Annotated in this window: 55 protein-coding genes, 1 tRNA gene and 1 pseudogene (2 of these 57 cut by a window edge); 29 read left to right on the top strand and 28 right to left on the bottom strand. The window is 67.6% G+C overall.

All coding sequences use genetic code 11. From position 1 onward, the window contains the following. The 4 genes from ABS767_RS07520 to ABS767_RS07535 all read right to left on the bottom strand — a co-directional run. Window positions 1-101 carry the beginning of a [protein-PII] uridylyltransferase gene (locus tag ABS767_RS07520; protein ID WP_408078667.1) on the bottom strand. 2,641 nt of this gene lie to the left of the window's left edge, so only the first 101 of its 2,742 coding nucleotides appear in the window; the start codon lies at window positions 99-101; the stop codon falls past the left edge of the window. 144 nt (window positions 102-245) lie between these two features. Further along, window positions 246-794, bottom strand: coding sequence for a nucleotide exchange factor GrpE (gene grpE, locus ABS767_RS07525; RefSeq protein WP_408077732.1), 549 nt, complete (start codon window positions 792-794; stop codon window positions 246-248). Window positions 795-818: 24 nt separating this feature from the next. Continuing rightward, the gene (gene hrcA / locus ABS767_RS07530; protein ID WP_408077733.1) at window positions 819-1,862 is read right to left on the bottom strand and encodes a heat-inducible transcriptional repressor HrcA; all 1,044 of its coding nucleotides are present in this window, start codon (window positions 1,860-1,862) and stop codon (window positions 819-821) included. Window positions 1,863-1,893: 31 nt separating this feature from the next. Beyond that, entirely contained in the window at window positions 1,894-2,400 is a 507-nt protein-coding gene (locus tag ABS767_RS07535; protein WP_408077734.1) for a DUF6438 domain-containing protein, read from the bottom strand. A gap of 90 nt (window positions 2,401-2,490) precedes the next feature. On the opposite strand from ABS767_RS07535, the gene rph reads away from it, so the two are divergent. From rph to ABS767_RS07560, 5 genes are read left to right on the top strand one after another with little or no spacing between them, the layout of a single operon-like run. Then, the gene (gene rph, locus ABS767_RS07540) at window positions 2,491-3,207 is read left to right on the top strand and encodes a ribonuclease PH (protein ID WP_408077735.1); all 717 of its coding nucleotides are present in this window, start codon (window positions 2,491-2,493) and stop codon (window positions 3,205-3,207) included. Further along, the gene (gene rdgB / locus ABS767_RS07545; RefSeq protein ID WP_408077736.1) at window positions 3,204-3,872 is read left to right on the top strand and encodes an RdgB/HAM1 family non-canonical purine NTP pyrophosphatase; all 669 of its coding nucleotides are present in this window, start codon (window positions 3,204-3,206) and stop codon (window positions 3,870-3,872) included. Before rph ends, rdgB begins: the two co-directional genes overlap by 4 nt. A gap of 48 nt (window positions 3,873-3,920) precedes the next feature. Further along, a complete protein-coding gene (gntA, locus tag ABS767_RS07550; RefSeq protein WP_408077737.1) occupies window positions 3,921-4,619 on the top strand; it encodes a guanitoxin biosynthesis heme-dependent pre-guanitoxin N-hydroxylase GntA in 699 nt (232 codons plus the stop codon). Then, window positions 4,609-5,190, top strand: a complete 582-nt coding sequence (locus ABS767_RS07555) for a DUF1989 domain-containing protein (RefSeq protein WP_408077738.1) — start codon at window positions 4,609-4,611, stop codon at window positions 5,188-5,190. The genes gntA and ABS767_RS07555 overlap by 11 nt, the downstream gene beginning before the upstream one ends. 52 nt (window positions 5,191-5,242) lie before the next feature. After that, entirely contained in the window at window positions 5,243-5,917 is a 675-nt protein-coding gene (locus ABS767_RS07560) for a hypothetical protein (RefSeq protein WP_408077739.1), read from the top strand. Here ABS767_RS07560 and ABS767_RS07565 read toward each other — a convergent pair. After that, window positions 5,893-6,447, bottom strand: a complete 555-nt coding sequence (locus tag ABS767_RS07565; protein WP_408077740.1) for a CAP domain-containing protein — start codon at window positions 6,445-6,447, stop codon at window positions 5,893-5,895. The two genes, ABS767_RS07560 and ABS767_RS07565, sit on opposite strands and share 25 nt — an antisense overlap. A 39-nt stretch (window positions 6,448-6,486) precedes the next feature. Between ABS767_RS07565 and hemW the strand changes: the two genes are divergently transcribed. Further along, complete coding sequence (gene hemW, locus ABS767_RS07570; protein WP_408077741.1) at window positions 6,487-7,626, top strand: radical SAM family heme chaperone HemW; 1,140 nt, start codon at window positions 6,487-6,489, stop codon at window positions 7,624-7,626. A gap of 32 nt (window positions 7,627-7,658) precedes the next feature. Here the strand turns inward: hemW and ABS767_RS07575 are convergent, their stop codons facing one another. Continuing rightward, window positions 7,659-8,858: a penicillin-binding protein activator gene (locus ABS767_RS07575; protein WP_408077742.1), complete on the bottom strand. Its 1,200-nt coding sequence runs from the start codon at window positions 8,856-8,858 to the stop codon at window positions 7,659-7,661. A 12-nt stretch (window positions 8,859-8,870) separates the two neighbouring features. Between ABS767_RS07575 and rsmI the strand changes: the two genes are divergently transcribed. The 4 genes from rsmI to ABS767_RS07595 all read left to right on the top strand — a co-directional run bounded on the left by rsmI (window position 8,871) and on the right by ABS767_RS07595 (window position 11,853). Continuing rightward, window positions 8,871-9,707, top strand: a complete 837-nt coding sequence (gene rsmI / locus ABS767_RS07580; RefSeq protein WP_408077743.1) for a 16S rRNA (cytidine(1402)-2'-O)-methyltransferase — start codon at window positions 8,871-8,873, stop codon at window positions 9,705-9,707. 130 nt (window positions 9,708-9,837) lie between these two features. After that, on the top strand, window positions 9,838-10,194 hold the full coding sequence (locus tag ABS767_RS07585; RefSeq protein WP_408077744.1) for a YraN family protein: 357 nt from the start codon (window positions 9,838-9,840) through the stop codon (window positions 10,192-10,194). Window positions 10,195-10,260: 66 nt separating this feature from the next. After that, the gene (gene gshB / locus ABS767_RS07590; RefSeq protein WP_408077745.1) at window positions 10,261-11,217 is read left to right on the top strand and encodes a glutathione synthase; all 957 of its coding nucleotides are present in this window, start codon (window positions 10,261-10,263) and stop codon (window positions 11,215-11,217) included. Between the two features lie 33 nt (window positions 11,218-11,250). Continuing rightward, the gene (locus ABS767_RS07595; protein WP_408077746.1) at window positions 11,251-11,853 is read left to right on the top strand and encodes a DedA family protein; all 603 of its coding nucleotides are present in this window, start codon (window positions 11,251-11,253) and stop codon (window positions 11,851-11,853) included. Here ABS767_RS07595 and gloB read toward each other — a convergent pair. From gloB to ABS767_RS07620, 5 genes are read right to left on the bottom strand one after another with little or no spacing between them, the layout of a single operon-like run. After that, window positions 11,850-12,578, bottom strand: coding sequence for a hydroxyacylglutathione hydrolase (gene gloB / locus ABS767_RS07600; RefSeq protein ID WP_408077747.1), 729 nt, complete (start codon window positions 12,576-12,578; stop codon window positions 11,850-11,852). The two genes, ABS767_RS07595 and gloB, sit on opposite strands and share 4 nt — an antisense overlap. Then, the gene (locus ABS767_RS07605; protein WP_408077748.1) at window positions 12,575-13,651 is read right to left on the bottom strand and encodes an NAD(P)H-dependent flavin oxidoreductase; all 1,077 of its coding nucleotides are present in this window, start codon (window positions 13,649-13,651) and stop codon (window positions 12,575-12,577) included. Before ABS767_RS07605 ends, gloB begins: the two co-directional genes overlap by 4 nt. 4 nt (window positions 13,652-13,655) lie before the next feature. Continuing rightward, window positions 13,656-14,108, bottom strand: coding sequence for a VOC family protein (locus ABS767_RS07610; protein WP_408077749.1), 453 nt, complete (start codon window positions 14,106-14,108; stop codon window positions 13,656-13,658). Window positions 14,109-14,146: 38 nt separating this feature from the next. Continuing rightward, on the bottom strand, window positions 14,147-14,893 hold the full coding sequence (locus ABS767_RS07615) for a tetratricopeptide repeat protein (RefSeq protein WP_408077750.1): 747 nt from the start codon (window positions 14,891-14,893) through the stop codon (window positions 14,147-14,149). Beyond that, window positions 14,890-15,612, bottom strand: a complete 723-nt coding sequence (locus ABS767_RS07620) for an alpha/beta fold hydrolase (protein WP_408077751.1) — start codon at window positions 15,610-15,612, stop codon at window positions 14,890-14,892. Before ABS767_RS07620 ends, ABS767_RS07615 begins: the two co-directional genes overlap by 4 nt. A 195-nt stretch (window positions 15,613-15,807) precedes the next feature. Here ABS767_RS07620 and ABS767_RS07625 point away from each other — a divergent pair, with 195 nt between their 5' ends. Together ABS767_RS07625 and ABS767_RS07630 are read left to right on the top strand one after the other, a co-directional pair. Then, window positions 15,808-16,701 (top strand): tyrosine recombinase XerC, encoded by an 894-nt coding sequence (locus tag ABS767_RS07625; RefSeq protein ID WP_408077752.1) that lies wholly within the window; start codon window positions 15,808-15,810, stop codon window positions 16,699-16,701. Window positions 16,702-16,762: 61 nt separating this feature from the next. Next, on the top strand, window positions 16,763-17,350 hold the full coding sequence (locus tag ABS767_RS07630) for a superoxide dismutase family protein (protein ID WP_408077753.1): 588 nt from the start codon (window positions 16,763-16,765) through the stop codon (window positions 17,348-17,350). Window positions 17,351-17,392: 42 nt separating this feature from the next. On the opposite strand, the gene thpR is transcribed toward ABS767_RS07630, so the two are convergent. After that, the gene (thpR, locus tag ABS767_RS07635; protein WP_408077754.1) at window positions 17,393-17,932 is read right to left on the bottom strand and encodes an RNA 2',3'-cyclic phosphodiesterase; all 540 of its coding nucleotides are present in this window, start codon (window positions 17,930-17,932) and stop codon (window positions 17,393-17,395) included. A 129-nt stretch (window positions 17,933-18,061) separates the two neighbouring features. Here thpR and ABS767_RS07640 point away from each other — a divergent pair, with 129 nt between their 5' ends. Then, complete coding sequence (locus tag ABS767_RS07640) at window positions 18,062-18,808, top strand: Bax inhibitor-1/YccA family protein (protein ID WP_408077755.1); 747 nt, start codon at window positions 18,062-18,064, stop codon at window positions 18,806-18,808. 130 nt (window positions 18,809-18,938) lie between these two features. Then, entirely contained in the window at window positions 18,939-19,181 is a 243-nt protein-coding gene (locus tag ABS767_RS07645) for a hypothetical protein (protein ID WP_408077756.1), read from the top strand. A gap of 70 nt (window positions 19,182-19,251) precedes the next feature. On the opposite strand, the gene ABS767_RS07650 is transcribed toward ABS767_RS07645, so the two are convergent. The 4 genes from ABS767_RS07650 to ABS767_RS07665 are packed head-to-tail and all read right to left on the bottom strand — an operon-like array spanning window position 19,252 to window position 23,182. Then, complete coding sequence (locus tag ABS767_RS07650) at window positions 19,252-20,565, bottom strand: amidohydrolase (RefSeq protein WP_408077757.1); 1,314 nt, start codon at window positions 20,563-20,565, stop codon at window positions 19,252-19,254. 49 nt (window positions 20,566-20,614) lie between these two features. Next, window positions 20,615-21,235, bottom strand: coding sequence for a DUF4893 domain-containing protein (locus ABS767_RS07655; RefSeq protein WP_408077758.1), 621 nt, complete (start codon window positions 21,233-21,235; stop codon window positions 20,615-20,617). Then, entirely contained in the window at window positions 21,232-22,017 is a 786-nt protein-coding gene (locus ABS767_RS07660; RefSeq protein WP_408077759.1) for a 3-hydroxybutyrate dehydrogenase, read from the bottom strand. Before ABS767_RS07660 ends, ABS767_RS07655 begins: the two co-directional genes overlap by 4 nt. Before the next feature lie 16 nt (window positions 22,018-22,033). After that, window positions 22,034-23,182: a patatin-like phospholipase family protein gene (locus tag ABS767_RS07665; RefSeq protein ID WP_408077760.1), complete on the bottom strand. Its 1,149-nt coding sequence runs from the start codon at window positions 23,180-23,182 to the stop codon at window positions 22,034-22,036. A gap of 108 nt (window positions 23,183-23,290) precedes the next feature. Here ABS767_RS07665 and ypfJ point away from each other — a divergent pair, with 108 nt between their 5' ends. Next, entirely contained in the window at window positions 23,291-24,181 is an 891-nt protein-coding gene (gene ypfJ, locus ABS767_RS07670; RefSeq protein ID WP_408077761.1) for a KPN_02809 family neutral zinc metallopeptidase, read from the top strand. A 10-nt stretch (window positions 24,182-24,191) separates the two neighbouring features. Next, window positions 24,192-24,656 (top strand): GreA/GreB family elongation factor, encoded by a 465-nt coding sequence (locus tag ABS767_RS07675; RefSeq protein WP_408077762.1) that lies wholly within the window; start codon window positions 24,192-24,194, stop codon window positions 24,654-24,656. Between the two features lie 71 nt (window positions 24,657-24,727). On the opposite strand, the gene ABS767_RS07680 is transcribed toward ABS767_RS07675, so the two are convergent. Then, on the bottom strand, window positions 24,728-25,642 hold the full coding sequence (locus ABS767_RS07680; RefSeq protein WP_408077763.1) for a DUF2171 domain-containing protein: 915 nt from the start codon (window positions 25,640-25,642) through the stop codon (window positions 24,728-24,730). Between the two features lie 218 nt (window positions 25,643-25,860). Between ABS767_RS07680 and ABS767_RS07685 the strand changes: the two genes are divergently transcribed. Beyond that, window positions 25,861-25,936: transfer RNA gene (locus ABS767_RS07685), tRNA-Ala, on the top strand. A 172-nt stretch (window positions 25,937-26,108) separates the two neighbouring features. Here ABS767_RS07685 and ABS767_RS07690 read toward each other — a convergent pair. Then, window positions 26,109-27,470 (bottom strand): hypothetical protein, encoded by a 1,362-nt coding sequence (locus ABS767_RS07690; protein WP_408077764.1) that lies wholly within the window; start codon window positions 27,468-27,470, stop codon window positions 26,109-26,111. 271 nt (window positions 27,471-27,741) lie between these two features. Here ABS767_RS07690 and ABS767_RS07695 point away from each other — a divergent pair, with 271 nt between their 5' ends. Further along, window positions 27,742-29,325 carry an alpha-amylase family glycosyl hydrolase gene (locus ABS767_RS07695; RefSeq protein WP_408077765.1) on the top strand — a complete coding sequence of 528 codons (1,584 nt, stop codon included), beginning with the start codon at window positions 27,742-27,744 and terminating at the stop codon, window positions 29,323-29,325. Next, a complete protein-coding gene (locus ABS767_RS07700) occupies window positions 29,326-30,339 on the top strand; it encodes a glycosyltransferase family 4 protein (protein ID WP_408077766.1) in 1,014 nt (337 codons plus the stop codon). Window positions 30,340-30,429: 90 nt separating this feature from the next. Here the strand turns inward: ABS767_RS07700 and ABS767_RS07705 are convergent, their stop codons facing one another. The 3 genes from ABS767_RS07705 to ABS767_RS07715 are packed head-to-tail and all read right to left on the bottom strand — an operon-like array spanning window position 30,430 to window position 35,897. Then, window positions 30,430-32,028, bottom strand: coding sequence for a family 43 glycosylhydrolase (locus tag ABS767_RS07705; RefSeq protein WP_408077767.1), 1,599 nt, complete (start codon window positions 32,026-32,028; stop codon window positions 30,430-30,432). A 15-nt stretch (window positions 32,029-32,043) separates the two neighbouring features. Further along, on the bottom strand, window positions 32,044-33,066 hold the full coding sequence (locus tag ABS767_RS07710; protein WP_408077768.1) for an alpha/beta hydrolase: 1,023 nt from the start codon (window positions 33,064-33,066) through the stop codon (window positions 32,044-32,046). A 14-nt stretch (window positions 33,067-33,080) separates the two neighbouring features. Then, window positions 33,081-35,897, bottom strand: coding sequence for a TonB-dependent receptor (locus tag ABS767_RS07715; protein WP_408077769.1), 2,817 nt, complete (start codon window positions 35,895-35,897; stop codon window positions 33,081-33,083). Window positions 35,898-36,149: 252 nt separating this feature from the next. Here ABS767_RS07715 and ABS767_RS07720 point away from each other — a divergent pair, with 252 nt between their 5' ends. From ABS767_RS07720 to ABS767_RS07730, 3 genes and pseudogenes are all read left to right on the top strand, one after another. Continuing rightward, complete coding sequence (locus ABS767_RS07720) at window positions 36,150-37,523, top strand: pectate lyase family protein (RefSeq protein WP_408077770.1); 1,374 nt, start codon at window positions 36,150-36,152, stop codon at window positions 37,521-37,523. 11 nt (window positions 37,524-37,534) lie between these two features. Next, window positions 37,535-38,245, top strand: a pseudogene (locus tag ABS767_RS07725) (ThuA domain-containing protein); the annotation flags it as partial. Further along, window positions 38,237-38,623 (top strand): cupin domain-containing protein, encoded by a 387-nt coding sequence (locus ABS767_RS07730; protein ID WP_408078668.1) that lies wholly within the window; start codon window positions 38,237-38,239, stop codon window positions 38,621-38,623. The pseudogene ABS767_RS07725 and the gene ABS767_RS07730, both read left to right, overlap by 9 nt. On the opposite strand, the gene ABS767_RS07735 is transcribed toward ABS767_RS07730, so the two are convergent. Further along, on the bottom strand, window positions 38,610-39,788 hold the full coding sequence (locus ABS767_RS07735) for a cytochrome P450 (RefSeq protein WP_408077771.1): 1,179 nt from the start codon (window positions 39,786-39,788) through the stop codon (window positions 38,610-38,612). The genes ABS767_RS07730 and ABS767_RS07735 overlap by 14 nt on opposite strands. Before the next feature lie 26 nt (window positions 39,789-39,814). On the opposite strand from ABS767_RS07735, the gene ABS767_RS07740 reads away from it, so the two are divergent. Continuing rightward, window positions 39,815-40,399: a TetR/AcrR family transcriptional regulator gene (locus ABS767_RS07740; protein WP_408077772.1), complete on the top strand. Its 585-nt coding sequence runs from the start codon at window positions 39,815-39,817 to the stop codon at window positions 40,397-40,399. Here ABS767_RS07740 and ABS767_RS07745 read toward each other — a convergent pair. The 6 genes from ABS767_RS07745 to ABS767_RS07770 all read right to left on the bottom strand — a co-directional run bounded on the left by ABS767_RS07745 (window position 40,384) and on the right by ABS767_RS07770 (window position 47,111). Continuing rightward, window positions 40,384-41,931: a carboxylesterase/lipase family protein gene (locus tag ABS767_RS07745; RefSeq protein ID WP_408077773.1), complete on the bottom strand. Its 1,548-nt coding sequence runs from the start codon at window positions 41,929-41,931 to the stop codon at window positions 40,384-40,386. The genes ABS767_RS07740 and ABS767_RS07745 overlap by 16 nt on opposite strands. Next, the gene (locus ABS767_RS07750; RefSeq protein WP_408077774.1) at window positions 41,928-42,938 is read right to left on the bottom strand and encodes a PfkB family carbohydrate kinase; all 1,011 of its coding nucleotides are present in this window, start codon (window positions 42,936-42,938) and stop codon (window positions 41,928-41,930) included. The genes ABS767_RS07745 and ABS767_RS07750 overlap by 4 nt, the downstream gene beginning before the upstream one ends. A 26-nt stretch (window positions 42,939-42,964) precedes the next feature. Continuing rightward, a complete protein-coding gene (gene kduD / locus ABS767_RS07755) occupies window positions 42,965-43,720 on the bottom strand; it encodes a 2-dehydro-3-deoxy-D-gluconate 5-dehydrogenase KduD (protein ID WP_408077775.1) in 756 nt (251 codons plus the stop codon). A 57-nt stretch (window positions 43,721-43,777) separates the two neighbouring features. Continuing rightward, window positions 43,778-44,431, bottom strand: coding sequence for an RpiB/LacA/LacB family sugar-phosphate isomerase (locus tag ABS767_RS07760; RefSeq protein WP_408077776.1), 654 nt, complete (start codon window positions 44,429-44,431; stop codon window positions 43,778-43,780). Between the two features lie 147 nt (window positions 44,432-44,578). Then, window positions 44,579-46,018, bottom strand: coding sequence for a glucuronate isomerase (gene uxaC, locus ABS767_RS07765; protein ID WP_408077777.1), 1,440 nt, complete (start codon window positions 46,016-46,018; stop codon window positions 44,579-44,581). A gap of 73 nt (window positions 46,019-46,091) precedes the next feature. Then, the gene (locus ABS767_RS07770) at window positions 46,092-47,111 is read right to left on the bottom strand and encodes a LacI family DNA-binding transcriptional regulator (RefSeq protein WP_408077778.1); all 1,020 of its coding nucleotides are present in this window, start codon (window positions 47,109-47,111) and stop codon (window positions 46,092-46,094) included. A 69-nt stretch (window positions 47,112-47,180) separates the two neighbouring features. Between ABS767_RS07770 and ABS767_RS07775 the strand changes: the two genes are divergently transcribed. From ABS767_RS07775 to ABS767_RS07800, 6 genes are all read left to right on the top strand, one after another. Further along, the gene (locus ABS767_RS07775; RefSeq protein ID WP_408078669.1) at window positions 47,181-48,656 is read left to right on the top strand and encodes a UxaA family hydrolase; all 1,476 of its coding nucleotides are present in this window, start codon (window positions 47,181-47,183) and stop codon (window positions 48,654-48,656) included. Continuing rightward, complete coding sequence (locus ABS767_RS07780; RefSeq protein WP_408077779.1) at window positions 48,653-50,092, top strand: mannitol dehydrogenase family protein; 1,440 nt, start codon at window positions 48,653-48,655, stop codon at window positions 50,090-50,092. Before ABS767_RS07775 ends, ABS767_RS07780 begins: the two co-directional genes overlap by 4 nt. A gap of 65 nt (window positions 50,093-50,157) precedes the next feature. After that, on the top strand, window positions 50,158-50,952 hold the full coding sequence (locus tag ABS767_RS07785; protein WP_408077780.1) for a 2-keto-4-pentenoate hydratase: 795 nt from the start codon (window positions 50,158-50,160) through the stop codon (window positions 50,950-50,952). 11 nt (window positions 50,953-50,963) lie between these two features. Then, window positions 50,964-52,274, top strand: coding sequence for an MFS transporter (locus ABS767_RS07790; RefSeq protein ID WP_408077781.1), 1,311 nt, complete (start codon window positions 50,964-50,966; stop codon window positions 52,272-52,274). Window positions 52,275-52,377: 103 nt separating this feature from the next. Beyond that, window positions 52,378-52,830, top strand: coding sequence for a MarR family winged helix-turn-helix transcriptional regulator (locus ABS767_RS07795; RefSeq protein WP_408077782.1), 453 nt, complete (start codon window positions 52,378-52,380; stop codon window positions 52,828-52,830). Window positions 52,831-52,916: 86 nt separating this feature from the next. Continuing rightward, window positions 52,917-54,978, top strand: the 5' portion of a protein-coding gene (locus tag ABS767_RS07800) for a malate synthase G (protein ID WP_408077783.1). It continues 35 nt past the right edge of the window; 2,062 of the gene's 2,097 nt are visible here — the first part of the coding sequence; its start codon is at window positions 52,917-52,919; its stop codon lies beyond the right edge, outside the window.

Genomic DNA, 54,978 nt, shown 5'->3' on the forward strand with positions numbered 1-54,978 from the left:
CGCATCGTATCGGGCGCGTCGAGCGCGGCGAGATCGTCCGCCAGCGCCCGCCGGTCGACGATCGCACGGCGGTGGGGGATGGAGTCGAAGCGGCCGGACATGGGGGGGAGATAGGGGAAGGGCGGCGGGCGCGCTACCTCGTTCGTCATCCCGGTTTCGCCCCGGGATTCTCCCGCGGGAGCGGGGCAGGCGCACGACGTGCGGCGCAGTGGACCCCGGCACGAGGCCGGGGTGACCTATCTGATTCAGTCCGGCTTCTTCGCCACACCCACAAGTGCGGGGCGGAGGAGGCGGTCGCGGATCATGTAGCCGGACTGGATTTCCTGCACGATCGTGCCCGGTTCGGCATCGGCGCTGGGCACTTCCATCATCGCCTGATGGCGGTTGGGATCGAGGGATTCGCCCAGCGCGGTGATTTTCGAGATGCCGTGGCGGGCGAAGACGCTGTCGAGTTCGCGGCCGGTCGCCTCGAGGCCGGTGATGAGGCCCTTCATCTTGTCGTCCTCCCGCAACTCTTCGGGAATTGCCGACAGCGCGCGGCCGAGATTGTCCGCGACCGAGAGGATGTCGCGCGCAAAGCCGGTGGCGGCATAGTTGCGCGCGTCCTCCGCTTCCTTCTGCGCGCGGCGCAGCAGGTTCTGCGCCTCGGCACGGGCATAGAGCGTCGCCGATTTGGATTCGGCGAGTTCCGCTTCGAGCTCGGCGATACGGTCGTGCTCGGCGACTTCGGGTGCCTGCTCCGCAGTCTCCGAACGGAGATCTTCGGTCGCTTCGGTCTTGTTCTCTTCGGTCATGGTTCCTGCGTGTTTTCTGGTTGTTCAGGCCAGCAATCTGGCCAGGGTTGAAGCCGTGAAATCCACCATGGGCACGACGCGCGCATAGTTCAACCGCGTCGGTCCGATAACCCCCACCACGCCGACCACGCGACCGTCCATCGCGCGCACGGGCTTGGCGATCACCGACGAGCCGGACAGGGCGAACAGCTTGTTCTCCGACCCGATGAAGATGCGTGCGGCATCGGCTTCGCGTGCGCTGTCGAGCAGGCGGGCGATCTCTTCCTTGCCCTCGAGCTGGTCGAGCAGCTGGCCGACGCGTTCGAGATCGTCGGCAGCGGCGCTGTCGAGCAGGCGGGCCTGGCCGCGCACGATCAGCACCGGGCGGTCGTCGCCGTCGTGCGACCAGACCGCGAGACCGCGCTCGACCAGCGTGCGTGCGGCATCGTCGAGCGCGGCGCGCTCGCTGGCGATCTGGCGCCCGATCCGCGTACGCGCTTCGGACAGGGTGAGGCCGCCGAGCGCGGCGGTGAGATAGTTGGCCGCCTGTTCGAGCGCGGCGGCGGGCAGGCCGGGGGGCAGATCGACCACGCGGTTCTCGACCGAGCCGTCCTCGCCGACCAGCACCGCGAGCGCGCGATCGTTGCCGAGCGGCACGAAGCCGAACTGGCGCAGCACGCGCTCGGCCTTGGGCACCAGCACCATGCCGGCGCAGGCGGACAGGCCGGAGAGCGCGGCGGTGGTGCTGGCCAGCGCTTCCTCGACCGGGCCGCGCGTCGCGGCGCGCGATTCGATTGCGGCGCGCTCTTCCGCCGAGGGTTCGTTGGCCTGCATCATGCCATCGACGAACAGGCGCAGACCAAGCTCGGTCGGCATCCGCCCCGCGCTGGTATGCGGCGCGGCGAGCAGGCCGAGTTCCTCCAGATCCTGCATCACGTTGCGGATCGAAGCGGGGGAGAGGTTGAGGCCGGGCGCGCGCGAGATGGTGCGCGAGCCGACCGGCTGGCCGGCCTCGAGATAGGATTCGACGACGACGCGGAAGATGTCGCGGGCGCGGTCGGTCAGCTCGGTGATCGGCGGGGTGGTCACAGGCTCAAATGTAGCGTGTCGGTGCAGGCTCTCAAGGCCGCTCGCCGATCAGCGGGGCGAGGGCGGGGATGAGGTCGGGGGCGTTGCCGATCGCGTCGGCCATGGCGTGGTTGGCGTCCATGTCGCAGCCGAAATAATAATAGAGCTGGCTCTTGCCGCCTGGGCCGATCCAGGTGACTTCGGCGCTGGGCATGTCGGTCGCGGCGCGTTCGCAGCCCCTTTCGCCGTGCGAATAGCGGCGGCTGGTGCCGGGGGCGGGGCGATAGGGGGCGAGCGCGGCGGCGAAGGCGTCAAAGTCCGCGCGAGTGAGCTTGAACGATTTCGTGCCGCCGGTCTGGGTGAAGCGCTTGCCCTCGAAGCTGCCGTCGCCATTGGCTTGGACGGTGAAGGCATAGACCGGGCAGGCGCCGAAGCACGGGCCGGTGCTGTAGCTGATCTGCGTTGCCGAGGGTGTTGGAGGAGGTGCCTCCGGCGCGGGGGTGCGCGCACAGCCTGCCATTGCCAGCCCCAGTACCACGATCAGTCCAAGCCGTTTCATGCGATTTCTCCGACGGAGCGAAGCGCCAGACTGGCGCGTTGGTTCCCTTGCGTCTAGGTCCGCTGCGAAACGAACCTTGGAGACTATTCTATGCGCCCCAGCGGCCGCGCCCCCGACCAGATGCGTACGATCAGCATCGAGCCCAACTTCACCATCCATGCCGAGGGTTCGGTGCTGGTGAGCTTCGGCAATACCAAGGTGCTGGTGACCGCGAGCGTCGAGGAACGGCTCCCGCCATGGCTGCGCGGCAAGGGCGAGGGCTGGGTCACCGCCGAGTACGGCATGCTGCCGCGTGCGACGCACACCCGCGGCAATCGCGAGGCAGCGAAGGGGAAGCAGTCCGGGCGGACGCAGGAAATCCAGCGGCTGATCGGGCGCAGCTTGCGCGCGGTGACCGACCTCAAGCTGCTCGGCGAGCGGCAGATCACGCTCGATTGCGACGTGATCCAGGCCGATGGCGGCACGCGCACCGCGTCGATCAGCGGCGCGTGGGTCGCGCTGCGCCTCGCGGTCGACAAGCTGATCGCCGAGGGCAAGCTGACCAGCGACCCGATTCTGCAGCAGGTCGCGGCGGTGTCGTGCGGCATCTACCAGGGCACGCCCGTGCTCGACCTCGACTATGACGAGGATAGCGCGGCGGATGCCGATGCCAATTTCGTGCTGCTCGCCGACGGCAAGATCGCCGAGGCGCAGGCGACCGCCGAGGGCGCCTGCTATGACGAGGAAGGGCTGCTCCGCCTGCTGCGGCTTGCGCGGATCGGGTGCAACGACATCTTCGCGGCGCAGCTCAAGGCCGCCGGGCGATGAGCGGGGAGGGCAAGGAGCCGCAGGCGATCCGCAAGCTCGCGCCGGGCAAGCTGGTCATCGCCAGCCATAACGAGGGCAAGGTGCGCGAGATTCGCGAACTGCTCGCGCCCTATGGTGTCGAGCCCGTGAGCGCGGCGTCGCTCGACCTGCCCGAGCCGGAGGAGACGGGAACGACCTTCGTCGCCAATGCCGAGCTGAAGGCGATGCAGGCGGCGGACCTGTCCGGCCTGCCCGCGCTGGCCGACGACAGCGGGCTGTGCGTCGAGGCGCTGGGCAATGCGCCGGGTATCTTCTCGGCACGCTGGGGCCTGCCCGATCCGGGGATCGACGGGCTCGCGCCGGAGACGGGAGAGGGCCGCGATTTCGACAGGGCGATGGCGCGCGTCAACGCGAAGCTCGACGCGCTGCCCGAAGGCACGTCGCGCGCGGCGCATTTCGTGTGCGCGCTCGCGCTCGCCTGGCCCGACGGGCATGTCGAATGGTTCGAGGGGCGCGTCGACGGCACGCTGACCTGGCCACCGCGCGGCGACCAGGGGTTCGGATACGACCCGATGTTCGTGCCCGATGGCTATGACCTCAGCTTCGGCGAGATGGCACCCGACAAGAAGCATGCGATGAGCCATCGCGCGGACGCGTTCCGGCAGCTGGTCGCGGCGGTGTTCTGATTCTTCGACCGGCGTGAACCCTTTGGGATCGCACTGCGTTTTCAGGGCATGCTCAAAGTGATCAATCAAGCGGAGCACCCGCTTGCCCAACGGTTTCAGGCGTTCATCCGCGATCCCGAATTCCCCTGCGTGGGCGCCAAGTCGGCGCTGGCGAAGGAGCAGATGCGGTTCGTGGTGGGGCGCGACATCCGCTCGGCGTGGGACGATCTGCGCATCCTGCCCGGGTTGCTCGACCTCGCCCAATCCTATCGGGCCGAGCCGCAGCTGTTCCAGTCGTTCGTCGTGCTGTTCGAGGAAGAGGCGACGCTGAGCGAGGAAGAGTTCGAAGCGACCTTGTGGGCGCGCTTGCAGTCGCTGACCGACAAGGACGAATGGCTGGGGCAGCAGCCCGATCCGCGCGTCGGCGTGACGCCGGACGACCCGCATTTCTCGCTGAGCTTTGGCGGCGAGGGGTTCTTCGTCGTCGGACTGCATCCCGGCGCCAGCCGCCCGGCGCGCCGGTTCGAGCGGCCGGCGCTGGTGTTCAACCTGCACGACCAGTTCGAGCAATTGCGCGCGCAGGGCCGCTACGAGAAATTGCGCGAATCGATCATCGAGCGCGACGTTGCGCTGGCGGGCTTCGCCAATCCGATGCTGGCGCGACACGGGACGGTGTCGGAGGCGCGGCAATATAGCGGGCGCGCGGTCGGTGAAGACTGGGTGTGTCCGTTCAGCGGGCGGCGGAGGAGCGTGTCCGATGCGGCATAGGATCTCGCCGCGCAGCGGCACTGCCTTCACGCTGGACAAGGGACAGACGCTGACCGTGATCGATCCGACCGGCGAACAGGTCGCCGACCTGCTCGCGTTCAGGCGCGGCGACGTGCAGGAAGTGATCTCGTCGGGGCGCACGCTCGATTATGCGAGCCGCATCTACCTGACCACGGGCGACAAGCTTTATTCGAACCGCAGCAATGTGCTGCTGGAGATCATCGCCGACGATGTCGGGCGGCATGATTTCCTGCTGACGCCCTGTTCGAAGGATACGTTCCGGATCATCTATGGCGATACCGATCCGCACCGCGGCTGCTTCGGCAACCTTGCCGCCGCGCTCGCGCCCTATGGCGTGAACGAGGACATGATCCCGGTGGCGTTCAACTGCTTCATGAATGTGCCCGTGGACGGCGAAACGGGCGAGCTGCGCGTCGATCCGCCGCTGAGCAAGGCGGGCGACCGGGTGGTGTTTCGGGCGGAGGAGGATCTGGTGATCGGCCTGACTGCCTGTTCGGCGCTGCAGTCGAACAACGGATCGTTCAAGCCGATCGACTATCAGATCGACTGACGCTTTCGGACGCAGTCTGGCAGCGGCCGCGCGGCGCGGGTAGGGTTGGCGCATGGCCACCTTCGTCCACCTGACCAGCCATCGCAACCTGCCCGGCATCCGCCGCCGGGGGATCGCGCTCGTCAAGCAGGAGGGGTGGGTCCGTCGCGAAGTTTACGCGATGCCGGTGACGCGCGAGTTCAACATCGCGCACCAATGGCTGCGCGAACTGCGGCGCGGCAATGGCGGGACGATTGCGGGCGTCTATTTCCGTATTCCCGACGACGAGAGGGTGACCGTCTCCCATTATGGTGGGGCGGGGCGCGAGATGAGCGCCGCGCAGGCGGTGGCGCTGATGCTGGAGGCCGAGCGGCGCGATCCGGCGGCTGCGCGCGTGGCCGACAAGGCATCCAGAGCGGTGCAGCGCGGGGGGCGGCTGCCATCTTCACCGGAAGGCTATCAGGTGATGATTCCGCGTGCGATCCGGCCTTCGGAGATCCTGCGCTTCAAGATGCTGCCGCAGGTGACCGGCTGGCGCTACATGCCCGGCGCGAACGGCAAGGCGCCGTGCGGGTGCATCTGCTGCGAAAAGGGGAGTTGGGGCATCCGCAGGCTCGAACGGCGAGTCGAGGCCGATGAGGCGAAGGGGCGCCAGTCGAAGGTCGTCATGTTCGGGCGGGAAGACGCGTCCTATGCGCGGGTCGAGCGGCTCAAGGCGCGCAATCAGGGCAGCGCGACGCGGCCATAGACGTTACCGGCGGGTGCGTAGCGGCAGACCAGATAGTCGTCGCGGCGGTTGCTGGCGAGCGCGCAGCCGACGCGGGTGGTGGTCGACCAGACGATCTGCGAATAATGCCCGGCCTCGATGAACTTGCCGGTGCGGCTGATGTCGGGGATCGGGCGGTTGAGATAGTTGCGCCGTTCATCGACCCAATGCTGCGCCATCTCTTCGTAGCGATAGGCGCTGCGCGTGCCGGTCCACAGATTCTCGCCCTGCGCCTGCGGACCCACAGGCTGGCGCGAATGTTCGAACGCGCCGCGCCGGGCAAGATTGCGGGCATAGGCGGAGGCGTCGCGTGCAAGCGACGCGTCCCAGGCGAGCGGGGCCTGTCCGACCGCGTCGCGTGCAGCATTGTGCACGGTGAGCATCGCGTCGCGCAGCCGATCGGCACCGCGCGGGGCGGGACCGGCGAAGGGCTTGCGCTCGACATGGCGTTCGGGCGCCTCCTGTTGCTGCGGCGAACAGGCGGCGAGGATCAGGAGAGGGAGCAGCAACATCTTTCGGTACGCCTCGATCCGGCGCATAGCGCGGCGCAGATGAACGGTTCCCGACACTCTTCCGATCCGCTGGCGCTGTACGTGCACTGGCCGTTCTGCGTCTCCAAATGCCCCTATTGCGATTTCAACAGCCATGTCCGCGAGGTGGTGGATCAGGACGCGTGGCGCAAGGCGCTGCTCGCCGACCTGGCGCATGAGGCGGCGTTGCTGCCGGGGCGGCGGCTCGGGTCGATCTTCTTCGGGGGCGGGACCCCGTCGCTGATGCCGCCCGAGACGGTGGCGGCGGTGATCGACGCGGCGGTGGCGGCATGGACGCCGCTGGGCGATCTCGAGGTGACGCTGGAGGCCAATCCGTCCTCGGTCGAGGCGGCGCAGTTTGCCGATCTGGCGGCGGCGGGGGTCAATCGCGTGTCGCTGGGGCTGCAGGCGCTGGATGACAATGCGCTGGCGTTCCTGGGGCGCGCGCATGGCGTGGCCGAGGGGCTGGGGGCGCTGGAAACGGCGCAGCGGCATTTCGCGCGGGTGAGCTTCGACCTGATCTATGCGCGGCCGGGCCAGTCAGTGGCGGAGTGGGAGGCGGAACTGCGCCGCGCGCTGGGGTTCGGGACCGAGCATCTGTCGCTGTACCAGCTGACGATCGAGACGGGGACGCGCTTTGCGACGCTGGCGGCGAAGGGCGATCTGGTGATTCCCGATAGTGATGCCGCGGCGGATCTGTGGGACGTGACGCAGGCGCTGACCGGTGCGGCAGGGCTGCCGCTGTACGAGGTGTCGAACCATGCCCGGCCGGGGGCGGAGAGCCGGCATAACCTGAGCTACTGGCGCTATACCGACTATGCCGGGATCGGTCCCGGTGCGCATGGTCGGCGCACGGGCCATGCGACGGTGCGGCACAAGAAGCCGGAGAACTGGATCGGCGCGGTCGCGCGCAACGGCCATGGCGCGCAGGAGGAGACCGTTCTGACCCCGAACGAGCGCGCTGCCGAGGCGCTGGTGATGGGGCTAAGGCTGGCCGAGGGGGTCGATCTGGCGCGGATCGGCGCGGACTATGTCGACTCGGCTGCGGTGGCGCGGCTGGCGACGCACGGGCTGATCGAGCAGGTCGGAACCCGGCTGCGCGTTACCGCCGCCGGGATGCCGGTGCTCGAAGCGATCCTGCGCGAGGTGGTCGCGGACTAAAAAATCCTCCCCGGGACGAGGAGGATTTCTTGTTACCGCCCCCCGAAGCCCTGCGGTGCAGGCGACACGGTGACCGTGGTGCCGCCGCGGATTTCCTGAACCTCGAGCGCGCGTTCGGCGACGCCGTCGCGGCCGAAGCGGAACGCGCCGTCGAGGCCCGCGAACCCGTCGCGGTCCGACAGCCGGCCTGCCGGGAAGTCTGTCCCCGGCCGCCAGTCGCGCGCGATGCGGACGGTGAGCAACACCGCGTCGTAGCCCAGCGTCGACAGGCGGTACGGCGCCGCGCTGAACCGCGCGCGGTATTTCGCGGCATATTGACGGTAATAGGTGTCTGAGACGCTGGCGAACCACGCGCCGTTGAGCTGGGTCATCCCACCGATCCCCGAATCGCTGTTCCACAATTCGGTGCCGAGCACGCGCGCGGTTCCGCTCGACCGGCGCAGTGCGGGGATGGCGGTGACCGCGCCGCTGGCGCTGTCGGCGATCAGCACGGCCTGGAACGGCGAGCGCGCGAGCTTCGCGACCGCCGCGTTCATCGCCGCCGGCCCGCGATTATAGGTTTCGAGCGCGGTGACCTTGCCGCCGGCATTCTCGACCGCGCGCAGGAAGGCGGTCGAGGCGCGGTCGCCATAGACGCCGGTCGGCATTAGCCCGGCAAATTCGGTGACGCCGGTGCGGCGGGCATAGTCGACCACGCGCTCGATCGACTGGGCGGGGGTGTAGCCCATGAGATAGGCGCCGTTGCCCGCGACATTGGTGTCGTTCGAGAAGCTGAGCACCGGTACGTTGGCGCGGCGGGCGAGCGGGACGACGGCACGTACGTCTTCCGACAGCAGCGGGCCGAGAATCAGCCGGTTGCCGTCCGCCAGCGCGCGATTGGCGGCGGCGGCGGCGCCCATCGCGGTGTCATAGGTGGTGATGCGGATATTGTCCGCCTTGGTATCGAGAATGGCGAGCTGTGTCGCGTTGGCAAGGCTGCGGCCGATGCCGGCGTTGGAGCCGGAGAGCGGAACGAGCAGCGCGACGCGATGCCGGCTGAGGTCTGCTTCGGGCAGGCCGGGGCGGACCGGGCGGAGATCGGGGCGGGTCGGCGCGACGGGATCGGGGCGCACGGGGCCGGGCGGAGGGCCGGGGCGGGGGACGCAGGCGGCGACGAGAATCGCGCCGGCGACGACTGCGCCACGGATCAAGGCGACAATGCCCCGTTGCGGTTTGACTGCTGCCTCTGTCATGACGACTCCCCGATGACCTTTGTTCTTGCGCCCGGCCTCTATATCGTCGCGACCCCGATCGGCAATCTCGGCGATCTATCCCCACGCGCGGCTGAAATACTCCTGAACGCCGATGTGGTTGCGGTCGAGGACAGCCGTGTGACAGCCGGACTGTTCCGCCATCTCGGTGCGAAGCGGCCGATGACCCCCTATCACGACCATAATGCCGAGGCCGTGCGGCCCGGGCTGGTCGCGCGGATGGCGACGCAGGCGGTGGCGCTGGTATCCGACGCGGGGACGCCGCTGATTTCCGATCCGGGCTACAAGCTGGTGCGCGATGCGCGCGCGGCGGGGCATGCGGTGACGACGATACCCGGACCGTGCGCGGGGATCGCGGCGCTGACGCTGGCGGGGCTGCCGACCGACCGGTTCCTCTTCATGGGTTTTCTGCCGAGCAAGCAGCAGGCGCGAGGCGAGGCGATCGCCGAGGTGGCGGGCGTGCGCGCGACCCTGGTCTTCTACGAAAGCGGGCCGCGGCTATCGGCGGCGCTGGCGGCGCTGGCCGAGGGGTTGGGGGATCGCGAGGCGGCGGTAGCGCGCGAGATCACCAAGAAGTTCGAGGAATGCGTGACGGGATCGCTGAGCGAATTGTCGGCGCGTTACGCCGAGGGCGGGCCGAAGGGCGAGATCGTGATCGTCGTCGCCCCGCCGGGCGAGGCGCCGCCGGCAAGCGCGGAAGATGCCGATGCGGCGCTGGCCGAGGCGCTGACGCGGCTGCCGGCGTCGAAGGCGGCGGGTGAGGTGGCCAAGCGGCTGGGGCTGGACCGCAAGGCGCTGTACGCGCGGGCGATGGAGATGAAGGGTGGCTGAAATCCTCCCCTGTAAGGGGAGGTGGCAGCGCGCAGCGCTGACGGAGGGGTGTCGCCCTTTCGAGAGCGGGACACCCCTCCACCACGCGCTGCGCGCGCGGTCCCCCTCCCCCTCTGGGGGAGGAGTTTAAATGGTCCATGACCGCCGCGCCGCCGAGCAATCGGGACGCGACGGGGAGACGCGGGCGGCGTGGTATCTGCGGCTGCGCGGGTGGCGCATCCTCGACCGGCGGGTGCGGACGCCGGCGGGGGAGGTCGACCTGGTGGCGAAGCGGGGCAAGCTGATCGCGTTCGTCGAGGTAAAGGCACGGAAATCGGCGGCAGAGCTCGACTTCGCGATCGACGAGCGGCGGTTGGCGCGGGTCGCGGCGGCTGCGGAAGTTCTGATGCCGCGCTATGCGACCAACGGTGAGGATATCCGGGTGGACGTGCTGCTGATCGCGCCGGGGGTCCGCCCGCGGCATATCGAGAATGCGTGGATCGGGTGAGCCCCGTCGGGTGACATTCGTGTCGCGGCTCCCTAACTGCGCTTCAGCCGTCACCGAGGAACAAAGATGCCGCTAACCGTCGCCGTCCAGATGGACCCGCTCGATGCGATCAACATCGCGGGCGATTCGACCTTTGCGCTGATGCTGTCGGCGCAGGCGCGCGGGCACCGGCTGTTCCATTATGCGCCCGAGGCACTCAACTATGCCGATGGGAGGGTGTGGGCGAAGGCGCATCCGGTGACGGTGCAGCGCGTTGCCGGCAATCATTTCGAGTTTGGCGATCCGGTGGCCCTCGATCTGGGCGAGGAGGTCGATGTCGTGCTGATGCGGCAGGATCCGCCGTTCGACCTTGGCTATATCACCGCGACGCATCTGCTCGAGCGGATTGCCGACAAGACGTTGGTGGTCAACGATCCGGCGAGCGTGCGCAACGCGCCGGAGAAGGTGTGGGTGCTCGATTTCGCGCGCTTCATGCCGCCGACGCTGATCACACGCGACTATGACGAGGCGAAGGCGTTCCTGGCGAAGCACGGCGCGATCGTGGTCAAGCCGCTGCACGGCAATGGCGGCAAGGCGATCTTCAAGATCGATACGGATGGCGCCAACCTCTCGTCGCTGATCGAGGTGTTCAACACCGCCTATCGCGAACCGCATATGGTGCAGGCGTTCCTTCCCGATGTCGCGAAGGGCGACAAGCGCATCGTGCTGGTCGATGGCGAGGTCGCGGGGGCGGTCAATCGCGTTCCGGGTGAAGGCGAGATCCGGTCGAACCTGGCAGTCGGCGGGACCGCGGCGAAGACGCAGCTGACCGCCAAGGAAGAGGAAATCTGCGCCGCGCTCGCGCCCGAGCTCAAGCGGCGCGGGCTGATCTTCGTCGGGATTGATGTGATCGGCGGCGAGTGGCTGACCGAGATCAACGTTACGTCGCCGACCGGTATCGTCGCGATCGACACGTTCAACGGCACGGATACCGCCGCGATGATCTGGGACGCGATCGAGCGCCGGGTTGCGGCGCGTGGCTGATTCGTTCGGCCAGCGCTGCGCTACGCCTCATCCATGACCGAGTTCATCCTCAACCTGATTGCCTGGGGCGGCTATGTCGGGATCTTCATCCTGATGACGCTGGAGAATGTGTTCCCGCCGATCCCGTCGGAGGTGATCATGGGCCTTGGCGGCATGGCGGTGGCGCGCGGCGACATGACCATGGCGCCGCTGCTGATCTGGGGGACGGCGGGAACGACGCTGGGCAATCTGTTCTGGTACGGCGTCGGGCGCTGGATCGGGATCGCGCGGCTGAAGCCGTTCGTCGATCGCCACGGCCGCTGGCTGACGATGACGTGGGAGGATGTCGAAAAGCTCAACCGTTTCTTCCACCGGCATGGCGGCTGGGTGGTGTTCGTGTTCCGCTTCCTGCCCACATTCCGCACGATGATCTCGCTTCCCGCCGGGATGGCGAAGATGGGGCTGCCGCGCTTTCTGGTGGCGACGTTCGTCGGGAGCGCGATCTGGAATGCGGTGCTGGCCTATGCCGGCCTGTTGCTGGGGTCGCAGTTCGAGCAGCTGCAAGTCTATGTCGGGCCGGTCGCGATCGGGACTTCGGTGGTGGTGGTGGGCATCTGGCTGTACCGGGTGCTCACCTGGAACCGGCGGGTGCACTAGCCGCGGAAGCTGTCTTTCGCCGCGCGGCGCTCCGCCAGTTGCTCGACCGACGCGGCGCGCATGAACGGGTTGGTGGCGCGCTCGAGCGCGATCGTCGTGGGGACGGTCGCCAGACCCTGTGCGCGCATCGCATCGACCTCCGCCATGCGCGCGACGAGCGCTTCGTTGTCCGGCTCGGCCACGAGGGCGTAGCGGCCGTTCGACTGCGTATATTCGTGCGCGCAATAGACCTGGGTCTCGTCGGGGAGTTGGGCAAGGCGCTGCATGTTGGCGAACATCTGCGCCGGCGTGCCTTCGAACAGGCGGCCGCAGCCCATCGCGAACAGCGTGTCGCCGACAAAGGCGATCTGTGCGTCGGCAAGATGATAGGCGATATGGCCGGCGGTGTGCGCGGGGACGTCGATCACCTCCGCCGCGAACGCGCCGAGCGTCACGCGGTCACCCTCGGCGACCAGCCGGTCGGCGGTGGGGATCTTCGCGGCTTCGGCGGCGGGGGCGATGACGGTGCAGCCGGTCGCGTCCTTGATCGCGGCGTTGCCGCCGGTGTGGTCGGGGTGCCAATGGGTGTTCCAGATCGCCGAGATCGTCCAGCCGCGCGCAGACGCCGCCTCCAGCACGGGTTCGGCGACCGCGGGGTCGACGACGACCGTCTCGCCCGAGGCGGCGTCGTGCGCGAGCCAGATGTAATTGTCGCTGAGGACGGGGATGCGGACGACTTCGATCATGGGCTCTCTCCTAGCAGGGCGGTGACCTCGCGTGCCAGCCGTTCGGTCAGCGCCTGTGCGGGCTCGCCCAGCGCCGGGCCGATTTCGCCCGCCTGGCCGACCCATAAGGGCGAATAGTCGCCGCGCCCGTCGGCTTCGGCGGCGCGGCGCAACTCTGCGAGCGCGGCGGAGGCGTGGGGGAAGCGCGGGGCGGCGGGGTGGATCGGGCCGAACGCGTCGATCAGCGTGTTGCGGGCACCGCGCGCGAGACCGCCAGAGAACAGGTTGGTGACGACGGTGTCGGTGCGGAGCGCGCTGCGATGCGCGGCGCTGATCGTCGCTTCGGGAGTGAAGAGATAGACGGTGCCGAGTTGGACCGCGCCCGCGCCGAGTGTCAGCGCCGCAGAGATCCCCGCGCCATCGACGATCCCGCCCGCGGCGATCACCGGGATCTGGGAGAAACCGAGTTCGAGCACGACCTGCCGGACCAGCGCGAGCGTACCGACCGGGCGATAGCCGTTGAGGAAATAGCCTGCATGTCCGCCCGCCTCGAACCCCTGGGCGATGACCATGTCGGCCTTGCCGATCAGCCAGATCGACTCGTCCAGCGTGGTGGCGTTGCCGACGACCAGCGCGCCGGTGGCGCGGACGCGATCGAGCAGGGCGGGGTCGGGGAGGCCGAAATGGAAGCTGACGAGTTCGGGGCGCACCGCCTCGACCGCGGCGCATAGCGCGTCGTCGAACGGCGCGCGCAATGGGGGTGGGGTGTCGGGCGGGCTCACGCCTTCCTTGTCGTAGAAGGGCTGGAGCAGGGCGCGCCACGCGGTCTCGTCGGGCGGATCGCCGAGGCGATGGCAGAAGAAGTTGAGGTTGAGCGGGCCGTCGGCCTGTGCGCGGACCTGCGCCACCTGCTCGCGCACCTGATCGGGCGTCAGCATCGCGCAGGGGAGCGAACCGACCGCCCCGCCACGGATCGCTGCGGCAGCGAGCGCCACCCCGCCTGCGCCCGCCATCGGCGCCTGGATGATCGGCACCCGCGCCCCGGTCCGGCGCAGGAAATCCTGCACCGGCCGCTTGGCGAGGATGCCGCTCACAGGCTTACCAGGCGCCGGTGTTCGGCATCGATGCCCAGGGTTCGGCGGGTTCGAGCCGGCCGTCCTGCAGCAATTCGACCGAGATGCCGTCGGGACTGCGCACAAATGCCATATGGCCGTCGCGCGGCGGGCGGTTGATGGTGATTCCGGCATCCATCATCCGCTGGCAGGTTTCGTAGATATTCTCGACGCGGTAGGCGAGATGCCCGAAATTGCGGCCGCCGGTGTAGGTTTCGGGCGCGCTGCCGTCCTCGGGCGGCCAGTTGTAGGTCAGCTCCACTTCGGCGCTCGCGCGCTTGCCGTCCGCCCTGATATCGCCGGGGGCGGCGAGGAAAATCAGCGTGAAGCGACCCTGTTCGCTCTCCATCCGCCGCACTTCCTTGAGGCCGATCAGTTCGAAGAAGCGGATCGTCGCGTCGGGATCGGACACGCGGATCATGGTGTGGAGATAGTTCATCGGGGGTCCCTGTCTGGTTCGCCGCCGAGATAGGGTCGCTAGTCCGCGCCCGCAAATTGTTCGAGCGCGGCGCGGGCGGAGCGGCCGATCGCGCTGTCGGGGGCGAGTTCGGCGGCGCGGGTCCAGGCCGCCTTCGCTCCAGCCTCGTCGCGGGCGACGGCCGCAATATTGCCCGCCTCGAGCTGGACCGAGGCGTCGTCTCCGGCGCGTTCGAGCGCCTGGGCGATGTGCTGCCGGGCGAGCGGGATGTCGCCCATCCGCCGCGCGAGGTTGGCGGAGAGCAGCCACGCCATCGGATCGGCGGCGGCGTGGACCAGCGCCTTGTCCAGATCGGCGCGTGCGCCGGCAAGATCGCCCGTGGCGACCAGCGCCCGTGCGCGATCGAGATGCGCTTCGCCCAGTTCGAGCCCGGTCAGCGTTCCGGTCGCCAGCGCGGCGTTCAGCGCGGCGCGCGCGCGTGCGGCTTCGCCCGCGGCGATCCAGGCGTTGCCGGCCTGTGCCCAATAATTGGAGGCGCGGGCGTCGCGCGCCACTTCCGCCTCGCGCGCGGCGGCGTCGAACGCCTCGCCCGCGCTGCGCCAGCGTTGCTGCCGGGTATAGGCGAGGCCGCGACACTGATGGGCGAGGAAATTCCCGCCCGCGAGCTTCCACCGCTCCGCTTCGGCGATGCCGCGCACCGGATCTTCGATGGCGAGCTCGACGCACGCTTCCCAGCGCTTTTCCTCGGGCGAAGGCGGGCCGGCGACGGCGGGGGCGGTCTGGGCGAGCAGCAGCAGGGCGATCATGGGCGGGTGGTGATATCCTCTAGGGTGCGCAGGATCAGCGCGATATCCTGCGGGCGCGACAGGCGATGGTCGCCGTCCTTGACGAGGATAGTCTGCACATCGTCTGAACGCAGCAGGCCGGCGAGCGCCACGCTGCGCTCCCACGGCACGTCGGGATCGCGCTGGCCATGGATGAGGCGGGCGGGGAAGGGGAGGTCGATCGCGCCGTGCATCAGCCGGTTGGCCTCGCCCGACGACCAGAAGGCGCGGGTGGTGATCGTGGGCTGCGGCGAATAGATCGACGGCTGTTCGAGGCGACCCTCTTCCAGCAGCGTCATCTTCTGCTCCTGGGTGAAGCCCCAGTCGGTGAAATCAGGGGCGGCCGCGATGCCGACCATGGCGGCGATCCGGTCGGGACGGGCTTTGGCGACCAGCAGCATGATCCACCCGCCCATCGAGGAGCCGACCAGAATGACGGGCCCCTCGACCACCCCGTCGATCAGCAGCAGCGCGTCGTCGCGCCAGCCCGCGAGCGTCTGGTCCTCGAACGCGCCTTCGCTTTCGCCGCAGCCGGCATAGTCGAAGCGGAGACAGGCGCGGCCGTTCGCCCGTGCCCATTGCTCGACCGCCAGCGCCTTGCTCCCGCTCATGTCGGAGGCATAGCCGGGGAGGAAGACGATCGTCGGCCCGGTGCCCGGGCTGTGATGAAAGGCGATGCGATGTCCGTCGGCGTTGATCATGGCTGAGGTCTTAGGGGGTTTTTGGGCCGGGACCAATCAATCCTCCCCCGCCAGGGGGAGGTGGCGGCGCGAAGCGCTGACGGAGGGGGCGGACGGCGTACGTTCTCCCCTCTTGCCGGTGTGCTTCCTCCCCCTCCGTCGCCTTCGGCGCCACCTCCCCCTGGCGGGGGAGGATAATTGGGTTAGGGTGTTCGCATGGACGACCGGCCCCTGCCTTTGCTGTTCGGCGCGCATCTGGCGCGTGATCGACGGCGTTCGGCGCATACCGTGCGCGCCTATGAGGCGAGCGCGGCGCGGCTGATTGCCTTTCTGGGCGGCCATTGGGGCGGGCCGGTGGATCGGGCGGCGCTGGCGCGGGTGAGCGCGGCGGACCTTCGCGCCTATCTGGCGCAACGGCGTGGGGACGGGATCGGCAACGCCAGCGCGGCGCGCGAATTGTCCGCCGTGCGCGCCTTCCTCGCCTTTGCCGTCGGGCCGGAGGCGGAGCTGCCCCGGTTGCGCGGGCCGCGGGTGCGCAAGGGCGTGCCGCGCCCGATCGCGCCCGACGAGGCGGTGGCGCTGGCCGAGGAGGTCGCGGAGGATGCGCGCGAGCCGTGGATCGGCGCACGCGACCTGGCGGTGCTGCTGCTGCTCTATGGCGCGGGGCTGCGGATCGGCGAGGCGATGGCGCTGACCGGGGCGGCGCTGCCGCTCGGCGAAACGCTGCGGGTGACGGGCAAGCGCGACAAGACGCGGATCGTGCCGCTGCTGCCGCAGGTGCGCGCGGCGGTAGAGGACTATGTCCGGCTCTGCCCCTATGCGACTGCGCCGGGCGCGCCGCTGTTCCGGGGCGCGCGGGGCGGGCCGCTGGCGCCGGCGCTGGTTCGCAGGGCGGTACGGGCGGCGCGGGTGCGGTTGGGCTTGCCCGAGCGGACCACGCCGCATGCGCTGCGTCACAGCTTTGCCACCCATCTGCTGGGGCGCGGGGCGGACCTGCGCGCGTTGCAGGAGTTGCTGGGCCATGCCAGCCTGAGTTCGACGCAGATCTATACCGCGGTCGACGCGGCGCATCTGCTCGACGTGTATCGCAATGCCCATCCTCGGGCTTGATCGGGAACCCTTTGCACGCTCACCCATTGGCGTCACGACCAAGTCCAACAGGAGAGACGGCATGATGATCCGAACCAGCTGCGCGATCGTAGCACTGGCCCTGACCTCGGCATGCGGCGGCACCGCGACGACCAACACCGTCGCTGCGGACAATATGGCGATGCCGACGGACAATATGGAAATGCCGATGGAGAATGGCAGCGGCGCTTCGGAGACCGCGACCGCGCCGCTCAGAAAGGCTGACGGGAGTGCTGCGGGCAGCGCCGTCGCGAGCATGACGTCCGAAGGACTGGCGGTCACCGTTTCGGTGAACGGGATCAGCGCGGGCGACCACGGCGTCCATGTCCATATGACCGGCAAGTGCGATGCGCCGGGCTTCACCACTGCGGGCGGCCACTGGAATCCCGATTCCGCCGAACATGGGTTGCAGAATCCGCGCGGCGCGCATGCGGGCGACATGCCCAATCTGAAGGTCGCCGACGACGGTACGGGATCGCTGACCTTCACGCTGCGGTCGGGAACGATGGCGCAGCTGCTCGATGCGGACGGCTCGGCGTTCATCGTGCATGCCGGTGCGGACGACCAGAAGACCGACCCGTCGGGTGACAGCGGCGATCGTATCGCCTGTGGCGTGTTCGCGGCGGGATAAGCCGGAGCGGGGATGCCCCGGCGTCCGCGCCGGGGCTGGCCCTCAGCCTGCGTCCAGGCGATAGCGTTCGATTGCTTCGTAACTGGCGCCGCCATGTCCCAGGCGGCTTTCGTACAGGGTCATGTGCGTGACGGTGAACGCATCACTGTTGAGGCCAGAATGATCTGCCAGAAAGCGGTGTACCGGCCCGGCCGAGCCGGGCAGGCGGGCGAGCGTGATATGCGGGACGAAGGCGCGACGTTCGGGCTCGAGCCCGGCGCGCACGCAGGCGGCATCGACCTTGCGATGGAGCGCCGAGAGCGCGTCGCGCGGGGAGACGCCCGCCCATAGCGCATTCGGTTTGCCCCGCGTATCGAACATGCCGCACCCGGCGAGACGCAGCGGGGGAAGGTCGAAGCGGACACTGCCCAGCGCGGCGGCGACATCGTCGGCGGTGCGCGCATCCACCTCCCCGACGAATCGCAGCGTCAGGTGAAGCTGGCTTTCATCCTGCCACCGCGCGCCGATGACCCCGCCCATGAGACCGAGCAGCTGCGCGCGAATCGACGGCGGAGGGCGCAAGGCGACGAACAGGCGGTGCATGCACCCGACTTTAACCGGTTCCGTCAGACGCGGCGATTCCGGTTTTCCTTGAAAATCGGGCGTCGAACGATGATATTCGATCACATCCGGGCGGCCGATGACTGAGACCGCCGGGCAAAGGAGTTTGAGATGGCTAACTGGTCTGACCCCCAAACGACCGCCGCGCCGTACGCGACGGCCGCAGGTACGCGGTCCGCTGCGTATGATGCGGGGCTGCGGTCCTACATGCTTTCGGTTTACAACTATATGGCGTCGGGCGTGCTGCTCAGCGGCATCGTGGCGCTGCTCTTCGCCTGGGGCGGCGAGCAATCGGCGGCCTATTCGGTCTTCGCAAATGGCGGGCCGCTGGTGTGGCTGATCGTGCTGTCGCCGCTGGCGATCGTGTTCGCGATGAGCTTTGGCCAGAACAAGATGTCGACGGGCACGCTGCAGATCCTGTTCTGGAGCTTCGCGGTCCTGATGGGCCTGTCGCTCTCGACGCTGCTGCTGCGCTATACCGGTACGTCGGTCGCGCAGGCGTTCTTCGCGACCGCCGCCGGCTTCGTCGGTCTGAGCCTCTATGGCTACACCACCAAGCGTGATCTGAGCGGCTTCGGCAGCTTCCTGATCGTCGGTGTCGTCGGCCTGCTGGTGGCGATGATCATCAACATCTTCACCCAGTCGAGCACCCTGTCGCTGATCATCAGCATCGCCGGCGTGCTGATCTTCGCGGGCCTGACCGCCTATGATACGCAGCGGATCAAGAGCATGTACCAGTATGTCGCGGGTACCGACATGGTGGGCAAGGTCGTGATCATGAGCGCGCTGTCGCTCTATCTCGACTTCATCAACATGTTCCAGTTCCTGCTCAGCATCGTTGGCGCGACGCGCGACTGATCGCTTCGGCGGATCTGAAAAACGGGAAGGCCCGGCCAGCGATGGCCGGGCCTTTTTGCATGCGCGCAGCAGCGGAACGCGCGGGTGTGTCGGTGCGTTTTAGCTTCAAATCCCCGTGGGAGTAGGATCGATGATGGAAGACCAGGACAGGAAGCGCGGCGACGCCGGCACCGACGAGAGCATCGGCGAACGGCTGGAGCGGAACCCCGAGAGCAAGCAGGCACGGCTCGACCGCGCGCTGGACGAATCGATGGATGCGTCCGATCCGCCTTCGGGCACGCAGCCGGTCCATTCGCATAATGCGGCGCCCTCGACCGGCTATGATGCAGAGAAGGAAGCCGAGCTGGCGCGGAAAAAGGCCGAAGCGGAGTAAGCCGAACCTCGCTGCGCTACGCACGTTTCGAACCCCGGGACTCCGACGAGGAGTGCCGGGGTTTTGTGCGTCAGGGCTTAAGCAGGTCGAGCGCCGCTGCGGTCATCGCCTCGGCGGCGGTGCCGATCACCTTTTCGGCGTCGGGCGCCCATTTGGGGCTGTGGAGCGAGGGCAGGCCGGTGCCGTCGCGCTTCTGCGCGGCATCCCACTGGTCCTGAGGAACCCCGCCGACCCAGTAGATCACGCTCTGAATCTTGGGATCGGCGATATGGTAGCGGCCGAAATCCTCGCCCGCCATCACCGGCGCCACATCCTGCACGCGCGCTTCGCCGAAGCGGGCGGTGAACAGCGACTTGAGCCTGCCGGCGAAGGCGTCGGTGCTGACGGCGGGCGGGGTGAAGGGTTCGCGAACGGTCACCACCGGCATCCGGTCGTCCGGCACGCCCGCCGCCACGGCTTCGCCCTTGGCGATCCGCGCGATGCTGTCGAGCAACAGCTTGCGCACCTCCGGGGTGTAGGAGCGGACGGTGAGCAGCAGCAGTGCGGAATCGGGGATGATGTTGTGGCGCGTGCCGCCCTGGAAGCTGCCGACCGTCACCACCGCGGACTCGAGCGGATCGACCTCCCGCGCCACGATCGTCTGGAGCGCCGAGACGATGCGGGCGCCGAGCACGATGGGGTCCTTCGTCGTTGCGGGATAGGCGCCGTGGCCGCCGACGCCCTTGACCAGGATGTCGACCGAATCGACGCTGGCGAAGGTCGGGCCGGAGCGGATGCCGATCGTCCCCGCGGGCAGCGCGGCGCTGTTGTGGAAGGCGATGGCGTAGTCGGGCTTGGGGAAGCGGGTATAGAGCCCGTCCTTGAGCATCGCGAGCGCGCCCGCGCTGTTTTCCTCGGCCGGTTGCGCGATCATTACCACGGTGCCGCGCCACTGCTCCTTCATCGCGGCGATATTTCGCAGCGTGCCGACCCAGGCCGTCATGTGCGTATCGTGCGCGCAGGCGTGCATGATGCCGGTTTCGACCCCTTCGGGCGTCTTGCCGCGCACCTTTGACGCGAAGGGCAGGCCGGTTTCCTCGGTCACCGGCAGGCCGTCCATGTCGGCGCGGAGCAGGACGGTCGGGCCTTCGCCATTCTTCAGCACCGCGACGACGCCGGTGCCGCCGACCTTCTCGGTCACGGTGAAGCCGGCCTTGCGCGCCTCGGCGGCGAGCTTTGCGGAGGTCTTCACCTCGGCCTGGCTCAGTTCGGGGCTGGCGTGGAGATCACGATACAGCGTCATCAGCGCGGGCAGCTCGCGCGCGGTGGCATCGCTGACCGTATCGGCAGCGGCGGGCAGGGCGAGCGCGAGGCTTGCGGCGGCGGCGAGGAGCGGCGTCTTCATGGCTGCCACCCTAGCCCCCCGCCGCAACGGCGCAATGCCCCAGCGCGCGTCAGGCGGGGACCAGTTCGATGACGTCGAGCTGCGATTCGAAGCTGGGCCAGGGCAGGACGAGCCGCCAGCGTCCCACGCCGATCCGCTCGACATAGCCGGCGAGATCGCGCTTCGCGTCCTGGCCATAGGCGAGAGTCGTCGTTTCGTCGCCCAGTTCGAGCGCGCCGAGGAAGATCACGCGCGCGTCGTTCTCCGCGTAGAGCGTGCCGGAGGGGCGCTGGATCCCGTCGAGCTTGGCGAAGACGGGCATGTCGCCCTCCCGCCCGATGCGGCAGCGCGCCCAGGGCTGGGCGGAGAAACTGCGCAGGCCGGGTCGCTTGGCACCCAGCTTGAAGGTGCGGCAGCGATAGTCGCCGGGCGGCGGCATGGCGTTGGACATCGCCTGGTCGGGTTCGAACAGCGGACCCTGGGACGCGATCACGCCATTGTCGGCGGTGCGCGCGGCGGGAAGCGCCTCGACCCATGCCTTGCGCCAGTCGCGCAGCCGGTCGCGATCCTGCGCAGTGGTCACCTGGCGCCAGCGGGTTTCCGGCCCGGTATCGCCGGCAAGGCCGCCGCGCGTGCATCCCGCGAGTGCCAGCGCGACAGCCATCGCGACGAGGGGAACAGCGGGCTTCATGCCGCGGTCCACCCGCCGTCCATCGAATAGTTGGCGCCGGTAATCGCCTTCGCCTCGTCGCGGCACAGGAACAGCGCCAGCGCCGCGACCTGTTCGGGCTGGACGAATTCCTTGGTCGGCTGCGCGGCGAGGAGGACGTCGTTCATCACCTGCTCGCGCGTCATCCCGCGCGACTTCATCGTATCGGGAATCTGATTCTCGACCAGCGGCGTCCAGACATAGCCGGGCGAGATGCAGTTGACGGTGATGCCATGGGTCGCGGTTTCGAGCGCGATCGTCTTGGTCAGGCCGGCAATACCGTGCTTGGCGGCGACGTACGCGGACTTGTTGGGGCTCGCGACGAGCGAGTGCGCGGACGCGGTGCACAGGATACGGCCCCAGTTCGCCGCCTTCATATGCGGCACGGCGGCGCGCATCATGTGCCAGGCGGAGGAGAGGTTGATCGCGATGATCGCGTCCCATTTCTCGGGCGGGAAATCCTCGATCGCCGCGACGTGCTGGATCCCGGCATTGTTGACGATGATATCGGGGCCACCGAGCTCGGCATGGCAGCGATCGACCATCGCGTAGATCGCGTCGGGCTTGCTCATGTCTGCCGCGTCGTAGAGCGCCTTGGCGCCGCTCAGGGTTTCGAGGCCGGCGCGCTCCGTTTCGATCGCGTCCGCGTCGCCGAACCCGTTGATCATCACGCTCGCGCCTTCGGCGGCGAGCGCCTTGGCGATGGCGAGGCCGATGCCGGAGGTGGAACCGGTGACGATGGCGGACTTGCCCTTGAGGAACATAGGTTACTCCGTTTGACTAGCGTCGGGTGAGATCGAAGGCGGCGGTGCGCCCGTCGGCGATATTGCTGGCGATCAGGCGGGCATTGGCCATCGTCTCGGCGACGGCAGCGCGCCCGGCCTGCCAATGCTCGCGCATCGAACGGGCGGAAAATTCGAAGTCGCGACTGCCGCCTTCCCAGGCATTGGCGCGGTAGATCAGGTGGACGAGGCTGACCGGTTGTTCGTCCGCGACCATGCGCAGCGCGGCGACATCGGGATCGTCGGCGAGGCTTTCGGGCAGCTTGGCGAGCACCTTGCGGATCATCTCGCGCTCCTTGCGCAGCTTGAGGCGTTCGTCGCTGACCTGGCGGGTGCGGCTGGAGAAGCGGATTTCCTTCTCGCGCGCCATCACGTCGGTGATGGTGTGGGGCAGCGGCGACCCGGCGGAGAACAGGTCGACCTGGAACACCAGGGTCGCCTCGCGTTGGTGATCGAGGACGTGGATCAGCGGGGTGTTCGAGACCAGCCCGCCGTCCCAATAATATTTGCCGTCGATCTCGACCGGGGGCAGGCCCGGCGGGAGTGCGCCCGAGGCCATGATGTGACGCGCGTCGATCCGGTCGTTCGCCGTGTCGAAATAGCGGAAATTGCCGCTTTCGATCTCGACCGCGCCGACCGAGAGGCGGACCGGACCGGCGTTGAGCAGATCCCAGTCGACCAGTGTGTCGAGCGTCTCGCGCAGCGCGGCGGTATCGTAGAAGCTCAGCGCGGCGCAGCTGCCGGGCGTCGCGAAGAAGGGCGGTACCGGGCGCGGGTGGAAGAAACCGGGGACGCCCTGACCCAGCACCGTCATGGCCGACCATTCATGGACGAGCTCGCGCACCTGATCCTGCGGGAAGATCGGAAAGCTGGGCAGGCCGCTGGTGACGCGGTCCCAGAACGCGCGCAGTTGCGCGACCCGGCGTTCGGGCGGGTTGCCCGCGACGATCGCGGCGTTGATCGCTCCGATCGAGATGCCGGCGACCCAGTCGGGGGCGATATCGGCTTCCGCCAGCGCCTCGATCACGCCGGCCTGGTAGCTGCCGAGCGCGCCGCCGCCCTGGAGCACGAGCGCGACGCAGCCGGGAAGCGGCAGCGGCCGGTCGCGCCCGGGTTTCGTGCTGCGCTGCGGATCGGCGTCGGCCATGGCACCCATGTGGTGCAACGCCGCGCGAAGGGCAATGCGGGAATCTTCATGCAACGCTCGGCGCGTTCGGGCATTGTGGCGGGTAAGCAACGAAAAAGGGGATGGGCCATGCGCCTCGACGATCTCGATCCCAGTGACAATGTACGCGATCTCGGTTCGGGCGGCGGTGGCGGGTTCGGCGGCGGAGGCGGCAATATCCTGTTCGCGCTGCTCCCGATGCTGCTGGGCAGTCGACTGGGCTGCGGGACGATCGCGCTGATCGGTATCGGCGCTGCGATCTTCATGACGGTCGGCGGTGGCGGTGGCCTGCTCACCGGGGGTGGCGCGCCCAGCGGCGGTCAGCAGGTGAGCCAGCAAAAGGCATGCGACACGCCCGAGGAACTGCAGGCGTGCCGGGTGATGAAGAGCACCGAGCAGACCTGGACCAAATTGTTCGCGGATGGCGGGCAGCGTTATCCCGCGCCGGTGCTCAATTTCTACGAAGGGCGCGTCCAGTCGGGTTGCGGTGCAGCGTCTTCGGCGGCCGGCCCGTTCTATTGCCCGTCGGATCGCAGCATCTATCTCGACACCGGCTTCTTCCGCGAGCTGGCGAGCCGGTTCGGCGCGGCGGGCGACTTCGCGCAGAATTACGTGATCGCGCATGAGGTCGGCCACCATATCCAGACCATCACCGGCACGATGGAGCAGGTGCGCGCGCGCCAGGCGCGGATGAGCCCGGCCGAGGGCAATGAGTTGTCGGTGCGCGTCGAGCTGCAGGCCGACTGCTTCGCCGGCGTATGGGGCGCGCAGAATCGCGACCGGCTGGAAGCCGGGGATATCGAGGAAGGGCTGCGCGCCGCGCAGGCGATCGGCGACGATACGTTGCAGCGTCAGACGCAGGGGACGGTCGTCCCCGAGAGCTTTACGCACGGGACCTCGGCACAGCGGATGCGCTGGCTCAAGCGCGGGCTCGAGAGCGGCGATCCGGCGGCGTGCGATACGTTCAGCGGGGCGATTTGAGCATGGCACGATGAGCGTCGCATTCCGCCGCGAAAGCGACGAGGACCATAAGGAGCCGAAGTTCGAGATTCCGATGGTGCCGGGCCCGAACCTGGTGACCGCGCGCGGCAAGGCGCTGATCGACGCGCGTGTCGCCGAGCTCGAGGGGGCTGCCGCGCAGGCGGAGGGCGATGCGCGCGAGGCGATCCAGCGCGACCTGCGCTATTGGCATACGCGGCAGACGACGGCGGAGATCGTGCCCGTGCCGTCACCCGACAGCATCGCGATCGGGTCGCGCGTACGCTTTCGCATGGCCGGACGCGAGCGGTGCATCGACATCGTCGGGCACGACGAAGCGGATCCCGCCGCGGACCGCATCGCGTTTCAGGCCCCGCTCGCCGCGGCGATGCTGGGCGCGGAAGCCGGGGAATTGATCGACTTCAACGGACGCGCCGAAGCGATCGAAATCCTGTCGGTCGAACCGACCCCCGAATAAGAAGGCCCGGACGTTTCCGCCCGGGCCTTCCATCGCTGGCCGGTGGAGACCGGCCCGCTTGGGAGCCTCGCTCAATAGGTGCCCGAGAAGCTCCGGTTGAGATAGTGCGCGCCACGCGTATCGTCGCGATCGCCGAACAGCGCACCGCTGCGCTCCTCGTCGCGCCACGCCGACTTGGCCTGATCCGCAGTCTTGCGGATATGGACCTTGTCGTCGACCGTTTCGATCCAGCGCGACGGGATCGAATGGTGATGGCCACCGGCATCCGCGTCGTTCTTGGTCAGGATGATGCGGTCGCCGCGGACCTTGTCGACCGTGCCGACATGCTCGCCATCCGATCCCACCACTTCCATATGCTCGGTCACGCGCTGCAGCGCGCTGCGCTGACCCTGCCGTTCGCTGCGCCAGCTGCCGAACTCGTTCTCGAACCGCGTCTGATTTTCGCGGCGATATTCGTGATAGTCACGGTCGAGATCGTCGATCTGGCGGCGACGCCAGCCATAATAGTCCTGGTCGCGGCTCGCCCAGTTGTCGCCATAGCGCTCGTCGTAGCGGGCATCCATCGCGCGGCGCCGCTCGGCATCCTCGTCGCCGAACCACGAGCGGACCTCGTCCCCGGCCCGGTCGAAAAAGCCGCGGTCGTCATAGGAATAGCCCGACGGCTCGCGCTCGCGGCGGCGTCCGCCCTCATACTGGTCGCGATAGCCGCGGCTTCCGCTGGTATAGCGATCGTCATAGTCGCGCTGGCCGCGCGGCGCATATCCGCGTCCGCCGCCATAGCGACCCTCGTCGCGATATCCGCCGTCGTCGCGGTCGCGCCAGCCGCTGCGTTCGCGGTCATAGTCGGTCGCAGCGAATTCGCGCGCGCTCGAACGACCGCGGTCGCGGGCGGGATCGTAGCCATAGCCATAACCGCGCGAGGGCGTCTCGCCGCCGGTGCCCCAAAGTTCGTCGCGATTGCGGTTCGGATAGGGTTCGTAACCCATGGTAACCTCCTCATCCTACTGGTTTTCAGGCGCGCGCCATCGGCGCGCCCCACAGGTAAAAAATGAACCGGAGGCAGCAAATGTTCCGGTCGACGCCCGGGAGTCTGCGACGAGCGGACGCAGGCGTTCGCCGAGCCGGAAAATCGGCGCAAGAGCGTTGCAAAGCGGGTGCAGGAGAGCTAGAGGGTCCGCCTTCCGGCGGTGCCGGGGCGTGGAGCGGGGCTGTAGCTCAGATGGGAGAGCGCTGCAATCGCACTGCAGAGGTCAGGGGTTCGATTCCCCTCAGCTCCACCAACCTACCGAAAATCCGCGATGACCGTCCCGCCAAGGATGCGGGCGATGCGAGTTGCATCGCTCCGGCGGAACTCGGCGTGAGTTTGCCGTTGACCTGAAGCGAATGCCCGCGAAGCGTGCCGGGGCTGTGCGACATGTTTAGCGGCGCTTGGACGGCTTGTACGGCCCGAGCTTATCGGCCCGCCGCCGCGAGCTGCCAGTCGGTGCGCACGAGCCAGCGGAACAGCGGCGCGCGCGATCGCAGTTCGGCTTGCGCGGGAGCATCGAAGTCGGGCGTCGCCGCCAGTCGGCGCAGTGTCCGCAACTGCGCGGACATCAGCAATCGGCGCGCGCGGGAATTGTCGCCGGCGATCATTGCCGCCCCGCCATAGCCTGCTTCCTGCTCGATCAGCAGCGGATCGGCTTCGTCGAACGCGAGCAGTGCGGCGCGATGCGCGGCGGCGAACGCTGCGAGAGCATCGGCGTGCGCGCCGCGGCGCAGGTGATAGCCGGCGAACGACCAGAAGATGCCGTTACGCACGCGCGGCAAGGTCGCGGGATCGGCGAGCGCGGCGTTGATGCGCTTCATCATGTCGACCGTTTCGGCGCGGCGACCATGTTCCTCGAGCCAGATCGCGAGGCGGGCCTCGGCCAGCGGGAGTGCTGGCGAGCCGGCGCCCTGATCGCGGCGAATCCTGTCGACCTGCGCGCGAAGCATCGCTTCTTCAGGCGCCACCGGAGCGGCCGCAATCAGTTCGGCGGCGCGCAGCGCCCGCGCCGAGCCGGGGCGTACGCTCGCCACGACGCGTCGGGCAAGTGCCGCCGCCCCCGCCTTCTCGCCGCGTGCCGCGAGAAGCTTGGCAAGATCGAGGAGGATCGCCTGTTCGGAATCGGCGTCCTTCAGCGCCAGCGCGAGCGGCAGGGCGTCGCGATATGCACCCTCGGCGCCCCGCGTGTCGCCGATCGCGACCAATGCATCGGCAAGCCCGCGCCGCAATGCGAGCTCGACCTGCGGGCCCGCCTTCGCTGCGACCGCGGCGGCGAGCAACGGGCGCAGACGCGCTACTGCGGCGTCACCCTGACCGACCAGGCCGTAGAGGCTCGCCTCGAACAGCGCCGCGTCCACCGCGCGCTGCGCGGTCGCGCCGCGTGCCGCCGCCCAGAGCCGCGCCGAGCGCTGCGCGTGCGGCACCGCCTCGCGCGCGCGTCCTTCGCCTGCGAGCACGCTCGCGAGGCTGCCGGCCAGGCGGGCGTGATCCTCCCCCTCGGGCTGCACGGTGCGATCGGCCAGCGCCAGCGCCGCCGCGAAGCGCGCGCGTGCCGCCCGGGGTTCGACATCGACCGCGAGCGAGGCGACGAGGCCCGCCATGTCGACACAGGTGTCGTCGTTTGGGTGTGCCTTTTGGCAGGCTTCGAGCTGCGGCACGGCCGCGGCATAGGCGGCGCGCGCGTCATCCTGTTCGAGCGCCGCGACGACCATGGGGTTTGCGCGTTCGCGTTCGGCCGCGAAGGCGGGTGCGGTCGCGAGCAGCAGCAGTGCGGAGATTCGCTTCATTGCATCAGCTTTTCGCGCCCCGGGCGCACCCAGCTTGTGCCGAGTGCGCAATCCGATGGAAGTCGATGCCATCGCATCGCAACCTTTCTCCGACGCGACTACACCATGCGGGCCTGGAGGCGTCAACGGGCCGACAAGCCGTGACCCTTTCGCATGGGCGAACAGAGTCGATGTCGAGATCGGGCAGGACAGGAATTCAAACTGGCATTCGAGGAACCTGATGGCGCATCCGTCGCTATAGCGTCAGTGCACAAGCGCGTGGGGGGTAGGGGTGAAGCGACCATGGTGGCAGAGCGCGGTCATCTATCAGATATATCCGCGTTCGTTCCAGGATAGCGACGGCGACGGCATCGGCGACCTTGCGGGGATCGAACGCCGGCTCGACTATCTCGTTGCACTCGGCATCGACGCCATCTGGCTGTCGCCGATCTTTCCATCGCCGATGAAGGATTTCGGGTACGACGTCGCGGACTATTGCGGGATCGAGCCGATGTTCGGCGACCTTGCCACGTTCGATCGCCTGCTGGCGGCGGTCCACGCCCGGGGGCTGCGCCTGATCCTCGACTTCGTGCCCAACCACAGTTCCGACCAGCATCCCTGGTTCGTCGAAAGCCGCGCGTCGCGCGATAATCCCAAGCGCGACTGGTATATCTGGCGCGATGCCAAGCCCGACGGGTCGCCGCCGAACAACTGGATCAGCGACTTCGGCGGATCGGCGTGGGAATGGGATGCGGCGACCGGCCAATTTTATCTGCACGCTTTCCTGAAGGAGCAGCCGGATCTCAACTGGCGCAACCCCGAGCTCAAGCGCGCGATGTTCGACGTGCTGCGCTTCTGGCTGGACCGCGGCGTCGACGGGTTTCGCATCGACGTGCTGTGGCACATCGTCAAGGCGGCGGACCTGACCGACAATCCGCCCAACCCCGACTGGACCCCCGCGCGGACCGAGCGCGACCGCGTGCTCCAGCTGCATTCGACCGATCAGCCCGAGGCGCACGCCATCTCGGCCGAGATGCGCGCGCTCGCCAACAGCTATGGCGAGCGGCTGCTGGTGGGCGAGATCTTCCTGCCCAACGAACGGCATGCCCGCTGGTACGGCTCGGTCGAGCGGCCGCAGGTGCAGCTGCCCTTCAACTTCCAACTGATCGAGAATGACTGGAAGGCGGATCGGCTGCGCACCCTGATCGCGGACTATGAAGCGTCGCTGCCTGCGCATGGCTGGCCCAACTGGGTGATCGGAAGCCATGATGCCCCGCGCATTGCGGGGCGTGTCGGTGAAGCGCAGGCGCGCGTCGCGGCGATGCTGCTGCTCACGCTGCGCGGCACGCCGACGCTGTATCAGGGCGACGAGCTCGGCATCGGGCGGGTCGACATCCCAGCCGACCGGATCCGCGATCCGCAGCATCTGCGCCAGCCGCAGCTCGATATCGGGCGGGATCGGTCGCGCACCCCGTTTCCGTGGGACGACAGCGCGCATGCCGGGTTCAGCACGGGCGAACCGTGGCTGCCGCTCAACGCGGACTGGCGCACGCGCAACGCCGCGGCGCAACTGGGCGAGCCGGGTTCGATGCTCAGCCTCTATCGCGACCTGCTAGCCTTACGTCGGGCTCATGCGGCGTTGTCAGTCGGCGACATCGCGCTGCTCGACACGACGGGCGACCTGCTGGCTTATGAGCGGATGAGCGGAAACGAGCGGCTGCTGATCGCGCTCAACCTTGGCGGTGGCTCGGTAATGCTGCCACGCTCGGGCGACCACCGCCCGGTACGATGCCTGCTCTCGACGCGCGGTGTGTGGGACCTGTCCGACACGCTCGCCCCGAATGAAGGCGCGATCTTCGAATTAGAGGACGACTGAATGCGTATTGCGATGCTGGCCCCGATCGCCTGGCGCACGCCGCCGCGCCATTATGGCCCGTGGGAGCTGGTCACCAGCCTGTTGACCGAGGCGCTGGTGGCGAAGGGGGTGGACGTGACGCTGTTCGCCACCCGCGACAGCGTCACGGCCGCGACGCTCGATGGCGTGGTGCCAGCGTCGTATAACGAGGACGCGTCGATCGACGCCAAGGTGTGGGAGTTCCGGCACCTGGCGCATGTGTTCGAACAGGCCGACGCGTTCGACATCGTCCACAACCAGGCGGATTTTCCGGCGCATGCCTTCGCGAACCTGACGCGCACGCCGATCGTCACCACGATCCACGGCTTTTCGTCCAATCGCATCCTGCCGATGTACGCGCCCTATCAGGAGCGCGTGCATTTTGTCGCAATCAGCGATGCCGACCGGCACCCCGACCTGCGCTATGCCGCCACGATCCATCACGGCATTCCAATGGACATGTTTCCGCTGAACGCCACTGGCGGCGACGACCTGCTGTTCTTCGGCCGGATCCACCCAGACAAGGGCGCAGCCGAGGCGATTGCCGCGGCGCGTGCCAGCGGCATCCCGCTGCACATGTACGGCATCGTCCAGGACGAGGGCTATCATCGCGATCAGGTGCTGCCGTACATCGATGGCACCGCGATCCACTATCACGGCGCGGTCGGCGGGGAGCGGCGCGTGGCGGCGCTGGGCAATGCGCGCGCGCTGCTGCACCTCATCAACTTCGACGAACCCTTCGGGTTGTCGGTAATCGAGGCAATGGCGTGCGGCACACCGGTGATCGCGGTGCGCCGCGGATCGATGCCCGAGCTGATCGAGGACGGCGTCACCGGCTTCCTCGTCGATACGCTGGACGAAGCGGTCGCGGCGATCGCCCAGGTCGACGAGATCGATCGGACGGTGGTGCGCGAACGCATCCGCGCGCGCTTCTCGGTCGAGCGGATGGCCGACGACTATATCCGCCTCTACCGACGCATATTGGAGTCGTCGTGACGGTTTGCGTCGAGCGCTCGCCATGCGCGGAGCTTTCGACGACCCGCTGGATGCCGCGTCACGCGCGCGTCGGCGCGGTGCGGACGACCGTTAGGCCAGCGCCTCGAAGCGGAAGTCGCTGAATTTCGCGGTGCCAGCGCCTGCCGAATAGACGCCGGGGCGCAGCATGAGGAAGCCGCCGCGCACATTGTGGTGGTAGCCCGAGACTTCCATGCCGCGATCGAAGCGGTGCCACGTCTTTCCGCCGTCGCCGCTGGTATCGTAGGTGACGATGTGGCGGTCGTTGGTGACCCGCATCCGCAGCTTGCGCCCATGCGGGTTGGCGGGGCGGGCGCGCTCGATGCCATATTGATGGGTGACAAAGCGGTCGCCGTCGAAGCCGAGCCCGCAATAGAGCTTGTCGTCGTAAAACAGGATCAGCCCCGCGGTGCCGCCCGGCGCGATCTCGATATCGCATTCGAAGCGGTAGGCGGGGTCGCCCGCGATCAGCAGGAGCGGCGATGAACTGGACGGCGCGGCGCCGCGTGCGTCGAGATGGAGCACGTTGTCGGCGACACGCGCGCGGCCGCGTTCATCGGGGGCGGGGCGGAAGAAATTCCATTTCTTGCCGATCGCCAATGTCGAGAAATCGTCCGACAGGGCCATGCCGTGCGGGCCGCTTCTGGTGCCGCCCTTGGGCTTGACGATGGGCTGGGAGAGGTCGCCGCCCTTCATGCGGAACCAGCCGTCATCGGTCCATTCGACCGGGTCGAGCAGCGCCTGTCGCCCCAGCGTCCAATAGGCGTTCTCATAGCCGTGATAGACGCTCCACCAGTCACCGCCGGGACCTTCGACCAAGGTCGCATGACCGCGCGACCACCATTTCTCGCCGAGCGATGTGGTGCGGACGAGCGGGTTGTGCGGGCAATTCTCCCACGGCCCGTGGATCGATCGCGAGCGCGCGGCGATGACCATATGGCCGGTGGGCGGACCCGCCGTGCCGCCCACCGCGGTGATCATGTAGAACCAGTCCTTATGCCGTGTGATCTTCGGCCCCTCGGGCGCGAACCCCTCGACGATCCAGTCCTTGGGGTAGCGCCAGGGATCGTAGACATGCTCGGGCTCGCCGATGCGACGCAGTCCGTCGTCGGACAGGCGCACGCGGTCGCCGCCCGACAGGAACAGCCAGCGCGACCCGTCCTCGCCCACCGCATGGCCGGGGTCGATATGGTTGGGAAGATCGAGGTCGATCGGTTCGCTCCACGGCCCCTCGATCTTGTCCGCCCAGATCACCCAGCTGGTGTTCGGGCCCTTGGTCGGAATGTAGAGGAAATAGCGGCCATCATGCTTGCACAGCTCGGGCGCCCAGACCGATCCGATATTCTTCGTCAGCGCCGCGCCGACCGGTTGCCAGTTCACCAGATCGCGCGAATGCCAGATGACCAGCCCCGGATAGGAATCGAAGGTCGAGAAGGTCATGTAATAATCCTCCCCGTCTTTCAGGATCGTCGGATCGGGATGGTCGCCCGCCATCAGCGGGTTGAGGAACCGGCCGTCGCCGAGATCGGGAATGCGCTGATTGTCGAAGCCGCGCTTCCAGTCGGGGGCGGTCGGTGCCGCCTTGGCCTCCGACGCCAGCGCCGATGGAACGGCCGAGAGCGCACTGCCGAGCGAGGCTGCGCCGATCAGGTCGCGGCGGTTCAGGCGCATGCTGTTTCCTTTGATCTAGACGAGGATGCCGCCGGCCCAGGCCAGGAACAGTTCGGGCCAGGCTGCGACCGGCTTGCCGAGCGTCTTGCGCAGGCCGAAGCCATGGCCGCCATGGGCGAAGAGGTGGGTTTCGACCGGGACGCCCTTCGCCCGCAATGCGGCGCGCAGCAGCAGCGCGTTCTCGACCGGGACGACATCGTCATCCTCGGCATGGAGGAGGAAGACGGGCGGGGCGTTGGCGGGCACGTTGAGATGCGGCGAATGGGCGCGTTCGCGCGCCGCATCGGCATCGGCACCGATCAGCAACGCGCGCGACCCCGGATGAGCGTCCGGCGCGGTCATGCTGACGACCGGGTAGATGGGCGCCGCTGCATCAGGCCGCGCGGGTTGGCGGTCGGCGGCGTCGACGGGATCGTAGACGCGGACGTCGAAGCGGGTGAGCAGATCGGCGCAGAGATGGCCGCCGGCGGAAAACCCCATCGCCGCGACGCGCTGCGGATCGACCCCATAGTCGCGGGCACGGTGGCGGATCAGGCGCATCGCGCGCTGCGTATCGGTGAGCGCGACATCGGGTCCGGCCGCCCAGCCATCGCCGGGCAGGCGGTAGAACAGGACGAAGACCGTGAAGCCGCGGGCGCAGAGCCAGCGGCCCATCTCATAGCCTTCCTTGTCGATGACGACATGGCGGTAACCGCCGCCCGGGGTGATGAGCACTGCCGCGCCATTGGGGCGATGCGGGCGGAAGACGACGAGCCGGGGACGGGTGATGCCGAGCACCGCGCGATCGGTGACGTCGCGATCTGTGCTGCGTTCGGTGACCGTCTCTACCGGCGGGGTCGCGGGCATCCCCGGCGCCCCCTTCGGCCACAGGTCGATCGTCTCGACCGGGTCGGGGAGCCCCGCCGGTCCCGGCTTTCCGGTGGCGGGGGGTGCTGTCTGGGCGGAGGCGGTGGACGCGATCAGCGCCGCACCGCCACCGACGGTGGCAAGAAACGCACGGCGACCGGGTCGAAGGGGAGGCTCGGTCCGGTCGGTCATGCGCTCCCGCTCCGTCACATCTTGATCCGCGCGCCTACCAGGATCGTGCGGCCGAAATGGTTGTTCTCGTAATTGCGGCGCGTCCCGATATCGACCCAGCGCTCGCGATAGGCGTCGGTCAGGTTGGTGCCCTCGACCGAGACTTCGAGATAGTCGGTGACCTTGTAGCGCACCGAGGCATCGACGTTGGTGATTGCCGAATAGCCCTCGAAGATGTTGCCGGTGCCGGAACCGGCATCGGTGAACGGCCCGCGATAGGAGACCGAGGCGCGCGCGCTGAACTTGCTGTCCTCATAGTAGAGCGTCGCGTTATACTGGGTCTTGGACAGGCCGTAGAGCGTGTTGTCGAGCGTCACCGACTGCAGTGCGCCGCCGGGCGTGGTCGCCGGGCCTTGCTGGGTATAGGTGGCCGAGCTGTCGACGAAGGTCGCGTTCACGATGCCGCCGAAGTTCGAGAGGAAGCCCGGGAGGAACGTGAAGGGCGCCTGCAGCGCAAGCTCGATGCCTTCCAGCGAAGCGCCGCTGCCGTTGCCGGTGGTCGCGATCGTCCAGATCGGCTGCGACTGGAGCGACGGATCGAGCGCGGCGGGCGAGGACGGGACCAGCACCGAGGGCGACAGGCCGGTTTCGGTGAAGGTACCGGTGCGGGTGATCCCGACCGGGAAGCTCGCCACATCCTTCTTGAACAGCGCGACCGAGGCGATCGACTGCGGTGCGAAATACCATTCGAGCGCGACGTCGAAATTGGTGGCGCGGAACGGATCGAGGAACGGGTTGCCGCTGGTCACGCGGTAGTTGAAGCCGTCGGCCGAACCGCCCGGCGTGAGATTGCCGAGCGAGGGACGGGTCATCACCTTGGCGACCGCGCCGCGGATGATCAGGTCGCGCGCCGGATAGAGCGCGAGGTTGAACGAGGGCAGCCAGTCTTCATAGCTGCGCTCGACCGAGACCACGACACCGCTGTTGATGCCATAGGAGGACTGGTCGGTACGCACGTAGCGGATACCCGCATTAAGCGCGTAATCGAGGCCGAATAGCGTACCCTTGGCATCGAACTGGAGATAGGCGCCCTTGGTCTCTTCCTCGACTCCGCGATTGTTGCCGGTGTCGACGCGCAGCGCACGGCCGTAGAGCCCGGTATAGGCGGCCGCCGCGTCGAGGTTGGGAATGACCCACGACGTGCTGGTACCGGCCGGCGCGCCCGACCCGTTGAGGTTGAACACTTCGGACAGCGCCGGGGTCACCTGGAAGCCATAGATCGCGGTCGGACCGAACACGGTATTGGCCGAGCAGGTGATGGTGCCGAGCACCAAGTCGGTGCCGCCATTGCCGCACACCGCGGTGTCGCGGGTGAAGGCGTTGATGTCGTAATTGTAGCGGCGCCACACCGCGCCGGTCTTTACCGTGAACCCTTCGGTCACGTCCCATTCGGTGCGCAGCTGCGCCGTGCGGAACTGGTTCAGCACGTTCGACGGGCGGTCTCGGATTTCGGCGAGCTGGAAGTTGGCGGGATTGGTCGGATCGGTGCCGAAGGTCAGCACCGGGAACTGCATGTTGCTATAGTCGTAGCTGTAATTCTGCGCATCGCGATCATCGAACACGATCGTCGTCTCGACCGGCACGTCGGCGTTCGAGCGCGAATAGCCACCGAGCAGGGTGAAGCGGAAATTGTCGCCGATCTCCTGATCCCAGCTGCCGCCGATCTGGTAGAACTCGGTCTGGGTCTGCTTCAGATAATGTTCGGTGCGGACCCAGGCGTCGTTGAGCGTGGCGCTGATCATGTTGCCGTCGCCGTCATAGACCGGGTTGACGACATCGATCGACCGCTCGTTCGAACGCAGCAGCACTTCGCCCCATTTTTCGCGGCGGTCGGCGCTGAACTTTGAATAGAGGCCATCGATCGACACCTTGGTCGCTTCGCTCGGCGACCATTGCAGGCTGCCGGTCAGGCCCAGACGCTCGCGATAATGGCTGATCTCGCCATAGCGCGGGATGCGTGGGTGGAACGCGACGGCGGCCTGATCGCAGGCCGCGCTCGGGACGTAGGTGCCGCCGCGGTTCGGGGTGGTCCAGCACGGCGTGCCGTTGACCGAATCGAAGCGCGCCTGCGCCCAGCGGACGGTGTTGTTGCCGATCTCGCGCGTGGTCGTTTTCTGATAGGCGGCGGAGACCGACGCGCCGAAATCGCCATTGGGAGACTTCCAGCCGATCAGGCCGGCGAAGCGCGGGCCCCAGGTTTCGGCGAGGTCGTTATAGCTGCCCTGCGCCGATGCGGCGAAGGTGAAACCCTGCTTGCCCGCCAGCGGATTGCCGGTGTTTAGATCGACCACCGCACCCAGCGAGCCTTCGTCCAGATCGGCGGAGGCGGTCTTGTGGACGACGATCGAACTGAACAGCTCCGACGCGAAGACGTTGAAGTCGAATGCGCGGTCGCGGTTGGACGAAGCGCCGTCATGGCTGGTGGTGATCGTTTCGAGCCCGTTGACGCGGACGCGCGTGAACTGCGAGCCGAGGCCGCGCACGGTGATCGCGCGGCCTTCGCCGCCGTCACGCTGGATCGAGATGCCAGGGATGCGCTGAAGCGATTCGGCGAGGTTCTGGTCGGGGAACTTGGCGATATCCTCGGCGACGATCGCGTCGACCGCTGCGACCGAATCGCGCTTCACGTTGAGCGCGGCGTCGAGCGAGGCGCGGAAGCCGGTGACGACGATCTCTTCGCCCTCCGCCGGCGTCGGCTCTGCAGGCGCGTCCTGTGCCTGTGCGGCGGTGGCGATGACGAGAACGGAGGCGGCGGCGAGGAAGCGCGCACTGCCGCGAAGAGTAAACCGCATCGAAAATTCCCCTCTCAAGTCGGTGCCTATGACACCGGTAGCTTTCTCGGTCGAAACGCGCTGGTTTCGGCCTAAATCGGTCTCTGGGGGATGCCGAAGCTGCGATTCGCAGCGAATTTCAGCGCCATCCTCCCCGGATTTCCGCCGCGTTTTCGCGGTCGGGCACCAGATTTGTCTCATTGAGAAACCGGTGTCATAAAGACATTGTTCTGGAATTGGCGCCGTGTCAAGAAGGCGCAGACAGGAGAGAATATGCGAAACTGGTTCCCGCTGGCCCTGATTCTGGCCGCTCCCGCGGCGGCGTCTAGCGCGCCGCAAAAGGCGGTCGATGCCTCTGCAACGGCCCCCGCCTTTCCCGGCGCGCAGGGCTGGGCGGCGGCGACGCAGGGCGGGCGCGGCGGACGCATCATCCGCGTCACCAACCTGAACGCTGACGGCCCTGGCAGCCTGAAAGCCGCGATCGAGGCCAAGGGGCCGCGCATCGTGGTGTTCGAGGTTGCGGGTGTGATCGACATGGGGCTGAAGGGCTGGGACGTGACCGAGCCCTATCTGACCATCGCCGGCCAGACGGCCCCCTCGCCCGGCATCACGCTGATCCGCGGCGGGATCGACGTGAAGACGCACGACGTCATCGTCCGTCATATCCGCATCCGCACCGGGGTGGACGGGCAGGCCAAGCGATCGGGTTGGGAGGCCGACGCCTTCTCCACCGTTGCGGCCTATAATGTGATCGTCGATCACTGCACGATGAGCTGGGCAGTCGACGAAAACCTGTCGGCCAGCGGCCCGCGCTTCACCGGCGATACGGTCGAGGCGTGGCGCAAGGGCACCAGCCACAATATCACCTTCAGCTATAACCTGCTCTCCGAGGGACTGGCGGATGCGAGCCACCCCAAGGGCGAGCACAGCAAGGGATCGCTGATCCACGACAATGCGACGGGGATCCTGATCTACCGCAACGTGTATGCGCACAATGTCGAGCGCAGCCCGCTGCTCAAGGGCGGAGTGCATGCCGCGGTGGTCAACAACCTGATCTACGATCCCGGGAAGCGCGCGGTGCACTATAACCTGATGGCGCTCGAATGGGCGGGACATCCCTATCAGCAGGGCGAGCTGTCGGCAGTCGGCAATGTCATGCGCGGGGGCCCGTCGACGGACGCCGGATTGCCGTTCCTGATGCTCGGCGGCGATGGCGACTTGCGCTATCACGGGCGCGACAACATCGCAGTCGACAAGATGGGCAAGGCGCTGCCGATGTTCGGCCGCTATGGCGAAACGCGTGCCCGGCTGATCGAGGCGAAGACCCCGGTGATCTGGCCGAAGGGGCTCCCGGTATTAGCGTCGCGCGACGTCGAAACACACGTCCTCGCCAATGCCGGCGCGCGCCCGTGGGACCGCGACGCGCACGACATCCGCGTGCTGTTCTTCGTCGCCGAAGGCCGTGGCGAGATCATCGATGACGAAAAGGAAGTAGGCGGCTATCCCAAGATGAAGGAAACGCGCGCGCCGTTCGTCGAGGCGGAGTGGAACCTCGACACGATGGAGCCGAAGTCCGGCCGCTATCCGGGTCAGACGGGGCCGATCCAGGAAAGCCTGAGCGAACGCGACCGGGCGATGCGGAACTAGGGGGAGGGAATATGCGGGCGATCCTTGCGCTGCTGGCGGCGATCCTGCTGGGCGCCACGACGCCGCTGCCGCCCCCCGCGATCCTGATCTTCAGCCATACGACCGGGTGGCGGCACGATTCGATCGAGCCGGCGGTGGCCGCGATCGCGCAGGCCGCGAAGGCCAGGGGATATCGGGTCGTCGCGAGCGAGGACCCGGCGCTGTTCGACGACGCGGCACGGGTGAAGGGCTTTGCGACGATCGTGCTGCTCAGCACCACGACTAAGCCCAAGGATCCCGCGAGCGAGTGGTTCACCGGCGCACGGCGCGACACGCTGATGGCCTATGTGCGAGGCGGGGGCGGGATCGTCGGGGTCCATGGCGCGGCGGATTCGCACTATCATTGGGATTGGTACGGCCGGATGATCGGTGCGCGCTTTGCCCGCCATCCCGAAGGGACGCCCAAGGCATGGGTTTCGCGGGAGCCGGGTGACCATCCGTCGATTCGCGCCTTCCCGGCGATGGCCGAACTGGTCGACGAATGGTACTGGTTCGATGATCTCGACCCTCGGCTGCGGCCGCTGCTCACGTTCGATCCCGCCTCGATCGGGGAAAAGGGCGTCAACCCGCGCCCGATCGCCTGGGCGCATGCGTTCGAGGGCGGACGGGTGTTCTACACCGGCCTCGGCCATACCAAGGCGGCGTGGAGCGACCGGCGGATCGTTACCCATGTCATGGGCGGGATCGACTGGGCGGCCGGGCGTGGCGCGCGGCCGATGGTGGTGGTCGATGAGGCAGCGAAGCGGGTGATCGAGCCGCCGCCGCACGGCAAGATCGGCATGAGTACGGCCTGGCGGATTACCGACGGCGTGCCGGGTCGCGCGATGGAATATCGCAAGCGCGCGCTGCACAAGGGCGCGGCGATCGGCATCCACCCGATCGACCATGACGAGGTCTATGCGGTCGTGTCGGGCGAAGGCGAGGTGACGTCGGACGGCGTCACCGCGCGGCTCAAGCCCGGGATGACGGCGTATCTCTACACCGGGGCGCAGGTCGGCATTCGTCAGATCGGGGACAAGCCGCTGGTGCTGATCATCGCCTATCCGGTTAGGGTGAAGTGACCGGGTCGACCACGAGCCGACAGCCGCGCAGCTCGTAGCCCGCGACCAGCGGGTTCCATCCGACGTCGGGCGCGCGGTCCAGCCGCAGACTTGGAATGCGGAGCAACCGGTCGAGGAACACCGCAGACTCGTGCAGCGCGACGCCTGCACCTGGGCAGCGGTGCTCGCCATCTCCGAACGCCAGCCCGGGGCCGGTCACTTTCGGTGCGCGCGTGCGATCCGGGTCGAGAGCATGCGGGCAGGAGCCGACCGCGGCAGCATCGCCATTGGCGGCGCGGATATCGAGCGCGACGGTCCCGTCCCCGACATGGCGGTAGAGCGTGCCGACGACCGGTTCGAGCCGCAGGATTTCTTCGAGAAGGTCCACCTGGCCATCGGCACCGGCGGCGAGGAACCGGGCGCGCAGGTCGGGGCGCTCGAGCAGATGCCATCCGGCCATGGTGATGAACTCGCGCGTGGTGACCATCCCCGCCGCGCCATAGGTGAAGCATTCGGTGAGGATATCGAGCGGGGTATAACCCTCACTGAGCAGGTGCGAGATCACGTCTTCACGCGGCGCGATCCGGCGCGCCTCGATCGCGGGCTTCACGTCCTTGGCGTAGAAGCGGCGCATCCGCCATTGCCCGAGCAGGAAGCTCATCACTTCGGCAAATTTGCCCTTGCTGGTCTGGAATGCGGTGCTGAAGAACGCGTCGAGGCGGCGGCTCATGCCCGTAATATCGCTTTCCGTCAGCCCGACGATCTGCGCCGCCACCGTCACCGCCATTTCTAGCGACAGTCGGTCGAGATCGGCACTCCCATTCCGCAGGAGGCGCGCGATCAGCGCGTCGCTGGTCCGCTCCATCAGTGCGCGATAGCGGGTCTCGACGACGCGCGGGGTGAAGAAGCGCGCGGTGCCGCTGCGTTGGCGGCGGTGAGCCTCCCCATGGAGGTACAGGATCGGCGGACGGGCGCGACCACGATAGCGCAGAATGACCTCGGCCTTGAATCCGGCCTGTCGCGCCTCGCTGTCCCGGAGCACCGCCCGAACCGCTTCGAAGCCGGTCACTTCGGGGGCGGAGAGCAGACCCCCCTGCGCCGCGCTTGCGGACTTGCGGTCGTCGCGCGCATGGTCGATCGGGCATCCGCCCGACGGCGGGTCAAGGGATTGCAACTGGGCGGACACAAACAGTCTCCGATATATGATACACTATGGATCATAAGATAGAGAAGCGGGAGGCGGTTTCAAGCGACGCGCGTGTCCTCCGGTCGCGGGCGGCGCTCCGTGCGGCGCTGGTCGAACTGGTGGCCGAGCGACCTTTTGCCGAGATCACCGTCGCGGCGCTGACCGAGCGGGCTGGGGTCGGCTACGCCACCTTCTTTCGCCATTACCCCGACCTTGCAGCCGTGCTGGCGGAAGTCGCCGACGGGCTGATCGCGGAATTGCTCGAGCTGCTGGTGCCGCTGCTGCGCGCGCGCGACGGGCTGGCGGTGATGCGCGCGCTGACCGCCGAAGTCTCGGCGCGGCGGCAGCTGGCCCATGCGCTGCTGACCGGCGCGGGGGATTCGATGCGCCAGACGATCACGCGGCGCGCGATCGAGCAGGCGATGGCTGCACCGACCGATACGCCGGGCGGGCTGCCACGCGAGCTGGCCGTGACGCATCTGGTCGGCGCGACGCTGACGATCCTGACCTGGTGGCTCGACCGTGCGCCGGAGACGGCGGCGGACGAGGTCGCCGCGATGCTCGACCGGCTGGTGCTCGCGCCGGTACTGGCGGATCAGGTCCCGGGCTGAATATAGGGAATGCGGGCGAACAGCTCGCGCTGCCATTTGCGCGGGTCGCGCTCGACGCGGCTCCGCGTATCGAAGATCATCGTCTCGCGCTCGGGCAACCTGTATTTCGGCCATTGCGGCACGCCCGTCCCATTGGGATCGCCGTTGGCCGCCAGGTTGACGAAGGCGCGCTGCATCGCCGCCGATACCGCCCGTGCGCCTGGGCCAGTGCCTGACACGGTGCCCTCCGCGCCGATCGTGCCGAACACCATCGGGATGTCGTGCGTATGCGCCGCACCGCGCTCCGGCGCGACCGGCGACTGGAAATCGAGCTGATAGACCCAGGCGGGGACGGCGGCCTTCGCGCGCTCCTCCGCCTCGATCACCTGCCCGCGCCAGCTGCGTCCGGCGGTGGTGGCGGCGTAGAAGATGTCCTGCGCAGTCCAGTCCGGGAAGCGGCGGCGATATTCGGCGACGACCCATTCGGGGTGCGCGTCGATGCGCAGTTGCGGCGTCATCCGCTCGGCGAGGTTCGACCAGTCGAGCGTACGGACGCCCTCGCCATTCGGGTCGATGAAGGCGCGTGTTTCGTCGCGCGTATTGCCCAGGATCATCGGGATCGCGTTGCCCAGAGGATTGGCGTCGGGCCAGAAGGGGTGGCGGGTCAGCCACTTCATATCGAGCACCGGGCCCATATAGACCCCGCCGCCGAGGATCGGGTCTTCGGCCGCGAGCCCCTCGATCAGGCGCTGCACCGGCATGTCGATCAGGTCGCCGGGGGTGGCGTCGAGCTTGACCAGCAGTGCCTTTGCCCGCGCGGTGGCGTTGAGCGGGCCGCTTGCGGTGACCTGTTGCCCGCTCATCGTCGCGGCGCTGTGGAACAGACCTTTGGCCGCGGGCATGCCCATCAAGGTCGCGATCTTTGCGCCGCCGCCCGACTGGCCGAACACCATCACACGGTCCGGATCGCCGCCGAATCCGGCGATATTGTCGCGGATCCAGCGCAGCGCGAGGATCAGGTCGAGCTGGCCAGTATTGCCGCTGTCGGGGAAGCGCGGATCGAGCCGGGCGAGGTAGAGATAGCCGAGCGCGTTGAGCCGGTGGTTGACGGTGACGACGACGACATCGCCCTGCTCGGCAAGCGTGGCGCCGAACACCTGCGGCTCGATCACCGTGCCGTTGGAGTAGGCGCCGCCATGGAAATAGACCATGACCGGGCGGCGCGCGTTGCGGTCGGTGCCCGGGGTCCACACGTTGAGGAACAGGCAATCCTCGGCCTGATCGGGCAAGCCGCTACGCTGCGGGCAGTTCGCCGCGAATTTCGTCGCACGGATCGTGTCGCGGGTGGGGGCCGGGGCGGTCGCTGGCTGAAAACGGGTGCAGCTGGTGTCGTTGCCGTAGCGGATGCCAAGGAAGGCCTGCGTTGCGCCGTCGCGCTTGCCCTGCCAGCGGCCGGTGGCGCCGGTGGCGAGCGGATCGCCCTTGGCGAACGCCGTGGAGGGGAGGGCGGAGAGTGCCGCCCCGGCGCCCAGCAGCGTCCGCCGACCGATCACCGCCGCACGTCCAGGCCACCCTCGAGAAAGGCGTCGATGTCACGCGGGCCGAACAGCGACGCATCGCCGGGTAGCGAATGTTTGAGGCAGGTGAGCGCGAGGCCGGAGGCGACGGTTGCTTCCAGATCCTGACCCGACAGGACGCCGTGCAAGATCCCCGCGGCAAAAGCGTCGCCGCCGCCGATGCGATCGACGATCCCGGCGACCACTATCTCGTCGGTCTGGTAGCCGCGTTCGCGCGTATCGAGCCGCGCGGCGATGCGGTGGTGGTCGGCATCGTCGACATGGCGCGCGGTCGAGGCGATGCGCTGGAGATTGGGGAAGGCGGCAAAGGCGGCTTCGGCGGCTTCGCGGCGGCGGTCGGGGCCGTCGCCGGAAAATTGCGTGCCGAGGAGCAGCGAGACGTCGCGGTGGTTGCCGAACAGCGTGTCGGCGAGGCTGACCAGATCGGTGAGCACTGCGCGCGGATCGCTGTCCCAGGCTTCCCACAGGCGCGCGCGGTAATTGCCGTCGAAGCTGACCGCGACGCCCATCTCCTTGGCGGTCTTCGCTGCAGCGATTGCTGCGGCAGCGGTCGCGGGACCGAGTGCCGGGGTGATGCCCGACAGGTGCAGCATGGACGCGCCGTCGAGGATCGCACGCCAGTCGAACGCATCGGCAGGTGCGGTGGCGAAGCTCGACGCGGCGCGGTCGTAGACGATGTCCGATGCGCGCAGCCCGGCGCCGACCGAGAGGAAATAGAGGCCCATCCGCCCGTCGCGCAGCTGGACGTTGCGGGTATCGACCCCCTGTCCGCGCACGAAGCGGATCGCCGCCTGGCCCAACGCAGTGTCGGGCACCACGCTGACCATCGCGACGTCGTGGCCGAGATTGGCGAGACCGATGCCGACATTGGCCTCCGCGCCACCGACATGCACGTCGAGGCTGCCGGTCTGCAGCAGGAGTTCGCGCCCGGGCGCAGTCAGGCGGAGCAGCAACTCCCCGAAACAGACGATGCGGCCGGTCATGATATCTCTCCGTGCGCGAACCGGCGTCAGCGCGCCAGCCAGCCGCCGTCTACCGCGAGGATATGGCCCTGCACATAGTCGGATGCGCGGCTGGCCAGGAAAACCGCTGCGCCGCCCAGATCCGATGGTTCGCCCCAGCGGCCCGCCGGGATGCGCTCGAGGATCTGGCGGTTGCGCGTCTCGTCCTTTTGCAGCGCGTCGGTGTTGTTAGTCGCGATATAGCCGGGGGCGATCGCGTTGACGGTGATGCCCCTGGACGCCCATTCGTTCGCAAGCAGCTTGGTCAGCCCGCCGACGCCGCTCTTCGACGCGGTGTAGCTCGGCACGCGGATGCCGCCCTGAAAGGTCAGCATCGATGCGATATTGATGATCTTGCCGCCGCCATTGGCGATCATGTGCCGGGCCGCCGCCTGGCACAGGAAGAACACCGATTTGAGATTGGTGTCCATCACCGCATCCCAATCCTCTTCTGTGAAATCGACCGCGTCGTTGCGGCGGATGATACCGGCATTGTTGACGAGGATGTGCAGCCCGCCGAGCTTTTCCACGGTTTCGTCCACAATCCTGCCCACAGGCTCGATCGTCGACAGGTCGGCGTTGATGATCTCCGCCTTGCGGCCGAGCGTGCGGACTTTCTCGACCGTCTCGGTCGCGGCCGAACGCCCGACCGCGGCGATGTCGGCGCCCGCCTGCGCCAGTGCCAGCGCGATTCCCTGGCCGATGCCGGTATTGGCGCCGGTGACGATCGCGACGCGGCCCGAAAGGTCGAAGAGGTTGATCATGCGGAGCTCCGATCCCCGCCCGAACGGGGCGGGGTAGGGATGGTCAGGCGGTCGCGCTCAGGCGAGCGCGGGCTGCGCGGTCAACTGCTTGAGATAGTCGGCAATCGCCGCATCCTGGCAGTTCGGGTAGAAGAGCTCGGCGAACTTTTCGCCCGCGACCGCTGCGCGCAGCAGGTCCTGATCGACCGTCTTGAGGACGGTCAGCATGTCGTGACACGTCGCCGCCTTGAGATCGGCAAGGATGCCGCGATTCTTGCGCATGATCTCGGCGCGCTCCTTGGGATAGCCAAGGCCGCGCTCGCCATCGAAGAGCTTGCGGTACACGTCCTGCAGGTTGAGTTCGGCGGCCCAACCAAAGCCCTTGGCATAGGGCATCGAGATGGCGTTGCCGTCGTTGATCTGGCCGAACAGGAAGGCATCCGTCGGATCGATCACCAGGCCGCAGAATACGCCGGGCATCGCGTTGCACGCCAGCATCGAGCCCATGCCGGTGCCGCATCCGGTGACCACGAAATCGGCTGCCTTCGAATTGAGCAGGATGCCGGTGAGCAGGCCGTTCATCACATAGGTCAGCGATGCGCTGTCCTCGGCCGAATACATGCCATAGTTGAAGACCTGATGGCCCAGCGGCTCGGCCACGGTGGTCAAGGCTTCATGGATGATGCCGTTCTTGGCGGCCTGGCTGTTCTCGGTAATCAGGGCGATCTTCATGGCTTTGGATCCTCTTCGGGATGCGCGCAGACGGGATTTGCCCGATCGCGTGACGCACCCTCCTTGGACAAAATGGCGATACCTCTCAGGTAACCGGTGTCAGATGAAAGTTCAAGTGCAGGTCACGGCGTGGTTCGATTTGCCGGATCAGGCCGCGGTGGCGGCGGTGTCGGATCCGTCGAGCTTGTAGGCCTTGCGCACGAGGGTGGAGGTGAGGTCGATCGCCAGTTCGGCGGCCTCCCAGTCCTGCATGCGACCTTCCGCAACGAGCCGGGCTAGGAAAGCGCAGTCGACGCGGCGCGCGACATCGTGGCGTGCCGGAATCGACAGGAACGCGCGTGTGTCGTCGTTGAACCCGACCGTGTTGTAGAAGCCGGCGGTCTCCGTCGTCATCTCGCGGAAGCGGCGCATGCCCTCCGGACTGTCGTGGAACCACCAGGCCGGGCCGAGGCGCAGGCATGGATAATGGCCGGCGAGCGGGGCGAGCTCGCGGGCGTAGGTCGATTCGTCGAGCGTGAAGAGGATGATCGTCAGGTCGCGCTCGTTGCCGACGACGTCGAGCATCGGCTTCAGTGCGCCGACATAGTCGGTGCGCATCGGGATATCGGCGCCCTTGTCGCGGCCATGGCTGTGGAACAGCTGGGCATTGTGGTTGCGGCACGATCCGGGATGGATCTGCATCGTCATCCCGTCTTCGACGCTCATCCTCGCCATCTCGGTGAGCATCTGCGCGCGGAACAGCTCGGCGTCCGCCGCGTCCCATGTGCCGCCGATGATGCGCGCGAACAAAGCCTCGCATTCGGCGGTCGACAGGTTCGCGGTCCGCGCCGTGGCGAAGCCATGGTCGGTGGCGGTCGCGCCCGCCGCGCGGAAATCGGCGCGGCGCCTGCGGTGCGCGGCGAGATAGCCCGACCAGCTGTGGACGTCCTCGCCGGTCAGATCGGCGAAGGCCGCGAGGGCGCCCTCGAACGCCTCATGCTCGACATCGATCACCGAGTCCGGGCGATAGGTCGTCACGACCCTGCCATCCCAGCCCGACCGACGGATCGCGGCATGGTGGGCAAGCGGATCGTCGGCACCCTCGGTCGTCGCCAGGAAGTCGATGCGGAACCGGTCGAACAGCGCGCGCGGGCGGAACGCGGGGGTCGATAGCGCGTCGGTGATCGTGTCGTAATAATGATCGGCGGTTTCCGCGCTCAGCAGGCGGTCGATCCCGAACACCTCGGCGAAGACATGGTCGAGCCACATGCGCGAGGGCGTGCCGCGAAACAGCTGATAATTGCCGGCAAAGGCGCGCCACGCGCTGCGCGGATCGGTCGCCGGGACACCGTCCTTGCGCGGTACGCGCAGCGCGTCGAGGTCGACGCCCTGGCTGTAGAGCATGCGAAAGACATAATGGTCCGGCGCGAGCAGCAATTCGGTCGCGTTGTCCCAGGGCGCATCGCTCGCGAACCAGGCCGGATCGGTATGGCCGTGCGGGCTGACGATCGGCAAATCCGCGACCTGCGCATACAGCGTCCGCGCGATTTGGCGTGTCCCGGGATCGGCGGGAAACAGACGGTCGGGATCGAGATTCAGGGGGTGCACGGCGTACCTCTCAACTTCTTTCGGTATCGGTAACCGGTGTCAGATCGGCGATCAACATCGCAGTCGGCCATCACTAATCGGTCGCCTGCGCCACCGACGCGCGCCGTATCAGGGTGGATACGAAGAGCGATTCCGCGCTTTCCTCGTCCTCGCCATCACCGATGAGCTTGAGCGCGGCGGCGCGGGCCATCGTCGCGATGGGCCAGCGCACGGTGGTGAGCGGCGGCCAGAGATAGGAGGCAATGGTGGTGTCGTCGAAGCCCACGATCGACAGGTCGCGCGGCACGTCCAGACCGCGCTGCCGGGCGGTATGCAGCACGCCGGCCGCCATCGCATCGTTCGAACAAAAGACCGCCGTCGGCCGGGGCGACAGGTCGAGCAGCCGCTCGGCCGCGCGCATCCCGGATTCGAACGTATAGTCGCCCTGCGCGATCAAGGTGCGTTGAAGCGGGATGTCCGCATCCTCCATCGCCGCCTCATAGCCCTGGCTGCGTTCGAATGCGGAGCGGAACCCATGCGGGCCGAGCACCAGGCCGATCCGGCGATGGCCCATCTCGACCAGGTGCCCGACGGCACCGCGCACCGCCTCGCGGTCGTTCGACGCGACCATATGCCCCGCTTCGTCGAACGGCGCCGACCCCATGCGGACGTAGCGCGTGCCGATCTCGCTACAGAGATCGGCAAGCGAATCATTCTCGCTGATCGGCGGCAGCAACATCACGCCATAGGGCCGCTGGCGCTCCAGAAAGCGGCGGATGTCGTCGAGCATTGTCGGCGATCCGCGGTCGACCGGGTGGACGATCAGTTCGAACTCGGTGTCGCGCAGCACCTCCAGCAACCCGTGCTGCACGTTCAGCACCATGTGCGGGTTCGGGTTGTCATGGATCAGCCCGATCAGGAAGTTGCGCCGCAGTGCCAATGCGCGTGCCTGCGGGTTTGGAACATAGCCGATCTCGGCGATCACCTTTTCCACGCGCTCGCGGGTCTCCTCGTTGAGGAGCGGAGAACGGTTGATGACGCGGCTGACCGTCTTCTTCGAGACGCCTGCAAGCCGTGCGACGTCGTTGATCGTCGCCTGCGCGCTTTTCTTCATGGGGATGGCATAGCGCGCAACCGCCCCCTAGCCAAACTTCTCGCGAGGAGGTAGTTGACACCGGTTTCTATGGCCTATCCCGACGCTCTCCGCACCCATGCCGCCGATACCGTTGCGACGGCGCTGCGAGACCTTTCGCCGGGAGACGTAGTACTCGGCGTGGCGGTGCGCGACGCCATCCCCCGGGGGCACAAACTGGCGTTGGCGCGGCACAGCGTCGGCGAGCCCGTCATCAAATTCGGCCATCCGATTGGGCGAGCGATCCGCGAGATCATGCCGGGCGCGCATGTCCACACGCACAATCTGGCGACCGCTTTGGGGGGCGAGGCGCAGTATGCAGGGTCCGCGCGTGCGAGCGCGATGCACAGCAATGGCTTAGTCCGCACCTGGGAGGGCTATTCGCGCGAGGATGGCAGCGCAGGGACGCGCAACGAGATCTGGATATTGCCCACGGTCGGCTGCGTCGCACGCACGGCGCAGAAGATCGCCGCACGCGCGCATGCGCTGAAGCCGGACGGGATCGATGGCATCTATGCGCTGGTGCACCCGTTCGGATGTTCGCAACTCGGCGCGGATCTGGACGGTACGCGCGCGATCCTTGCCGCCCTCGCGCAGCATCCCAATGCGGCCGGTGTGCTGCTGGTCGGCCTGGGATGCGAGTCCAACCAGCTGGATGCGCTGATCGAGCGGATTCCACGCGAGGGACGAAGCCGGGTGCGCAGCGTCGCGGCGCAGGCAGTGTCGGACGAGCTGAGCGATGGTGTCGCGGCGGCGCTGGAACTGGCCGCAGAGGCGGCGACGGCCCGGCGCACTCCATTGGGGCTCGACCGGCTGGTGCTGGGGCTGAAATGCGGCGGTTCGGATGGGCTATCCGGACTGACCGCCAACCCGTTGGTCGGCCGCATGGCCGATGCGGTGACGGGCGCGGGGGGCAGCGCGATCCTGACCGAGATCCCGGAGATATTCGGTGCGGAGCAGCTGCTGATGGCGCGCGCCGCCGACCGAGCGGTGTTCGACGCGATCGGCGCGCTGGTCAACCGCTTCAAGCGCCACTTTCTCGACCATGGCGAGCCGGTGTCCGAGAATCCGTCGCCCGGCAACTTGGCCGGCGGCATCACGACGCTGGAGGAGAAGAGCCTCGGCGCGGTGCAGAAAGGCGGGCAGGCGGTCGTCACCGATGTCGTCGATTATGGTGGGCGCGCTCGACAGCGGGGGCTCACTTTGCTGGAAGCGCCGGGCAACGACGCCGTCTCCTCCACCGCGCTGTCGGCGGCGGGGGCCGGGGTTATCCTGTTCACGACCGGGCGGGGCACGCCGCTCGGCTTTCCGGCGCCGACGCTCAAGATCGCATCGAACAGCGATCTGGCGAGGCGCAAACCCGGATGGATCGACTTCGACGCGGGAATGGTGCTGGATGCCGATATGGATATTGCCGCGGAAGCACTGCTCGATCAGATCATCGCGATCGCCTCCGGAGAGCCGACAGCGGCGGAACGCAATGACGAGCGCGAGATCGCGATCTGGAAGCGCGGGGTGACGCTGTGACGCGTTTGTCGCTCCACGCGCTGGCGCAACTGCCGCCCGGCGTGGATCGACCGGACTATGACCCGAGCGCGATCGGGACGGGTGTGGTGCATTTCGGGCCGGGGGCGTTTCATCGCGCGCATCAAGCCGCTTATTTCGATGCGCTGCTTGCGCACGATCCCCGCTGGGGCATCGCTGCGATCTCGCTGCGTTCGGCGACGACGGTCGATGCATTGGCAAGGCAGGACGGGCTTTACACGCTCGCGGTGCTCGACCGCGAACCGGCGACGCGTGTGATCGGGGCGCACCGCAACTGGATCGGACCCGGCGAGGGTGCGCGTGTGGCCGCGCTCCTGGCGGATGCGCGCGTGCGAATCGTCACATCGACGGTGACCGAAAAAGGATATTGCCTCGCGGGCGACGGCACGCTCGACATGAATCATCCCGACATCGCTGCCGATCTTGCCGGTAGCGAGCCGCGCAGTTTCGTCGGTTGGCTGGTGCAGGGGTTGGCGGCGCGCCGCGCTGCGGGGCACCTCCCGTTCACGGTGCTGTGCTGCGACAATCTCTCCGGCAACGGGAGCAAGCTGCACGCGGCGACGATCGCGCTGGCGCGCGAGTTCGACCCCGATCTTGCGGCCTGGATCGCCGACGCCGTGCGCTTTCCCGATACGATGGTCGATTCGATCACGCCGGCGAGCGACGGCGCTTTCCTGGCGGGGATCGCCGACCGCATCGGCTTCGAAGACCGGGCGGCGGTGCAGCGCGAAGCGTTCAGCCAATGGGTGATCGGCGCGCGCGAACTGGGCGACGGCCCCGATCTGGCGGCGGTCGGTGCGATCCTGACCGACGATGTCGGCGGATATGAGCGTGCCAAGCTGCGCATCCTCAACGGCCTGCATTCGACGCTCGCCTATCTTGGCGACGCGGTGGGTCTGGAAAGCGTTGCCGATGCGATGGCGAACCAGTCGCTGGCGGGGTTTGTCGAGCGGCTGGCGCTGGAGGATATCGTACCTGTGCTCGATCCGGTCGCCGGGCTGGATCATGCCGATTATGTACGGACGGTGCTGAACCGCTTCCGCAACCCTGCGATCCGACATCTGCTCTCGCAGATCGCGTGGGACGGGTCGCAGAAGCTTCCCTATCGCTTGCTCGACACCATCATGGCAGCGCGTCGGGCCGGTCGCCCGATCGACCGGCTCGCGGTTCCCGTCGCAGCATGGATCGCCTTCATCGCACGCAAGGCCGATGCGGGAACGCCGATCATCGATCCGCTGGCGCAGACGCTCAGCGATGCGGCGCGCGGCGCAAGCGATGAACAGCTGGTGGAGCGCCTGTTGACGCTCAACGCCATTTTCCCCGCGGACCTTGCCCAGGACGACCAGTTCCGGCGCGCCGTGACCACCGCGCTCGTTCGGATTCGCGCGGGCGAGACGCCAAATCTGCTCGCCGAGTAACCGGTGTCTTGTCATTGACACCGGTTTCCATTAGCGATGCTGGCGACAGGATAAGCGAGGGGTGGATGAGCGATCTGGACATCATTGCGCAGGCGTTCGTTTCCGCACGTCGCGATGCGCGCGGTCTGTCCCAATATCCGGGTGCCGAACCAGGCTCGCTTTCCGAAGCCTATCGCATTCAGGATCGCGCCGTTGCGCTCTCCGGCGGTACGGTCGTCGGGTGGAAGGTCGGTCGCATCAACGCTCCGCGCGACCGCGAGCTGGGCGCCAATCGGCTGGCCGGTCCGATCTTCGCGCAGACCGTTTATCCAGGGGGTGGCGTGGACCCGGCCATGCCCGTCTTTGCGGACGGGTTCGGCGCCGCGGAGGCGGAGTTCCTGCTGCGCATCGGCACCGCCCCGCAGCCCGGCAAGACCAGCTACACGCTGGACGAAGCCATGGCGCTGATCGACGCAGTCCATGTCGGGCTGGAAATCGCCAGTTCGCCCTTTTCCGGTATCAACGCGAGCGGGCCGCTCGTCACGATTTCCGATTTCGGCAACAACCACGGGCTGGTGGTCGGGGAATCGATCGCGAACTGGCGCGACCTCGGTTTTATCGACTGGCCGGTCACCCTTGAGATCGATGGAGTCGAAGCCGGGGCGGCGACGGCGCGTACCATGCTGGACGGGCCGATCGGCGCGGCACGCTTTCTGTTCGAATTGCTGGCCGCGCGCGGCATCGCGCTGCGCCCCGGGCAATGGATTTCGTCGGGCGCCGTGACCGGCGTCCATGAGGTGTCGCCAAATGCGCGGGTTACTGCCAGTTTCGGGGACATGCGGGTGAGCTGCACGATCGAGGCCGCCAGACCCGCAGAATAAGGAGAGAATGCATGAACGCGACGCAGGTCGAGGGCGGCGGCGGCGATACGCCCCGTAGCCAGCTCGTGGCCAGGACGGGCCGCTTCCGCTGGATGATCGTCGCGGTTCTCTTCTTCGCGACCACGGTCAATTACATCGACCGCACGATGCTGGGCCTGCTCAAGCCGCAACTTCAGCTCGAACTGGGCTGGAGCGAGAATGATTACGGCAACATCGTCCTCGCCTTTCAGTTCGCCTATGCGTTCGGCTTCCTGCTCATGGGCTGGCTGGTCGATCGGTTCGGGCCGAAGATCGGCTATGGCATCGCCATCACTATCTGGACGATCGGCCATGTGATGCACGGTTTTGCCAGTTCGGTCGCATCGTTCATGGCGGCGCGGATCGTGCTGGGCGTGGGGGAGGCTGGGCATTTCCCCTCGGTCGTCCGCGCGAGCAGCGAATGGTTTCCGCAAAAGGAGCGCGCCTATGCGATCGGCTGGGTCAACTCCGCAACCACGATCGGCGTGATCCTGACTGCGCCCACGCTCTGGGTGTTCATGACCTGGCTTGGCCTGGGCTGGCGCGAGACCTTTATCTACACCGGCGTGTTCGGCGCCGTGCTCCTGCTGCTGTGGCTCAAGCTCTACAGCAACCCGCGCGAAAGCGGGAAGGTGAGCGATGGCGAGCTTGCCTGGATCGAACACGATCCGCCCGAGCAGGTCGACAAGATCGGCTGGAGCCGCGTCGTCCGACTGCGCGAGGCGTGGGCGTTCGCGGTCGCGAAGTTCCTGACCGACCCGGTCTGGTTCCTGATGCTGTTCTGGCTGCCCAGCTATTTCAGCACCACCTATGACGTCGACCTGAAGGTCGTATTGCTGCCGATGATCCTGATGTACCTGTTGTCGGATGTCGGCAGCATCGCGGGCGGCTGGCTGTCGTCCAGGCTGATCCATGCCGGATGGACCGCGAACGCGGCGCGCAAGGTGACGATGATCGTCGCCGGTTGCTGCGTTCTTCCGCTGCTGTTCGTGACGCAGCTGGAGAATATGTGGCTGGCGGTCGGGCTGATCGGCCTGGCGCTCGCCGGTCATCAGGCGTTCTCGACCAATCTGCTGTCATTGCCGCCGGACATGTTCCCAAAGCGCGCGGTCGGATCGGTGATCGGGCTCGGCGGGTTTGCCGGCGGTGTCGGCGGGATGATCATGGCCAAGTCGACGGGGCTGGTTCTCGATGCAACCGACGGCAACTACACGCTGATCTTCGCCGCCTGCACGGTGGTCTATTTCCTCGCGGTCGGCGCGATCCATCTGTTGTCGCCGCGCCTCACGCGCGTTGCAGTCTAAACCTTCCTCGGTCGGGCGACATTTCCTGTCTTCGACCGGGGCTTCCACGCAATGAAGCTTTACTTGGATTGCAACACGAGCGCGTTCGCGCCATCACTGTCCTATGACAGCAACACTCAAGCTCGATGCGTTTCTGCCCTATCGGCTCTCGGTCGCCTCCAATCGCGTATCGGGGACGATCGCCAATGCCTATCACGCCCGGTTCGGGCTGCGGATACCCGAATGGCGATTGGTGACGGTGCTCGCCGAATTCGGATCGATGAGCCAGCAGGCGCTGTGCGGCCGCACGCAGATGGACAAGGTGACCGTCAGCCGGGCGGCGATCTCGCTTCATGAGCGCGGGCTGATCACGCGCACGCCGAATCCGGACGATCAGCGCTCGCACCTGCTCGACCTCAGCGCGGAAGGATGGGCGCTCTACCGCCAGATCGCGCCGCAGGCGCTGGAGTTCGAGCGGCGTATCTTCGCCAGCCTGTCCGATGCGGAACAGGAACAGCTGCGCAAGATGCTCGAACGGGTCGAGGCGGCGGCGGCGGCGATTTCGCCGGGATTCTGAACCGCGGGCTTGATCCGCTAGCCCTTCCTCGCCTAATCGACCCATCCCTCCCCAGGGCAGTCGCAGTTGCTAGCCAGGAGGATTCCATGACCGCCACCCAGACCCGCGCCGGCCTCACCGTCGCCACGCCGCTCGTGCGGTTCGTGGAGGAGCAGGTGCTGCCGCCGCTGGGCATCGCCGCGGGCGACTGGTGGGATGGCGCAGCCGACATCTTCGCGCGCTTCACCCCGCGCAATCGCGAGCTACTGGCGAAGCGCGAAGAGCGTCAGGCCGCGATCGATGCCTGGAGTGCGGCGGACCCTTCCCGCGCTGCGGATCCGGCGGCTCAGGAGGCGTTCCTGCGCGAGATCGGCTATCTCGTGCCCGAGCCCGGCGCTTTCGCGATCGGCACCCGCGATGTCGACGCGGAAATCGCGACGATGGCGGGGCCGCAGCTCGTCGTTCCTGCGCTTAATGCACGCTTCGTGCTCAATGCCGCCAATGCGCGCTGGGGCAGCCTGTACGACGCGCTCTACGGCACCGACGCGCTGCCCGGTTCGGCCAAGCCCGGCGGCTATGACGCCGAACGCGGCGCGCAGGTGATCGCGGCGGCGAAGGCATTTCTCGACACCGCAGTGCCGTTGAGCGGGATGCGCTGGGCCGACTTCACGGGCGGCGACCTGCCGCTCGCGGACCCGGGGCAGTTCGTCGGGACGCGTGGCGAGTCGATGCTGTTCGCGCACAACGGCCTGCATATCGAAGTGGTGGTCGATCGCACCCACCCGATCGGCGCGACCGATCCGGCGGGAATTGCCGACGTGATGATGGAAGCCGCGCTGACCACCATCGTCGACCTGGAGGATTCGATTGCGGCGGTGGACGCGGAAGACAAGGTCGCCGCCTATGCCAACTGGCTGGGCCTGATGCGCGGCGACCTGACCGAGACGTTCGACAAGGGCGGGCGTGCCATGACGCGCGAACTCGCCCACGACCGGGTTTATCAGCGTCCGAATGCCAGCGACCTGACTTTGCCGGGACGCAGCCTGTTGTTTGTCCGTAATGTCGGGCATCTGATGACCAATCCGGCGGTCCGGATCGACGGGGCTGAGGCGCCCGAGGGCATTCTCGATGCGATCGTGACGAGCACGATCGCGCTGCACGACCTCAAGGGACTGGGCCGCTTTCGCAACAGCCGCGCCGGCAGCGTCTATATCGTCAAGCCCAAGATGCATGGGCCGGACGAGTGCGCCTTCACCAACGACCTGTTCGACGCGGTCGAGGATCTGCTGGGGCTTGACCGGTATACGATCAAGGTCGGGGTGATGGACGAGGAGCGGCGCACGAGCGTAAACCTTGCCGCGTGCATCCATGCGGTGCGCAATCGGATCGCATTCATCAATACCGGCTTCCTCGACCGCACCGGGGATGAAATTCACACATCGATGCGCGCCGGACCGATGATTCCCAAGGCGGAGATGAAGGCAGCCAAGTGGATCAAGGCGTATGAGGACCGCAATGTCCGTATCGGCCTGCGCCATGGCCTGTCGGGGAGGGCGCAGATCGGCAAGGGCATGTGGGCCGCGCCCGATCGCATGGCCGACATGATGGACCAGAAGATCGGGCATCCGCTGAGCGGCGCGAACACCGCCTGGGTGCCGTCGCCGACCGCCGCGACGCTGCATGCGATGCACTATCACAAGGTCGATGTGTTCACACGGCAGCGGGAAATCGCGACCGAGGCGGTGCCCGCATTGCCCGACCTGCTGACGATTCCGGTCGCTCACGGGCGAAACTGGTCGCCGGAGGAGGTCTCCCGCGAACTCGACAACAATGCCCAGGGCATTCTCGGCTATGTGGTGCGCTGGATCGACCAGGGGGTCGGCTGCTCCAAGGTGCCCGATATTCACGATATCGGCCTGATGGAGGATCGTGCGACGCTGCGCATCTCGTCGCAGCATATCGCGAACTGGCTGCTCCACGGCGTCGCCACGGCGGCGGATGTCGATGCGGCGTTCGCGCGCATGGCGGCCAAGGTCGATGCGCAGAATTCGGGCGACCCGCTGTATCGCCCGATGGCCGGCGATCCCGACAGCCTTGCGCTACAGGCGGCGCGCGCACTCGTGTTCGAAGGCGTGAGCCAGCCGAGCGGCTATACCGAGCCGCTGCTGC

The organism is Sphingomonas plantiphila, from assembly GCF_046000505.1.
GTDB lineage: Bacteria > Pseudomonadota > Alphaproteobacteria > Sphingomonadales > Sphingomonadaceae > Sphingomonas > Sphingomonas plantiphila.

What these genes read in the sequence shown, in the direction of transcription:
- gloB (WP_408077747.1), bottom strand. Translation starts at nt 12,578, where the DNA reads ATGATCGAAGTCGTCCGCATCCCCGTCCTCAGCGACAATTACATCTGG.
- ABS767_RS07640 (WP_408077755.1), top strand. Translation starts at nt 18,062, where the DNA reads ATGGCTAACTGGTCTGACCCCCAAACGACCGCCGCGCCGTACGCGACG.
- ABS767_RS07775 (WP_408078669.1), top strand. Translation starts at nt 47,181, where the DNA reads ATGGCCTATCCCGACGCTCTCCGCACCCATGCCGCCGATACCGTTGCG.
- grpE (WP_408077732.1), bottom strand. Translation starts at nt 794, where the DNA reads ATGACCGAAGAGAACAAGACCGAAGCGACCGAAGATCTCCGTTCGGAG.
- ABS767_RS07655 (WP_408077758.1), bottom strand. Translation starts at nt 21,235, where the DNA reads ATGAAGCCCGCTGTTCCCCTCGTCGCGATGGCTGTCGCGCTGGCACTC.
- rdgB (WP_408077736.1), top strand. Translation starts at nt 3,204, where the DNA reads ATGAGCGGGGAGGGCAAGGAGCCGCAGGCGATCCGCAAGCTCGCGCCG.
- ABS767_RS07740 (WP_408077772.1), top strand. Translation starts at nt 39,815, where the DNA reads ATGGATCATAAGATAGAGAAGCGGGAGGCGGTTTCAAGCGACGCGCGT.
- ABS767_RS07555 (WP_408077738.1), top strand. Translation starts at nt 4,609, where the DNA reads ATGCGGCATAGGATCTCGCCGCGCAGCGGCACTGCCTTCACGCTGGAC.
- ABS767_RS07595 (WP_408077746.1), top strand. Translation starts at nt 11,251, where the DNA reads ATGACCGAGTTCATCCTCAACCTGATTGCCTGGGGCGGCTATGTCGGG.
- ABS767_RS07675 (WP_408077762.1), top strand. Translation starts at nt 24,192, where the DNA reads ATGAGCGTCGCATTCCGCCGCGAAAGCGACGAGGACCATAAGGAGCCG.
- ABS767_RS07700 (WP_408077766.1), top strand. Translation starts at nt 29,326, where the DNA reads ATGCGTATTGCGATGCTGGCCCCGATCGCCTGGCGCACGCCGCCGCGC.
- hemW (WP_408077741.1), top strand. Translation starts at nt 6,487, where the DNA reads ATGAACGGTTCCCGACACTCTTCCGATCCGCTGGCGCTGTACGTGCAC.
- ABS767_RS07665 (WP_408077760.1), bottom strand. Translation starts at nt 23,182, where the DNA reads ATGGCCGACGCCGATCCGCAGCGCAGCACGAAACCCGGGCGCGACCGG.
- ABS767_RS07680 (WP_408077763.1), bottom strand. Translation starts at nt 25,642, where the DNA reads ATGGGTTACGAACCCTATCCGAACCGCAATCGCGACGAACTTTGGGGC.
- ABS767_RS07720 (WP_408077770.1), top strand. Translation starts at nt 36,150, where the DNA reads ATGCGAAACTGGTTCCCGCTGGCCCTGATTCTGGCCGCTCCCGCGGCG.
- gshB (WP_408077745.1), top strand. Translation starts at nt 10,261, where the DNA reads ATGCCGCTAACCGTCGCCGTCCAGATGGACCCGCTCGATGCGATCAAC.
- ABS767_RS07630 (WP_408077753.1), top strand. Translation starts at nt 16,763, where the DNA reads ATGATGATCCGAACCAGCTGCGCGATCGTAGCACTGGCCCTGACCTCG.
- ABS767_RS07565 (WP_408077740.1), bottom strand. Translation starts at nt 6,447, where the DNA reads ATGTTGCTGCTCCCTCTCCTGATCCTCGCCGCCTGTTCGCCGCAGCAA.
- ABS767_RS07690 (WP_408077764.1), bottom strand. Translation starts at nt 27,470, where the DNA reads ATGAAGCGAATCTCCGCACTGCTGCTGCTCGCGACCGCACCCGCCTTC.
- ABS767_RS07575 (WP_408077742.1), bottom strand. Translation starts at nt 8,858, where the DNA reads ATGACAGAGGCAGCAGTCAAACCGCAACGGGGCATTGTCGCCTTGATC.
- ABS767_RS07660 (WP_408077759.1), bottom strand. Translation starts at nt 22,017, where the DNA reads ATGTTCCTCAAGGGCAAGTCCGCCATCGTCACCGGTTCCACCTCCGGC.
- ABS767_RS07795 (WP_408077782.1), top strand. Translation starts at nt 52,378, where the DNA reads ATGACAGCAACACTCAAGCTCGATGCGTTTCTGCCCTATCGGCTCTCG.
- kduD (WP_408077775.1), bottom strand. Translation starts at nt 43,720, where the DNA reads ATGATCAACCTCTTCGACCTTTCGGGCCGCGTCGCGATCGTCACCGGC.
- ABS767_RS07710 (WP_408077768.1), bottom strand. Translation starts at nt 33,066, where the DNA reads ATGACCGACCGGACCGAGCCTCCCCTTCGACCCGGTCGCCGTGCGTTT.
- ABS767_RS07715 (WP_408077769.1), bottom strand. Translation starts at nt 35,897, where the DNA reads ATGCGGTTTACTCTTCGCGGCAGTGCGCGCTTCCTCGCCGCCGCCTCC.
- ABS767_RS07560 (WP_408077739.1), top strand. Translation starts at nt 5,243, where the DNA reads ATGGCCACCTTCGTCCACCTGACCAGCCATCGCAACCTGCCCGGCATC.
- thpR (WP_408077754.1), bottom strand. Translation starts at nt 17,932, where the DNA reads ATGCACCGCCTGTTCGTCGCCTTGCGCCCTCCGCCGTCGATTCGCGCG.
- ABS767_RS07620 (WP_408077751.1), bottom strand. Translation starts at nt 15,612, where the DNA reads ATGATCAACGCCGACGGACATCGCATCGCCTTTCATCACAGCCCGGGC.
- rph (WP_408077735.1), top strand. Translation starts at nt 2,491, where the DNA reads ATGCGCCCCAGCGGCCGCGCCCCCGACCAGATGCGTACGATCAGCATC.
- ABS767_RS07615 (WP_408077750.1), bottom strand. Translation starts at nt 14,893, where the DNA reads ATGATCGCCCTGCTGCTGCTCGCCCAGACCGCCCCCGCCGTCGCCGGC.
- ABS767_RS07750 (WP_408077774.1), bottom strand. Translation starts at nt 42,938, where the DNA reads ATGACCGGCCGCATCGTCTGTTTCGGGGAGTTGCTGCTCCGCCTGACT.
- ABS767_RS07645 (WP_408077756.1), top strand. Translation starts at nt 18,939, where the DNA reads ATGATGGAAGACCAGGACAGGAAGCGCGGCGACGCCGGCACCGACGAG.
- rsmI (WP_408077743.1), top strand. Translation starts at nt 8,871, where the DNA reads ATGACCTTTGTTCTTGCGCCCGGCCTCTATATCGTCGCGACCCCGATC.
- ABS767_RS07730 (WP_408078668.1), top strand. Translation starts at nt 38,237, where the DNA reads ATGGGCGGGATCGACTGGGCGGCCGGGCGTGGCGCGCGGCCGATGGTG.
- ABS767_RS07785 (WP_408077780.1), top strand. Translation starts at nt 50,158, where the DNA reads ATGAGCGATCTGGACATCATTGCGCAGGCGTTCGTTTCCGCACGTCGC.
- ypfJ (WP_408077761.1), top strand. Translation starts at nt 23,291, where the DNA reads ATGCGCCTCGACGATCTCGATCCCAGTGACAATGTACGCGATCTCGGT.
- ABS767_RS07625 (WP_408077752.1), top strand. Translation starts at nt 15,808, where the DNA reads ATGGACGACCGGCCCCTGCCTTTGCTGTTCGGCGCGCATCTGGCGCGT.
- ABS767_RS07705 (WP_408077767.1), bottom strand. Translation starts at nt 32,028, where the DNA reads ATGCGCCTGAACCGCCGCGACCTGATCGGCGCAGCCTCGCTCGGCAGT.
- ABS767_RS07770 (WP_408077778.1), bottom strand. Translation starts at nt 47,111, where the DNA reads ATGAAGAAAAGCGCGCAGGCGACGATCAACGACGTCGCACGGCTTGCA.
- ABS767_RS07585 (WP_408077744.1), top strand. Translation starts at nt 9,838, where the DNA reads ATGGTCCATGACCGCCGCGCCGCCGAGCAATCGGGACGCGACGGGGAG.
- ABS767_RS07790 (WP_408077781.1), top strand. Translation starts at nt 50,964, where the DNA reads ATGAACGCGACGCAGGTCGAGGGCGGCGGCGGCGATACGCCCCGTAGC.
- gntA (WP_408077737.1), top strand. Translation starts at nt 3,921, where the DNA reads ATGCTCAAAGTGATCAATCAAGCGGAGCACCCGCTTGCCCAACGGTTT.
- ABS767_RS07535 (WP_408077734.1), bottom strand. Translation starts at nt 2,400, where the DNA reads ATGAAACGGCTTGGACTGATCGTGGTACTGGGGCTGGCAATGGCAGGC.
- ABS767_RS07760 (WP_408077776.1), bottom strand. Translation starts at nt 44,431, where the DNA reads ATGAAGATCGCCCTGATTACCGAGAACAGCCAGGCCGCCAAGAACGGC.
- ABS767_RS07610 (WP_408077749.1), bottom strand. Translation starts at nt 14,108, where the DNA reads ATGAACTATCTCCACACCATGATCCGCGTGTCCGATCCCGACGCGACG.
- ABS767_RS07650 (WP_408077757.1), bottom strand. Translation starts at nt 20,565, where the DNA reads ATGAAGACGCCGCTCCTCGCCGCCGCCGCAAGCCTCGCGCTCGCCCTG.